Consider the following 57,671-nt stretch of genomic DNA (forward strand, 5'->3'; position numbering starts at 1 on the left):
TAATATCCTACTGCAGTATCGTCTCCTCTTGGGTCTGCCCCTCCTTCAAGTACCCCATTTTCCAAAATACGTATAGCATCAACCTTGCCAATTATTGGGTCTGCTGTTATATTTTCTGGATACCCTAATATTTTTAGAGAGTCTTTTATTTTTTTTGGGAACCTACCTACCTCGTATCTTATATTATCAGGCAACCATTGATGATGAAATCGAGGGGCATTTACTGCTTCTTGCATATCCATATTAAACTCAATAACATTTAAGATGGTTTGGGCAACCGATGTTATAATAGTTGCTCCTCCAGGTGTTCCTACTACCATGAATAGCTCTCCGTCTTTTTCTAAAATTGTAGGTGTCATTGAGCTTAGCATTCGCTTTTGTGGAGCAATTGCATTAGCTTCACCTCCTACGAGACCATAGATATTAGGTTCTCCTGGTTTTGCACTAAAATCGTCCATTTCGTTGTTTAAAAAGAAGCCTAACTCTTTTACATACAACTTGGAGCCGTAGCCAGAATTAAGAGTTGTAGTAACAGATGCTGCATTACCCCATCTATCTACAATAGAGAAGTGCGTAGTCTCTTCACTTTCATAAACTTGAATACTGCCAGGTTTTATTTCTGAAGAAGGACTAGCAGCTTTAAGGCTAAAAGATTGCATCCTATTTTTTATGTAATTAGATGTTAGTAACGAATCAACAGGGATATTCACAAAATCTGGGTCACCTAGGTAGTAGCTTCTATCTGCATAAGCTCTTCTTTCTGCTTCTGTGATTGTTTGAATGTATTTTGTTGAGTTGTGTCCATATTCTACTAGGGGGTAGGGTTCAACCATTTTTAATATTTGCGCTAAGCAAACTCCCCCGCTTGATGGTGGTGCCATTGAAATTACCTTATACTCTTTAAAATCAAATACAATGGGTTCTCTCCATTCAGCTTCATAAGCTTCTAGGTCTTTTAGTGTAATAATTCCACCTTTTTTTTGAATATAGTTTACTAAGTTTTTTGCAGTTTCACCATTGTAAAACTCTTGTCTTCCATTTTTTGCAATAGCTTCTAATGTTTTGGCTAGTGCTTCATTTTTAAAGATACTCCCTTGAGTATGGGTTTCTGTAAATATGGAGGCCTCTTGGTTTACTTCTTTAAAAATAGATTGATAGTTTTCTAAACGTATTGCTTGGTTTTCTGTAACGGTAAACCCTTCTCTTGCAAGTTTAATTACTGGTTGTAGCAAAACTTCCATAGGTAATGACCCCAACTTTTCATGGATAGCAAAAATTCCAGCTACTGTACCAGGAACACCAACTGCTAGGCTACCTACTTTACTTTCTTTTGATTTATATATACCGTCTTCATCAAGATACATATCTCTATGTGCTGTTAGCGGTGCTTTTTCACGATAATCTATGCTTCCTATTTCTCCATACTCTGTTCTGTACACCAAAAACCCACCACCCCCTAAATTGCCTGCATATGGATAGGTAACAGCGAGCGCCATCTCTACTGCAATGGCAGCGTCATAAGCGTTACCTCCCATTCTCATAATTTCGACACCTACTTGTGAAGCCTCTTTTGTTGCTGAAACTACTATTGCGTTATCTGCTAGGACAGCTTCTTTTTGTAGTTTTTTTTCAGAAATTACCTGTGTTCCTCGGGGTTTGTCTTTACAGCCAATTAAAAGGAATACAATTAGTATAGATAGGTAGCTTTTCATAGTTCTTTTAGTTTTAATTGGCAATAGGCCTCAAGCTCAATAAAAAAAGAAGTAAATTCTGTTTCAAATTTGTCGTAATGCTTTTCTAGTTCAATAATTGCAAAATTTAGTTTTCCTTTTCCTTTTGTTCTTACATTCATTTGTTCTAAAATCGTACTAATACCCCTAATTGTAGCATAATTGTAGAGCCAATTATCACTTATCATATAAGGCATCATTCGCTGTATGCGAGTGGGTAATACTTCAAAGTTGTTTTGCAATAATGTATAAAAATTAGCAACAAAGCTTTCTAGCGGTTCGTCATGATAGTTCATCCAGTTTTTAGCCAAAAAGTGGTCGTATAAAATATCTACAATCACTCCACTATAATGCCCATGTTTTTTGTGAAGTCTTTTTGTGCTTTGTTTTACAATAGGATGTTGATCTGTAAAGCTATCTATAGCACGGTGTAGGAGGATACCTTTACTTATCTCTGCGGGATATTTTAAATATTGTTTTCCTTTAATACTATCGGCTATAAAGTTTCCAATAATGATTCCTTCATCTTGTCCAGAAAGGTAAATATGTGCCAGATAATTCATCGTTACAATTTACGAAATCGTAACAAAGAAATGTGTTATTAAAAAGTATCTTTGTAACAAAATTAGCAACAATGACATTAATAAAATCTATTTCAGGAATTCGCGGAACTATTGGAGGAAAACAGGGAGAAAATTTAACTCCTATTGATGCTGTGTTATATGCATCTGCCTATGGAGCTTGGGTACAGTCTCAACGAGAGAAAGAGCAGCATAGAGTAGTAGTAGGTAGAGATGCTAGAATCTCTGGAGCTATGGTTCAACAATTAGTTATGAACACTCTTGTGGGGATGGGAATACATGTAATAGATGTTGGACTTTCTACAACTCCTACTGTAGAAATGGCTGTTACAATGGAGCATGCAGATGGTGGAATTATTTTAACAGCAAGCCATAATCCTAAACAATGGAATGCTTTAAAATTACTGAATAATAAAGGTGAGTTTTTAAACGCTGCTGAAGGTCAAAAAATATTGGATATTGTAGATAAAGGAGCTGTTACTTTTGCTGAAGTAGATGCACTTGGAAAAATTACAATTAATGATGCGTACATAGATTTACATATTGATGAAATCTTAGATTTACCTCTTGTTAATGTTGAAGCAATAAAAAAAGCTAATTTTAAAGTTGTAGTAGATGGGGTAAACTCAACTGGAGGTATTGCAGTACCTTTATTACTTGAAGCACTTGGCGTACATCCTGTAAAATTATACTGTGACCCAACTGGCCACTTCCCTCATAATCCAGAGCCACTTAAAGAACATCTTGGAGATTTAATGAAAATGGTTGTTGATGAGCATGCAGATTTTGGAATTGTAGTAGACCCGGATGTAGATAGATTAGCATTTGTGGATCAAAAAGGAGAAATGTTTGGTGAAGAATATACACTTGTTGCTGTTGCAGACTATGTTTTAAGCCACACTAATGGAAATACTGTTTCTAATATGTCATCTTCTAGGGCTCTTAGAGATATTACAGAAAAACATGGCGGAACTTATACTGCAAGTGCTGTGGGTGAGGTAAATGTTGTACATGAAATGAAAGATACAAATGCTGTGATAGGTGGTGAAGGTAATGGAGGTATTATTTATCCAGAGCTACACTACGGGAGAGATAGCCTAGTTGGGATTGCTTTGTTTTTAAGTCATCTAGCTGAACTAAAAATGGATGTTAGTGCATTACGTGCTAGCTATCCAACTTATTTTATGAGTAAAAAGAAAATACAGCTTACACCTGGCTTAGATGTAGACTCCCTACTTGAAAAAATGACAACTAAATACGCTTCTGAAAACCCAAATACAATAGACGGAGTAAAAATAGATTTTGAAGACTCTTGGGTACACCTTCGTAAATCTAATACAGAACCCATTATACGTATTTATACAGAAGCACCCTCGCAAGCCGCAGCAGATAGTCTTGCTGATAGGTTTATTGGGGAGATAGAAGGGATAATCTAGGGTTTATTAGATTTTATAACCTCGTTAATCGTTACTTCCCTCTATGTTTCCAACGTTTATGAGACCATAAGTAGTAAGCAGGCTCTTCTTTAATTTGAGCTTCTAATAAGTCTAAAAACTTTCTGGTGTTTTTGTAGTCAGTATCTTCTTTTGGGTTTTCTGAAACCGGAACGAAAGTGGCTTTATAGTATCCTCTTTTTACTTTTTCAACCTTAAAATAGAGTAGTGTAAAGTCTAAGAGTTTTGCTAATTCTTCGGTACCTGTAAAAACAGGAACATTAATACCCATAAAATCTTCTCTGTGCTTAAAAGCATCTGGACGTGGCGTTTGATCAGATAATATATAGGTTAAAGTTGTAGTTTCTTCTTTTTTATACCTGTAGAGTACTTTTGTAATTCTTGTGTTAGGCACGATCGTAGCTCCAAAACGACTTCTAATTTTTTTTACCAAGCTATCAAACTGTTTGTTGTCTAACGGCTTATAGACTGCAAAGCCTTGATGCTGCATCATTTTATTTACAATTCCACTCCATTCCCAATTGCCATAGTGACCTGCCATAAGAAGGATACTTCGATTATTATTGTAAAGTTTTTCTAGGAGTTCAATATTTTCAATAGTAAAACGCTTTCTTATTTGGTTTTCAGAAATTGTGAGACTTTTAATTGTTTCGAAAATGAGATCACATAAATGCTTATAAAAACCTTTTGCGATTTGGGTTCGCTCTGCTTCGGTTTTGGAAGGGAATGCTAGTTTTAGATTTTCAAAAACTACTTTTTTTCGGTATCCAAAAATATGATAGGTTAACTGGTATAACACAGAAGACTTTATATACAAAATGGACATAGGTAATACAGAAGTAAACCAGAGTGCAGGATAAATAATAATATAAAGTAGTCTTTGCATAGTTATTTACAGCAAAACTAGTTAAATTTATTGCATTATAATACGGAAACCTATTAGAAGAAAATATGCCACAAATTGATACAGCTACTCTTATTATAATTGTTTGTAATGTTCTATTCTCATTAAAGGGCTTCAACGATTTTTCATTTTTCGAAAAATATAAATTTAACATAGCTGGGATTCGTAGAGGTGAGCAGATACGGATGTTTACCTCTGGTTTTTTACATGTTGATTTTACTCACCTGTTGTTTAATATGTTAACGTTATATTTTTTTGCGCCTTTGGTTATTGGCCCTCTAGGTGTTTTTAAATTTGTGCTTATTTATGTAGCTGGACTGGTTGTGGGTAATTTATTGTCACTCTACTTTCACAAAGATGAGTACCACTATAGTGCTGTAGGCGCAAGTGGAGCTGTTATGGCAGTTTTGTATGCTGCTATTATGTTTTACCCGATGGAGGAGTTCTATTTGTATTTTGCAATACCAATTAAGGCATGGATTTTGGGAGTATTATATTTGTTATATTCAGTTTGGGGGATGAAAAAAAGAATAGGTAATATTGGTCACGATGCACACATAGGTGGTGCGGTAGCTGGCTATGCATTAACTATCGCTTTTGTTCCTTCATTATTACAAACAAGTTTATGGATTGTTGGAGTACTAGCTGCTCCTATCATTCTATTATTTATTTTACACAAGCTAGGCAAAATTTAATTTATTTATTATGAAGTTATTAGTCTCACTTTTATTTCTTTTTTCAATTACTATGAATGCACAAAACACCCCACAAAATACTGTAGATGTTACTGGAATAGGTATTGTAACTGTTGTTCCAGACCAAGCCAAGATAACTGTTAGAAATGAAAGCACAGGAAAAGATGCGGCCTTAGTAAAGCAAGAAAATGATAGAGTGATAGGCAATGTGTTGTCTTTTTTAAAAGAAATGAAAATTGAAGATAAAGATGTTAAAACAGAGTACGTTCGCCTCAATAAAAATTATGATTATAATTCTAAGACATATAACTATGCAGCTAACCAAACCATATCAATTCGGTTAAAAGACTTAGACAAGTATGAATCTTTAATAAATGGGCTCGTTTCTACTGGAATTAATAGAATCGATGGTGTGAGTTTTTCGTCTTCTAAGAAAGAAGCGCTAGAATCTCAAGCAAGAAAAAAAGCAATTGCTAATGCTAAAATGAAAGCAGAAGAATATGCAAGTGTGCTTAATCAAACTATTGGTAAAGCTGCAACTATAAGTGAATTTAGTTTTCAAACCTCTAATCCATACCCAAAAAACAGAATGGTTATGGGAGCCATGGCAGATAGTTCCTCTTCAGAACCACAAACTCTAGCAGCTGGGGAAATGGAAGTAAGAGCTACTGTTAATGTGAGCTTTTTTCTCTATTAAGAGTTTATTGGCCTAACAAAGAAGCCATTTTATTTTCAAGTGCAGCGCCTCTAAGGTCTTTGTCTATAATTACACCGTTTTCATCAAGTAAAAATGTTGCGGGTATAGAGCGTACATTATATTTTCGTGCAATAGGGTCTTGCCAAAATTGTAAGTTACTTACATGATACCAGTCCATATTGTCGTCTTCAATAGCTTTTAACCAACGTTCTTTTTGATTGGCTTTATCTAGTGATACGCTTATAATGTTTAAACCTTTGTCGTGATATTTTTCATAAACTCTTACCACGTTAGGATTTTCCATGCGGCAAGGGCGACACCAAGATGCCCAAAAATCTATTATGGTGTATTTTCCTAAAGTTTCTTTAAGCGATAGTTCTTCTCCAGTTGGAGTTGGAGCTGAAAACTCAGGTGCTTTTCCACCAATATCAGCACTCTTCATAGCCTCAATTGTAGTCTTTAGGTTTTTTGTAAGTTGTAGCGAAGCAATTTTAGGCGTAAGGTTTTCTACAAATTCGTTAGCCTCAGGGCTTGTAATTTGCTTTCTACCTAACATTTCTTGCGCTAGCATTACAGAAAATATTGAGTTGTTGTTATCTGAAAGAAATTTTTTCTTGTAAGCAGTCTCCTCGTTAATTAGACTAACATTTTCTTTTTGTATTTCACTAGCTAAAAGGTTATCCTGTTCTGCTCTTGCTACTTTAAAGCGTTGTGTTAAATCTTGTTTTTTACTATTAAACCACTTCATGGTTTTCATGTAATCGTTATACGCTTTGTTTTGTAATCCGCCTGATACATAAGAGGCTTGCAGGCTGTCTTTATAGATTATTGCTTTTAAATCTTCGTTTTCTGGAAAGAAAACAACAGAGTTTCCATTATTTCCAATACGGAGGTAATGTAGTGCAGTATCTTCAGTTTTTGGATAAGTAGCATTAAACTCTCCACCGCTTATTGTAATAGTATCTTTTATTGTAGGGCTAGTGCCCTCTAATTTGTAGACATATACCTCTGTACCATCTTCAAAACCTGCTGCATCACCAGAAAGTTTGTATTGTGAAGAATCTGTACCACATGAAACTAATAAAACTGTAACGATTAAAGCTAAATAACGACTCATAATTCAGTAAATTTGTTGCAAAAATAAAAGTTATTTATTCTGAAAAAAATTACAGCTATCAAATATTTGTTAATTATTTGATTTTTTGGAAGTTCTGTGATATAATACGTAACTTTAATACAGTATAATTACTTGAAAATGATTACTCAAGAAAGAGAATTTCCGTTACAACTTAACCTAAGTTTGAGCAAAGTTTTTGAACATTACAAAAACCTTGTTGAAACTATGGGAACAAACGAGCGTTTTCATAAAATTCTCGAAATAGAGAAAAAATACCCAAAACTTTCTGAAGGACTCGATTCTGAAGAAGAAATAGAAAAGTATGCTAAGCAAATAGATTTTGTTCTGGAAGATTTATTTCCAAGCGCATTGCAATTAAATGAAATCAAGATAGCAACTACACCATTTCAACAATCTATCTTTAAGTCTACTCAACGATTTAAAAACATAATAAAAGCTGCTGGGAAAGACTTTGAACCAGAGATTAAAAACTTTGATGAGAATCACTTCTACATCATGGGGTGTAGCATTATACTTAACCAGCATTATGGATATAAAATAGACTTTAGACGTCCTTTCTATTATAATATTCCAGATGCAAATGGAAATATTAAAAATTACAGGGTATTATACAATGGCGACTTTATTGACATTGAAAAGACAAATGAATCTTTAGATATCACACAAGAGGATATTGACACCTTAGTTGAAAATTTTGACAATATTGACATCTGGAAAGAAAAATTTCCAGTTGGATCCTGGAAATTTAAAGGTTTTGTAATCGCCAATATGTTTGATGTTACTACAGATGTTTCAATTTCAGACTTTAAATCTCACTTATTAAAAAATGAAACAGATAACGAACCATTTGTAGTAGAGTTTGAGCGTATTTTTAGAACTATTTTTGGGATTGAAGATTTAAAAATTGGCTTTGCAGACTTTAATTATCAAGACCAAACTATCGAGAAGCTACCCTATAAAAATGTACATAGTTACATACTAGGGGATACAAATCAAAAACCATGTTCAGAATCATTTTGTGAAACGTCTTACCATTCAATTTTTAAGAAGCATGAGTTATACATTGTCACAAATGTAAGTAAGTACCATTATTTATACCCACAAAATCCATTATATCAAAACCTTAAAGAGAATGGTGTAGAAAGTATTATTCTGGCTTCTATAGTACATAACAATAGAGTGCTTGGAGTACTTGAGTTGGTTTCAAAAAAAGTAAATGCATTAAACACAATTAATGCAAATAAGTTACAAGATATAATGCCCTTTCTTATTGATAGTGTGGTGCGCTCTAAGCAACAAACTGAAAATGAACTAGAGCTCATTATACAAGAAGAATGTACTTCTATTCATAAAAGTGTTCATTGGAAATTTTTAAAAGAAGCTAAAAGATATTATGCAGCCTTAAATGGTGATACTCCTGCACACTTTAGAGAAATTACTTTTGAAGATGTGTACCCACTTTTCGGGCAGATTGATATAAAAGGTTCTTCTGAAGCTCGAAATACAGCAACTAAAAAAGATCTTGAGTTGCAGCTTACCAATATCAATAAAATTATTAAGAAGGCTCATAAAATCGAAAAACTCCCAATCTATGAACAAATAGTTTTTAGAATCGAAGGTTATTTAAGTGATTTTAAAGACCACCTGCAGGTTGATAGCGAGCGTCAAGTGTTAGACTTTTTAAAAGGAGAAATTATACCACTCTTTAAACACTTAGAATCAAAAAACAACGAATTAAAGAAACTAATAGAATCTTATAGATCTACCTTAGAAACTACTAGTGGTCTTATTTATAAGTATAGAAAGGACTATGATGAAACTGTGATGCTTATTAATAAACGAATGGCATCTATTTTAGATAGTAAGCAACGAGAGGCCCAAAAAATGTACCCGCATTATTTTGAGCGCTTTAAGACTGATGGTGTAGAGCACAATATGTACATTGGCGAAGCGATTACTAAAGACGAAAGCTTTAACAAAATATACCTATACAACCTTCGTATGTGGCAGCTACAAGCTATGTGCGAGATGGAAAACAGTTACTACAAGCTTAAAGAAAGATTACCTGTTCCACTAGATGTTGCATCTATGATTTTGGTCTTTAATAGTTCATTGTCATTACGTTTTAGAATGGATGAAAAACGTTTTGATGTTGATGGAACCTATAATGCTAGATATGAAGTAGTAAAAAAGCGTGTAGATAAAGCCAATATAAAAGGTACTGAAAAACGTATCACGCAAGCAGGAAAGATTTCAATTATTTATTCGCAACGTGAAGACGAAAAAGAGTACAAAAAATACATACAGTTTTTGCAACACAAAAAATTACTTGATACGGATGTTGAGGTTTTAGAATTGGAAGATTTACAAGGAGTTACAGGTCTTAAAGCCTTGCGTGTAAGTGTGTTATATTCAAAAGGAAAAGATAATACAAAAGAATACTACACATACGAGGACTTAGTAAAAGAAATTAACTCGTAATTCTAATTTACAATAGTGTTTCCAACCTCTTGTACGCTCTGCTCTGTTGCTGCAAATGATATTCCAAAAGCCAGGATAGATACTATAATACCTAGTACAAAAATTGTATATGTCCAACGTAAAATTCTGTATTTTCTGTCTAGTACTTTTCCAAGAAAATATAAATCTTTAGTTAAAGAAGAGTATACATAATCTCTGTCTTTTAGTAATTCTTCTATGGCCCATTGGTATTGAGATAACTCCATTCTATGGAAATTTCCGAAGAATGTTAAGTTAACACGTTTTTTTTTTACATCTTCTTTAGTAAACTCTCCTCTAGTAACATTAGGCCTTGTAGCAATTACAGCAAGTATCATAGTTATCGTACTTGAAACAACAAAAACTGCAGAGGGTACAATTAAAAAGGGATTACTGTCTAATTTTGATAATAAGTTGGATAGTACTAACGAAATTATAATTGCATTTACTGATAGTAAAATATTGGCTTTAGTATCAGCTATATCACTAAGCTTAATATGATTTCTTAGTGCAGTTCTATAAAAAGTTTGAATTCCTCGCTCTGGACTGGCATCTTTATATTTTGCTTTAAGCTCAGCTTTCATTGTCTCTTTTCTACGCCTTTTTTTATCTTTCTTCTTATCCTTTATTAAGGATGCAAGGTTATCTTCTTTCTGCTTTTGCCAATTTTTCAATGCATATTCACTATAAAATTGGTGCTTTTCAACTAGAACCTTTATGTTTTCATCTCTCCATTGTACCGGAGTATAGTCATGAATACCTTGTTGTTTATATTCTTGTCTTAAAAACTCACTTGCTTCTTTAAAATAGTCTTTCCCGAAGTGAGAAGAATCTGCATCTCTTATTATTTCTTCAAGATTACTTTTGGGTGTATCTTTAAACTTAGTAGCCATAATACACTTATTTACAGCTTCAATAGTTTCTTTGTCAATCTCTTTATTTTTAAGAAATTTAGTGGCAATTTTGACACTCTCTTCTTCATGACCCTCTCTTGTTTGAATGTATCCTGTGTCATGTAAAAGCGCAGCTAGACGTAACACTTTGGCATCTTTAACATCAATTTGTGAGCCTTCAATAATTTCATTGATACTTTTGTAAACCCTTTTGGTGTGTGTATAGTTATGATACAAAAACGTATTTGGGAGGTTCTCCTTAAATAGATTTAGTACAAAATCATCAGTTTCTTTAACTATATCAGCCATAAGTCTTAAATTAGATAACCAAATTACAAAAAATATAAGATAGCATATTTCACATGAATAAAATTAACATCCTTCTAACGTTCTTCGCCCTTTTTTTTATGAGTAGTTGTGGCTCATTTAAACCTAAATATTTAAATGAGGAAAGTGAGAGTATCCCGGTAATTGAAGGAACTCTTGAAAAACGGTTTTATTTAATTGGAGATGCAGGCGCTGCAGAAACCTCTGATACAAATGAAGCACTTGTAATTTTCGAAAAATTTATTGAGGATAAAGATACTTCGAAAGATCAATTAATATATCTAGGGGACAATATTTACCAAAAGGGGTTACCCAAAAAAGATGATAAGAGAAGGAGTGACGCAGAAAATAAAATAGATGCACAATTAAATTCGGCAAAAAAATTTAAAGGCAATACTTTATTTATCCCAGGAAACCATGATTGGTATGCTAAAGATGGCTTAAAGGGGCTAAAACGGCAAGAAAAATATGTAGAAGATTCACTAGATGATGATGAAGCATTTCAACCAGAAAATGGCTGCCCTATAGAGGAGATTGAAATTTCAGAAAATATAGTTCTACTAATATTAGACACCCAATGGTATATTACAGATTGGGATAAACATCCTACTATTAATGATGAATGTGATATTAAATCTCGTAGTGATTTCTTTCTAGAAATTGAAGGAGAACTTAAAAAGAACAACGAGAAAACAATCTTGATAGCAATGCACCATCCAGCATTTACGTATGGGTTACATGGTGGATACTTTAATTTTAAGAAACACTTAAACCCATCAAGTGGAAAAATTCCACTTCCTATTTTAGGAACGGTGGTTACACAGGTTAGATCGCAAGGTGGTGTTTCTCCTCAAGATAGATACAATGTGCGTTACAATGAATTGATGAAACGTCTTATCACGCTAGCTACAGATAGTGATAGAGTAATTTTTGCTTCTGGACATGAGCATGCATTGCAATACATCGAAAACGAAGGGATTAAACAAATAGTTTCTGGCTCTGGTGCAAAAGAAGCACCTGTAAATTTAGGAGAGGGAGCTCATTTTGTTTACGGCGGAAGAGGTTTTGCAACTTTAGATGTTTATGATAATGGAGGGTCTGTTGTTACTTTTTATGCACCTGATGAAATGAATGAACCTAAATTAATGTTTAGTACAGTTGTACATGAGCCTAGAAAAGAATATGACACTTCGCTTTTAGCAACAGAGTTTTCACCCACTCGAGAAGCAAGTGTTTATCCAGAAGAAAGAACAGATGTTTCTAAAGGGTACGAATGGTTTTGGGGAAAGCATTACAGAGATTTATATGGCAAAAAAATAAAATTTAAAGTAGCAACTTTAGATACTCTTTTAGGAGGGCTTACTGTAGAGCGTAAAGGTGGGGGGCACCAGACCAGATCATTACGCCTTAATACTAAAGATGGGAGAAACTATAATCTTAGAGGGTTGAGCAAGAGTGCAGTACAATTTTTACAAACTACCGCATTTGTAGAAAATTACATTGAAGATGATTTTAAAGAAACTCTTACTGAAGATATCATCTTAGACTTTTATACAGCCAGTCACCCTTTTGGAGCCTTAGCTATTCCTGATCTTGCAAATGCTATTGGAGTTTACCATACAAACCCTAAAATCTATTATGTACCAAAACACAAAGCTTTAGGAAAGTATAATGAAGAATATGGTGATGAACTATACATGCTAGTAGAACGTCCAGACGAAGGTTTTACAGATGTTGCTTCTTTTGGGAAACCTACCACTATAGAGAGTACAAGTGATGTGTTAGAAAATACTAGAAAAGATGAGAAATACAGAGTAGATGAGTCTGCATTTATAAGAGCTCGTTTGTTTGATATGCTTATAGGAGACTGGGATAGACACCAAGACCAATGGCGTTGGTCTCGTTTTGATATTTCTGATGATGAAAAAATATACAGGCCTATCCCTAGGGATAGAGATCAAGTATTTGCGAATTATGACGGAGCACTTCTGGATATATTAAAAGTATTAATGCCAGTAACAAAACAATTTCAAAAATTTGGTCCAAAGCAAAAAGATGTTGAGTTTTTAAATTTAGCTGGAATAAGACTTGATAGAACATTATTACAAACAGCAACCAAGGAAGACTGGATTGCTGAAGCTGAGTACATAAAAGAGAATTTAAGTGATGAGGTTATTGATTTGGCATTTACTAAGCTACCTATAGAGACACAAAAAGATTTTTCAGAAGAGATAGTAAAAAACCTGAAACTTAGAAGAGATGCTATATTAGATTTTACTGAAAAATATTACGATTATATTTCTAAACTTGTTGTAATTATAGGAACAGATAAAGACGATAAAATTGAAATAACTAGAGGTAACAATGGCATAACTACTATTTCAATTTCTAGAATTAAGGATGGTAAAGCACAAAAACCATTTAAGACAAGAACTATTAAGAGATCTGAAACAAAAGAAATTTGGGTATATGGCCTTGATGATGACGATGAATTTGTAATTAATGGAAATGGAAATAAACCCATTTTCACGAGAATTATAGGGGGACAAAATAATGACAGATATACTGTAGAAAATGGAAGGGCTGTTAAAATCTACGACCATAAAAGTAAACCAAATACAATAGTAAAAAGAGGAACCGCTAGTTATAAGTTTAGTGATATCTATGATCAAAATACTTATGACTATACAAAGAAAAATAGCACCTTAAATACCATATTTCCTTCAATTGGTTTTAATCCTGACGATGGGATTAAAGTTGGTTTACAAGATGTTTACACAGTTAATGGTTTTAAAGACAACCCATTCCAAACCAGGCACATATTTGCTGCAAGTTACTTTTTTGCAACACAAGGGTTTGAACTTAATTATCAAGGAGAGCTTGCAAGAATTTTCGGGAATTGGAATTTGTTTTTTAAAGGTCGATATACTAGTGAGAATTTTGCTCAAAACTTTTTTGGGTTTGGTAACAACTCACAAAATATGGATGATGACTTAGGACTGGATTTCAATAGAGTAAAAATGGGACGTTTACACGGAAAGATTGGTGTTTCAAAAACAGGTCATTATGGAAGTCGTATTGAAATTACCACGGGGATAGAACGTATAGAGGTAGATAATACAGAGGGAAGATTTATTAATCAAATTTTTTCTGACGATGCACCTTTCTTTGATGGTCAAATGTTTGGAAACCTAGATGTAAATTATGAATACAATGGTTATGATAATAAAGTTAGCCCAACTAGAGGGATGTTTTTTAAATTAAGAACGGGAATTACAACTAATACAGATGATACTGATAAGACTTTTGGTTATATAAACCCATCAATACAGTTTTTTAATTCTATTACTAGAAATAGAAAATTAGTTTTGAGTACAAAAATACAGGGTCAAGTAAATGTTGGTGATGACTTTGAATTTTTTCAAGCTGCTACTTTAGGAGCTAATACTGGGCTAAGAGGATATAGAACACAACGTTTTAGTGGTGAGAGTGCATTGGCTTTTAGAGGAGATTTAAGATATGATGTTTTTAAATTTAAAACAGGACTTCTTCCTTTACGCTTAGGTGTTTATGGAGGTTATGACTATGGGCGTGTTTGGGTTGATACCGAAAATACTAGGTCTTCTTCAAATAGATGGAATGATAGTTTTGGGGGAGGAATTCTACTAAATGCTGTAGAGGCTATAGGAGGAGAATTTGGCTTGTTTTCTAGTGATGACGGAATGCGTTTTAGCTTCTTACTTAGAGTTAGCTTATAATTCTAGAAAATAAACGTTGCTTCCACCAATACCTATTTTTTCGTCAACAATATAGAGTTTGCTGTTTAAAAAAGTAATGCTCTCTTTTTGAGAAAAATGATCAAGGTTTATTTCCTTTACAGAACCCTCAAAAATGTTGTCTTGTTTATAGTCAGTTAAAACCCATATTTTATCATAGCTCAATAAAACGATTTCTCCTGTAGTATGATTTATGGTTGCCGAAGTAATTTGGCAATCTGTTTTATCTTCACATGTCTTGAATGATGAAACAACATTTGCTTTATCTTCTTTACCATTCATAGAAAGTTTATAGAGCTTTGCAGTTCCATCAAATTTTGAGCTTCTATTTCTTGACACTAAATAGAAGTTATTATTTAAAACAAAAAATGATTCTATATCAAAATTCCTGTTTTTTTTCTTAGGTGGAAATTTTTCTTGATCTTCAAGTTTAAATTCAATTTTTGTTGCTTTAACTTCTTTTTTATCAAAGAGATCTCCGTTGGATATTTTATAAATAGTAAGATGCTTTCTCTTGTTTGAATTATTACCAAAATCACCAATATATAAGTTACCCTCTTTATCTGAAGCTAAATCTTCCCAATCATTATTTTCTGCATTTGTAACTGTAATTATTGTTTTGGTGTTTTTTGTTTTAGGATTGTAACCAAAAATTTTTGCTTCATTTCCAGAATCCTCTACCATCCAAATTAGCTTAGTATTATCGATGTATTCAATCCCACTTACTTCAACTAGATCATTGTGTAGTGAGCTTTCAATTGTTAGCTTACCAAAATCAGTCTGGCAACTAACACTAGTTGAAATTAGAAATATTAAAATATATTTATACATACAGCTTTGATTTTCGGTACTTTTAAAAAAAAAATAACAAGAATTTTACCTTTTATCCCTTAGGAATAAAAAAATAGGATGTTGTTTTTGTGTTTGTGAGTAGTTTAATTAGCTTTTCATTGCCCATGCATCTAGCATCCAACTTACTTTCTCTAGATCTGCAATATAAGAGCCAATCATGTCTATAGTTCCTTCATCTCCTGCAGCATCGGCTTTTTCAACAACATTACGCATTTGTGAGAGTAAAAGACCATGATCTTTAAGAAGTACCTTAACCATTTCAGTATCTTTTACATTAGAAGAAGACTCAGAAAGGTTGGTAATTTCAAGATATTCGCTAAAGTTACTTATTGGCTGAAAACGTAGTGTAAGTATTCTTTCAGCAATCTCATCTATTTTTAATTTTGCATCATCATACATTTCTTCAAACTTAACATGTAAATCAAAAAAGTTTTTGCCTACAATGTTCCAATGAAAATTTCTTAATTTTTGGTAGTAGATATGATAGTCTGCTAATAGTGTATTTAGCTCTTTAGCGGTTAAATTTATTTTTTCTTTGTCAAGATTAAGATAGTTCATGATTATTTAATTTAGTTTACTCAAATTTACATGTCACTCTTAACGCTAGCAAGAATATTATATAGTTTACATTTTATTTAACGAAACTCACTCATTTTTAAGTAAAATTAAGTTATAAATAGATATTCTTTAATGTCTATTTTAGTTCCCTTTTAACCTAATTATTGTAACTTTGGCGACTTGTTTTAAAAATTTTTAATGGAAAAATTACTGCATACTATTTTACAAGCTGCTATTGAAGCTGGAGAAGCTATAATGGAAGTCTATATGACAGATTTTGATGTAGAAATTAAAGGAGATAATTCCCCTTTAACTATAGCAGATAAAAAAGCAAATACTGTAATTAATAAGTATTTAGAAACTACTAATATCCCTATTATTAGTGAAGAAAATAAGCAAACCGATTATTCTGTTAGAAAAAGTTGGGATAGATGTTGGATTGTAGACCCACTTGATGGTACCAAAGAGTTTGTTAAAAGAAATGGAGAGTTTACAGTAAACATCGCTTTGGTTGAAAATGGAAGCCCTATTCTAGGTGTAATTTACGTTCCAGTTGTTAGAGAGTTGTATTTCACAAATGCCAAAGGAACTTCAGCTTTAAAAGTTACAGTTGGAGAAAAATATACAATTGAAGACTTAATAAAGGAAGCTGCTACAATTTCACCGGATACTTCAGATGCTTCAATAGTAAAAATAGTGGGTAGTAGGTCGCACCTTAACGATGATACAAAAAAGTTTATTTCAGAAGTTGAACAAAAATCTCCTGTTGAAATAGTATCTAAAGGTAGTTCATTAAAATTTTGCTTAGTTGCCGAAGGAAAAGCAAATTTATATCCAAGATATGCTCCAACTATGGAATGGGATACTGCTGCAGGACAAGCTATTTGTAACGCTGTTGGTGTTAAAGTAATAGATAATACAACGCAAGAGGCGTTACAATATAATAAAGAAAACCTATTAAATAACTATTTTTTAGTTACGCTTTAAATGAAAGATGCTTCACATAAAAGGCATATTGCAAAAACAGTTACTTGGCGAATTGTAGGGACACTTGATACCATTATTCTTTCTTGGATAATCACAGGTGATTTACTTACGGGAGTTAAAATTGGTTTTGCTGAAGTAATTACAAAAATGGTTTTATACTATTTACACGAACGTGTATGGTTTAAAATAAACCTTTCTAAAGATGGAAAAATACTAGAAAGCAGAAAAAGACATTTAGCAAAAACATTTACCTGGAGAGGAATTGGAACGTTAGATACAATGGCGCTCTCATGGCTGGCAACAGGGAACCCTTTAACAGGACTAAAAATTGGTTTTGCAGAACTAATTACAAAAATGATTTTGTACTACTTACATGAAAGAGCATGGTACAAGTCTAAGTTTGGATTAAAAAATGCTAGCTAACTTATGGAAGAAAATATAGTACCACATAGTTTTTTGATAACCAAAAAACAAAGGAACAAATTAAAAAACCATAATGCTTTCCTGTTGTGGTTTACAGGACTTTCAGGTTCAGGTAAATCTACCATTGCAAATGCTGTCGAGGTAGCACTCTTTAAGCAAGGAATACACACTTACACTCTTGATGGTGATAATGTTAGAAAAGGATTAAATAGTAATCTAAGTTTTTCACCAGAGGACAGAACCGAAAACATAAGACGCATTGCAGAAGTTGCTAATTTAATGGTAGATGCCGGAATAGTTATTTTAGCTGCGTTTGTTTCTCCTTATGAAAAGGATAGAAACGATATAAAAAACATCGTAGGAGAAGATAATTACATTGAAATATTTGTAAATACATCAGTTGAAGAATGTGAACGTAGAGATGTTAAGGGGTTGTATGCAAAAGCAAGGGCAGGGGAGATTAAAAATTTTACAGGAATAAGCGCTCCTTATGAAGCACCCCAAAACCCAGCTATTGAAATTGATACAACAAAAACTAGTGTTACTGAAGCAGTTTCAGTAATTTTAAACCATATTGAAAATTCTTTAAAATTAAACAATGAGTAAGTATTATTTAAATTACTTAGATGAGTTAGAATCTGAAGCAATTTATATTCTAAGAGAGGTTTGGGCACAATTTGAAAACCCAGTTATTCTTTTTTCTGGAGGAAAAGACTCCATACTTGTAACTCATTTAGCTAAAAAAGCATTTTACCCTTCAAAAATTCCATTTGCTTTAATGCATGTAGATACGGGACATAATTTTCCTGAAACTATTCAGTTTAGAGATGATTTAATTAAAAGCCTTGGAGTTAAATTAATAGTAGGGAGCGTTCAAGAATCTATAGATACAGGAAGAGTTGCTGAAGAGAAAGGAAAAAACGCAACTCGTAATGCTTTGCAAATAACAACGTTATTAGACGCTATTGAAGCAAACAATGTAGATTGTGCAATAGGTGGAGGTAGAAGAGATGAAGAAAAAGCCAGAGCAAAAGAACGTTTTTTTAGTCATAGAGATGATTTTGGCCAATGGGATCCTAAAAACCAACGCCCAGAACTATGGAATTTATTAAACGGAAAACATTTTGAAGGAGAACACTTTAGAGCCTTCCCTATTAGTAACTGGACAGAGATGGATGTCTGGAATTACATTCTAAGAGAAAATATAAGTATTCCTTCTTTGTATTCTGCTCACGAAAGAAAAGTAGTCTGGAGGCAGAATTCCTGGATTCCTGTTTCTGAACATTTAATATTAGAAGAAGGAGAAGAGGTTCATACCAAGAAAATACGCTTTAGAACTTTAGGAGATATAACTATTACCGGAGGTATTGAGTCTGATGCAGATACACTAGAAAAAATTGTTGCCGAAGTTTCAGCAATGAAACAAACCGAACGTGGAAATAGAAGTGATGATAAGCGGAGTGAAAGTGCAATGGAAGATAGAAAGCGCCAAGGTTATTTTTAAAAACAGTATATAAAAATGCAAATAGATAAAAATCAATTATTACGTTTTACAACTGCAGGGAGTGTAGATGATGGGAAAAGTACCTTAATTGGTAGATTACTATACGACTCAAAAGCTATTTTTGAAGATCAATTAGAAGCCGTAGAGAATACAAGCAAGAAAAAAGGACATGAAGGAGTTGACCTTGCTTTGTTTACAGATGGATTAAGAGACGAAAGAGAACAAGGAATAACTATAGATGTTGCGTATAGATATTTCACTACCCCAAAGCGTAAATTTATTATTGCAGATACTCCAGGGCATATTCAATATACAAGAAATATGGTCACAGGAGCTTCTACAGCAAATGCAGCTTTAATTTTAATTGATGCTCGTAATGGAGTAATTGAACAAACAAAGCGACACGCATTTATAGCTTCTTTATTACAAATACCGCATCTTATTGTGTGTGTTAATAAAATGGACCTTGTAGAATATTCTCAAGAAACATACAATAAGATTGTACAACAATTTGAGGCATTTTCGTCTAAGCTATATACAAAAGATATTCGATTTATTCCTATAAGCGCACTAGATGGAGATAATGTTGTAAATAGATCTACCAACATGGACTGGTATCAAGGAGCGCCATTACTTCACACACTAGAACATTTACACATTAGTAGTGATTTTAATAAAATTGATGCGCGTTTTCCAGTACAAACTGTGTTAAGACCACAAAGAGAAGGCTTTATTGATTATAGAGGCTACGCGGGAAGAGTAGCAAGTGGAATTTTTAGACCTAATGATGAGGTAACTATAATGCCATCTGGTTTCACTTCAAAAATTAAAACCATAGACACGCTTGAAGGCACTCTAGAAGAAGCTTTTGCACCTATGTCTGTATCAATAACTCTAGAGGATGATATAGATATAAGTAGAGGGGATATGATTGTAAAAACCAATAATAAACCAGAACCTTTACAAGAGTTTGATGCAATGCTTTGTTGGCTAAACAATAGCCCTGCGAGACCTAGAGCAAAATATACTATTGTACATACATCTAATGAGCAAAAAGCAATGATAAAAGATGTAGTTTACAAAATAGATATAAATAGCTATACCAGAAATGAAGAAGAGAAAGACCTAGCTATGAATGATATTGCTCGTATTAAAATAAGAACTACCAGGCCATTAATGATAGATGGATATCGTGATAATAGAGTAACGGGAAGCTTTATTTTAATAGATGATACAACCCACGAAACGGTTGCCGCAGGTATGATTGTCTAATTTTTGACTAAAAATAGTAAGCTATGATTAGCCATAAACATAAATGCATATTTGTTCATGTTCCAAAAGCAGCAGGAATAAGTATAGAAGAAATATTCTTGGACGATCTTAACTTAAATTTTCAAAACCGTATGGCGTTATTGTTAGGTAAAAATACTAATAAGTCATTGGGGCCACCATTTGTTTCACATCTAACATCATCAGAATACATTACTCAACATTTTATAACTCAAAAGCAATTTGAGACTTATTTTACTTTTGGCTGGGTTAGAAACCCTTATGACCGTGTTTATTCATTTTATAAATATTTGGGTTATAAAAGTTTAATGAGTTTTGAAAAATTTGTTATAAACTATATGCCAAATTTAATCAATGATAAAAATATTAAATACTTTCTTCAACCTATGTGGAATTATTTATCCATTGACGGTAAGATAGCGGTTAAGTATGTTGGTAAATTAGAAAATATTGAGTCTGATATTTTAGAGGTGTTTAAAAATAGTAAAATAGAGAGAAGAAATATACCACATTCAAATAATTCAAAAGAGATATCTTTAAGAGAAAAGACAAAACGTATATTCAGAATATTAAAGAAAAGCCCATTAGCTTTTAGACATTGTTTGGTTTCTAAAAAATCAAAAAAAAAGGAATGGACAGATGAAATGAAAAATGTAATATATACAATTTACAAAGTAGACTTTTTAAATTTTAATTATGATAAATGATTAAAAGCATTTTACTTTATAAAAAGCAACTCTTACTCTTAGCAATAAGATTTATTGGTATAATTTCTCTTTTTTTAAGCTTTAAATTAATTAATTTAATTTCTGATGAAGTTACCTTCGGTGTTTTTTCTATAATTGTGGTTTTTTCACAAATTGGAAGTTTAGTAGGAAGTTTTGGAATCCCTGTTTTAACTATGAAAATGTTATGTTCATTTCCTCCAGAAAAAAGAATTTCAAATATTAATAACATATTAATAAGCAAGGGTTTCTCTGGAGTAGTTACAAATACATTTTTTGTTTGTGTGTTACTACTATCATTATATGCTTTTTTCCCAAGTATGTTTATTTCAGGCTTTGGTTGGATGGAAATAGGGTCTGTTGTGCTTTCTACATTGTTTATGAGTTTAATAAACTTCAATAGTCAAATACTTAGATCTGATAATAAAACTCTATCATATCAATGGCTTAATGGGAATTTACCTTATTTAATATTTTCAATTTTATTAGTGTGTTGCTATTTTTTGAAACTATCAAATAATTGGATTTTTCTTTTGTATGTAATTAGTTATTTAATTACATGCTTATACTCATTTATAATTTGTTTAAAGCTGGAAGTTTCATTTAAGTATAGTTTTAGTATTGCCTACTATGCTGATATTCTTAAAAAAGCATTTGACTTTTTTTCAACTCAATTTATACAGCAAGCTTTTAATTGGGTTACATTATTAATAACTGCATATTTAATAAGCGAAATTGATACAGGTGGTATTAATATTATTGTAAAGTATATTTCATTAACTAGCTTATTCTTACTTGTTACAAATGCCTATAAAGGACCAGAATATACCTACCTGTTTGCTGAAGGTGAAATTAAAAAACTAAATCAAAGTATTTCATCAAATACTCGTTTTATAGTTTTGTGTAGTACTCCCCTAATAATAATAATGATGATTTTTCCATCATTTTTTTTAGGATTGTTTTCTATTAAATATGTTCACTTATCTAATGTGTTTTTGGTAATGTTAATTGGTACTTTAGTGAATACTTTTTGTGGTAGTGTTGGAATGTTAATGCAAATGACACAACAGCAAACAAGATTTAGAAATATAATGTTTATAGCGTTATTATTACATATAATACTTTCTTTTATTCTCTCAAAAGGGTATGGTGTTTTAGGTCTAGGTGTTAGTTTAGCAATAGTTATGATTTACTGGAATATTCATTCTTCTATTATTTTACAGAGAAAACATGGTGTTATTTCATATTTTAAATTTTAGTTAAATTGATTGACTATTCTAAAAATATCAAAACCAAAAAAAGAGAAGCCATCTTTATCTTAATATTTGTATTCTTTTTTTTGTTAATAGGAGTTTATTTTAATTTATTTTTTTCAGTTATAGCTCTTACGTTTGGAACATTAATCTTCGTAAGTTTTAAATTTAGAAAGTTTCCTTTTTTTATATTACACTATATCAATCCTTTTCTAATACTTCATTTTCAAAGTTTCCTTTTTTGGAAATTACTAACCAAACAAACTATAAATATTGAGCTATCAGAAAAATATCTTATAGTAGGAATAATAGCTTTTTTTGTGGTGAATATTTTCTATATCGCATTCGGGAAGTTTGATATTAATAAGTTTGATATTAAAAACATAATTAATAAAAAGATTTTCTTAATAATAAAATACGTTTCCTTAGGAGCGTTATTGTTTTACTTATACTTTATATCTTCAAGTAATCTTTTTGAGGATAAACGAGCTATTAAAGACTTTTTACTTCAAAATACAATATTCTCATATATATATGCTCTATCAAACTTTTTTTTAATCTGTGTTTTTTATGAGCTTTTACTCTTTAGAAATAACAATAAAAAGTTTTTTTGGCTCATAACTATTTATGGAATTATTTTTTTATTCGTTTTTCTTATTTTGGGTGAAAGGGATTTGTTATTCTCATTTGGTATAGCTATACTTTTTGTTGTTTTTGTAAGAAGCGAAAAATTTAGAATATTACCATATTATTTATTTGTTACGGCTTTAATTTTTGCAGGCCCTTATTCTCAGCTTTTTAAATCTGCATTATTAAAAAATTCTCAAACTGTAGATTTAAATGAGATTGGGTTTTTGAATAATGGTTTCGATGATTTCATGACCTCAGGCTTAAATATGGAAAGAGTTTATTACTTAAATGATTTAAAGCCTGTTGATCGGCAGATGATTCTTTCAGATATTGGAAATGTAATTGATATTACTCAAAATTCTGGAAACTGGTATAATCGTGTATTTCTTGGTAGACAGATTGGGACTACTGGTTATGGATTTTCGCTTCCATTAACTGGCTATATGGATTTCGGATACTTTGGTGTTGTATTTGTTTACTTAATTGTAAGCTTTATAATTATTCTTATATCTAAAAGGCTATCTCATAATTTGATAGGTTTGGGAATGATTATTTTTATGATTTCATTGATAAGCTATGCTCAAAGACAAGATTTAGCATATATCCTAAATTTTGTAGTAAAGTTTATTTTAATACCTTATTTTCTTTTGACAAGTAAAGTATTTGTTAAAGAAGATTCATATTCAAATTAAAACAAGTTATTATGCACGGTAGAGATTTATTTAGCAAATACAAGTTTTTAATTAAAATATCCATTTGGTTTTTTAAGATATTTCCAAATGGGATTAGGCTCTTTTTTTGGAACTGTACATCCCCATTTTCTGGCATTTTTGCAATTGGAATTAGATATTCAATATTAAAAACAATGGTTAAATCTTGTGGAGATAATATTAGAATAGGAAGCAATGTTAGGATTTTAGGATGGGAACATTTAGATGTAGAGTACAATATAAGTATCCACGATAATTGCTACATAGATGCAACTGGAGGATTGACCTTAGAAAATAATGTTTCTATAGCACACTCTTCTTCAATATTAACTACCAATCACGGATGGAGTGATACAACATTGCCAATTAAGTATAACCCAATTAAAAAATCACCTGTACACATTAAAAGTGATGTTTGGGTAGGTTGTGGATGTAGAATTTTAAACGGAGTAACCATATATAGCAGGGCTGTAGTTGCTGCAGGAGCTGTTGTAAATAAAGATGTTGAAGAAAACTCAGTCTATGGAGGCGTTCCAGCAAAAAAGATTAAAGATATATGAAGTTATTATTTGTTCATGATCATCCTTTTTATAAAGATGCTAACAATGTCTACAGCGGAGGTGGGCTTCCAAAAATAACTTGGGATAAATATTTAACTGTATTTTCATCAATAAACGTAATAGGGAGAAAAAGTGTTAGTAAAAAAGATAAAAAAACACTTAGCTCTGGAAACCCCAATGTTACTTTTAATTTACTAAACGAGTATAGTTCTGTAAAAGCACTTTTTTTAAATTACAAAACAATCAATAACATATTAAAAGTAGAGATTGAAAATTCAGACTTTATTATTGTTAGACTTCCAAGTGTTTTAGGAGTTATCGCTGCCAGAAAAGCTAAAAAACTCAAGAGAAAAATTATTGTAGAGCAAGTAGGTAATGGGAGAGAGGCATTTAATACCTATGGCAAAACGTTGTATAAAGTAATTGCTCCATTCTTTGATTATCTAAATAAAAAGATTGTTAAATATGCAGATTATGTAGTGTATGTTACTCCAAAAAAACTACAAAGAGATTATCCAACTCAACAACCTAATATTGATATTTCTAACGTTATTATTAAAAGCATTAAGTCTCAAAAAGAAATAAATTTTGATAAGTTTTCTGAGGATATATTTAAAATTGGATTAATAGGTGGTTTTGATGCAAAGTATAAAGGACAAGACGTTTTATTAAATGCAATAAGCATGCTTGAGTCACAAATTGTAAACTCTATTGAAATCCATTTAGTTGGGAAAGGAAATTACGATTGGATACTAGAAATAGCAAAGAAATTAGGGATAAATGACAATATAAAGTTTATAGGTCCTCTTAAATCTGGTGATGAAATTTTTAATTTTTTAGAAACATTACAACTCTATGTACAACCATCATTAACCGAAGGTTTACCAAGAGCAATGATAGAAGCAATGAGTGTGGGCTGTCCAGTATTGGCTTCAAAAGTAGGAGGGATGCCAGATGTAATTCAAGATATGTTTTTGCATGATGCAAAAAATGCAAAAAAACTTTCAACCCAAATTAATTATTTATATAACAATAGAGAAGTATTGGTAGAAGCATCTAAAAACAATTTAACTGCTGCAAAACCGTTTCTAAAAACAAATCTTGAAAAAAAGTTTGCAAATTTTTACACAAAAATTATCAATGAAAAATAATCCTATTTTGCTGTGAATAAACTTGTAAGAATTACAACAGTTCCCTTATCTCTTGAAAAGTTACTTGAAGGACAACTTTCCTTTATGAGTAAACATTTTGAGGTGTTAGCAGTTTCTTCTCAAGAAGAAAGATTAAAAAAATTTGGTAAAGAGAATAATGTAAGAACAAAATATATAAACCTAACACGCAAAATAACACCTTTTAAAGATATAATTGCCTTATTTAAGATGTATTCTTTTTTAAGAAAAGAAAAACCATTAATAGTACATACACACACACCTAAAGCTGGAATTGTTGGAATGGCAGCAGCGTTTTTTGCTCGTGTACCTATACGTTTACATACCGTAGCCGGGCTACCATTAATGGAAGAAAAAGGATTCAAAAAAAAACTATTAGTTTTTATTGAAAAGTTGACATATGCGTTTTCAACAAAAGTATACCCTAACTCTTCGGGACTTTATAATTTCATAATTAAATACAAGTTTACACGTCCAAATAAACTTAAAATAATTGGCAATGGTAGTAGCAACGGTATAGACACGAAATACTTTTCTACCTCTCATTTTTCAGAAGTGGAAATAGAAAAAAAAAGAGAAGAACTAAAAATAAAAAAGCAAGATTTTGTCTTTATTTTTGTGGGAAGAATAGTAAAGGATAAAGGAATAAATGAACTCGTAAATGCTTTTGTAACGCTTAATAAAACACAGGAAAACAGTAAACTGCTTTTAATTGGTCCTTTTGAGGATGATTTAGACCCCTTAACTAACCTAACCTTACATAACATAAAAACAAATGAAAATATAATAACCACAGGCTATAAGATAGATGTAAGACCCTATTTTGCAGTAAGTGATGCACTTATTTTTCCTAGTTACAGAGAAGGGTTACCAAATGTTGTATTACAAGCAGGTGCTATGAAGTTACCTTCTGTTGTAAGTGATATAAATGGAAATAATGAAATAATAACTAATAACAAAAACGGACTTATAATTCCAGTAAAAGATTCCTTAATTTTACTAGAAGCAATGAAGAAAATTAGCAATAATAAAACATTGTACAATGATTTAAAGCAAAACGCTAGAGTTGCTATTGAAACTAAATATAACCGTGCAATTCTCTGGGAACAAATTTTAGAAGAATATACACATTTAATCAAGGCTATAAAGTAAAATTAATGTATCGCAATTTTTTAAAACCTTTATTAGATTTTTTTGTAGCAATAGTATTATTTGTTATTCTTCTTCCTTGCTTTATAGTCATAGTTATTCTTTTAACTATAGTACAAAAAACAAATCCGTTTTTCTTACAGAAAAGACCAGGGAAGCATGAAAAAATATTCAGCATTATCAAGTTTAAAACTATGAATAATGCTACCGATAACAAAGGTGATTTATTGCCAGATAACGAGAGGATTACTGGTTTAGGGAAATTTGTTCGTTCTACATCGTTAGATGAAATTCCTCAATTATTAAATGTTATTAAAGGAGATATGAGTATTGTAGGGCCTAGACCATTACTTCCAGAATATTTACCGTTATATAACGAATTTCAAAAAAAGAGACATCAAGTAAAACCAGGAATTACTGGTTACGCACAAGTTAATGGTAGAAATGCGATTTCGTGGGAAAAGAAGTTTGAATTTGATATATGGTATGTTAACAATCAATCCTTTATGCTAGATTTTAAAATTTTACTTTTAACTCTAAAAAAAGTATTTGTAAGAGAAAATATAACTGCAAAAGACCATGTTACAACAACAAAATTTACAGGAAATTTATGAATTCAGTAAAACAGAAACTTGAAATAGCTATAGAGCGCTCTGAAGCAGCTTATGAGTTATATATTGAAAATAAGCTTTTTTTTCAAGCCAATAGAATTTATAAAGCTAATCTTGTAGTATATAATTTGTTAAACGAATATGTTTTTTCTTGTTCTAAAACCATAAGACCACAGGTGTATAATTATATATTTCATTTAGAAGATTGGTTTGGGCAATTTGAATACACTAAAGAGCAACTAAAAACTAAAACAGATGAATTTGCTTTTGTAAAATGGAACGGAGCAATTTCATTTCCTATTTCATTTTTGGAAAATTTAAAAAAAGAAATATGAGATATGCATTTGCAGGTGATAGAGATATAAGTATTAAGATTTTAAAGTGTTTGTTAATTAGGGGACATAGGCCCTTAGCTTTATTTGTAGTAAATGGCCAAAATGCCTCTCATAGTGAAGAATTAGTGAGACTAACAGACCTTGAAAAAGACTTAGTTTTTTATGGTAAAGAATTTACATATCCTAATAACCTAGAAAAACTAAAGTCACTAAACTTAGACTATATTTTCGGAATACATTTTCCATACATAATTCCAGAGAATGTTTTAAAAATTCCTAAAATTGGATTTCTTAATCTTCACCCTGCCTTTTTACCTTATAATAAAGGGTGGCATACACCTTCTTGGTCAATTTTACAAAGAACACCCTATGGTGCTACTTTGCATTTTATGGCTTCAGAGCTTGATAAAGGAGATATAATACATCAAAAGCAAATTGAAATATTGCCAACAGATACAGCAGATAAGCTTTATAAACGTACTTTAGCATTAGAAGAAGAAGTGTTTGTGGAAGCTATTCCAATGCTTGAAAATTTAAAACCAACTAGAGACCTACAAATAAAGGATGGGACATCCCATAATAAAAAGGATCTTAAAAAAATTCAAAAAATAAATCTTTCAGATAAAGTAACTTTCCAAGAAGCAATAGATTTCTTTAGAGCCTTAACAACAAATGATATTAGTGAAGCTGCTTATTTTGAAATAGGAGAAGAAAAGTTTGCTGTCCAAATAGATATAAAGAAACTCAATAATGAAAAATAAGATTTACTTATCCTCTCCTCACATGGGAGGTAGTGAGCGTAATTATGTTACTAATGCTTTTGACACTAATTGGATTGCTCCACTAGGTCCTAATGTGACTGGTTTTGAAAAAGATATAGAAACTTATTTAGGCAACAAAAGTAATGTAGCAGCATTAAGTTCAGGTACAGCAGCAATCCATTTGGCATTAATTTTATTAGATGTTTCAAAAGGGGACGAAGTTATTTGCCAAAGCATGACATTTTCGGCATCTGCAAACCCAATTGTTTATCAGGGCGCTACTCCTATTTTTGTGGATAGTGAGCCAGAAACATGGAATATTTGTCCTTTACACCTTGAAGAAGCTATTAAAGATCGAATAAAAAACGGTAAAAAACCAAAAGCAATTATAGCAGTACATCTTTATGGAATGCCTTATAAAGTTGATGAGGTAATTGCAATATCAAAAAAATACGAGATTCCAATTATAGAAGACTCAGCAGAAGCGCTAGGAAGCACTTATAAGAGTCAAAACTGCGGAACGTTTGGAGATATAGGAGTGCTTTCTTTTAATGGAAATAAAATTATTACTACTTCGGGAGGAGGTGCTTTAGTAACTAAGAATCCAGATGTTAAACAGAAGGCCATATTTTTGGCTACTCAGGCTAGAGATACTGCACCACATTATCAGCATAGTGAAATAGGCTATAATTATAGATTAAGTAATATTTGTGCAGGAATCGGAAGAGGACAAATGGAGGTGTTAGACAATCATATTTCACTTAGAAGACAAATGAACGCTTTTTATCAAGAAATCTTTCATGATATAGAAGGTGTTTCTGTTTTTACTGAAAAAAGTAAAGACCTATTCTCAAACCATTGGCTCACGTGTATTTTAATAAACCAACAAAAAATAGGATTTTCACCAAGCGATTTACGCATTCATTTGGCTAGTCTTCAAATAGAATCTAGACCTTTATGGAAGCCCATGCATTTACAACCAGTATATAAAGAAGCACCATATTATGGGAAAAACATATCAGAAAAACTGTTTGCTACTGGGTTATGTCTACCTTCTGGCTCCAACTTAACCAATGAAGGAAAAAATAGAATTAAAATTGGTATTCAAGATTTTTTAAATAAGTATCTTTAAACTAAAAAATACTGTTGAAACTTCCTCAAAAAATATTTAAACACCTTTCTAAAGGTGATAATAGGTTAGAGTTACTTAACCAAAACTATCTTCCAAGGTGGGTTGTTGTATTAATTGATGTTTTATTAGTTACTACTTCTATGGTAGTTGTGTATTTGGTTTTATTAAATACACCATTGAAATTTTACGATGTATTTTCGCTGCCTCTTCAAGGATTACTAGCACTTCTTGTAAACTGTATAGGTTTTTTTCTATTTAAAACTTATTCCGGAATTATAAGGCATTCAACATTTACAGATATAATAAAAGTTGCATTTGCATCTTTTTCTACAGGGGCTATTCTTATCTTACTCAATATTTTTATTGAGCAAGTCCAAGATCAAAGAATATTTTTGACAACTTCAATTATACTATATGCCTTTTTATCTTTTACTAGTATGATTCTTTTTAGAATTGGTGTAAAAGAAAGCTATCAGCTTTTATTAAAAACTTCAGATTCGAGCTCAAAAAAGAAAGTTGCCATTATCGGAATTGACGACCACACCATAGCTCTCGGTAAGGCACTTACCACAGAGGTTAACTCCAACTACGAGTTAATGGGGTTTCTTACAAAAAAAATTACTTCAAGTAGTTATGAAATTGTAGGAAAGCCAGTAATTTCTATCAAAAACTCTATAGAAGAAGCGTTAGAAAGGATGAGGGTGAATAGTATTATTATTGCTAGTGATTCTATTTCAGGAAAAGAAAAAAATGAAATTGTAGAAGTTTGTTTAGAAAAAAATATAGAGGTGCTTAATGTCCCTAACATTCAAACTTGGAAAAGTAAGGCAGATATCAAAAACTTTATAAAGCCTATTCAAATTGAAGACTTATTGGATAGAGCGTCTATTTCTCTTGATACTGAAAAAATAGAAAATCACCTTCAAGGTAAAACAATTCTAGTAACCGGAGGGGCAGGCTCTATTGGCAGCGAGATTGTAAAGCAAATAGCAAAATTTTCACCAGAGTTAATCGTTGTTTTAGATCAAGCCGAAAGTGCCTTACATGAATTGGACATTTATCTTTCACAAAATTTACCACAACTAAACTTTATTACAGAACTCGCAGATGTAAGTAATATGTATAGAATGGGCTTACTGTTTAAAAAATACAACTTTAACTTGGTGTATCATGCAGCTGCTTATAAGCATGTACCTCTTATTGAAAGAAACCCTCACGAAGCAATTTATGTTAATATACTTGGAACAGTTAATCTTTCTATTTTATCAACTAGTTATGATGTAGAAAAATTTGTAATGATCTCTACAGATAAAGCTGTAAACCCAACCAATGTAATGGGTGCTTCAAAACGTGCTGCCGAGATTTATGTACAATCACTTCAAAATGAAAAAGGAGTTAATACAAAGTTTATTACAACCAGGTTTGGTAATGTTTTAGGATCTAATGGTTCTGTGATTCCACATTTTAAAAAACAAATTTCTCAAGGAGGTCCAGTAACTGTTACTCATAAAAATATTATTCGTTATTTTATGACAATTCCAGAAGCATGCCAATTAGTTTTGCAAGCTGGCACAATGGGAAATGGTGGAGAGATTTATGTTTTTGACATGGGTAAACCTAAAAAAATTCTTGATTTAGCAGAGAAAATGATTAGACTTTCAGGCTTTGAACCATATAGTGATATAGATATAAAAATTACAGGATTACGTCCTGGCGAAAAGCTATACGAAGAGTTACTAACTGATTCCTCTAAAGTGCAACCCACATATCATCCTAAAATTATGATTGCAAAAGTTGCAGCCGAAGAGTTTTCTGAAACTAAAAAAAGTATAAAAAATATTATTAAAGCGGCTACTAGAAAAGAAGACGCGCAGGTTGTAAAATTACTCAAGAAAATAGTTCCAGAGTATAAAAGCGAAAATTCGAAATTTGTAAAGTTAGACGATAATTAAAATAAAAAGGTTTACAATAAACTTATATTTGCAAGTGTATGAAAATAATTAAAATTGTATCCATAATATTTCTTGCCTTAGTAAGTAGTTGCGTTCCTAGAAAAGATATTGCTTATTTTCAAAATATAGAATCTTTGGCAGCAACTCAAAACAAGGAAGTAACAAGTATTACAATACAGCCAAGTGATTTATTATCTATTGTTGTTTCTGCTAGAAATATAGAAGCAGCAAGACCCTTTAACCTTCTAGTAGAAACAAGACCTACCTCTAATGACCTTGCCGCTTTAAACCTAAATAATTTTCAGCAGCAGCCTTATTTAGTTTCTGAAGCTGGGACTATAATTTTTCCAGAATTAGGTGAAATTGAAGTAAAAGATCTTAGCATTACACAGCTTAATGCAAAGCTCACAAACCTTTTAAAAACATACCTCAAAGAGCCAGTAGTATCTATTAGGTTACTCAATTTTCAAGTTAGTGTACTTGGGGAAGTTACTAGACCTGGTACTTTTCCAGTTGTTAACGAGCGGCTTTCACTCCCAGCTGCACTTGGTTTAGCAGGAGATTTAACTATTTATGGTCAGCGTGACAATATACTTGTCCTTAGAGAAAAAGATGGAAAAAAAGTATATAAGTATGTAGATATTACAGATGCAAGTTTTATCAATTCAGACTACTATTACTTACAACAAAATGACATCGTGTACGTTGAGCCTAACAATGCACAAAGACAAAGTTCAAGCTTTAATAGAAACTCATCAATTTACGTAGGTATTGCGTCCCTGTTAGTTTCAGTTTTGGTTTTAATATTTAGATAAATTATGTCGCAATCCAAGCAAATACAACAAACTGAGCCTACACTTAAAGAACAAGTTGGTAGATATACACGCTACTGGCCTTGGTTTATACTTACAATGCTTTTTGCTGTGATTGCTGCTTTTACTTTTTTACGATATTCCACAGCTATCTATGAAAGTGAGACAACAATATTAATTAAAGATGAACAAAACAGCTCGCTCTCTGAGCTAGCAGCTTTTCAAGATTTAGGTTTAGCAGGAGGGTTAAACTCTGCTAGTTTTGAAAATGAAATCCAGATTTTAAAATCAAAATCTTTGATTGAAAGAGTTGTAGAAAGACTAGATTTAAACATACGTTATTTTAAGGATGGGAATGTAAAAGATTCAGAGTTATTTGACAATAAACCTTTTTCTGTAAATATCCTTACACCCAATAATGAAATTTCATACCCTATCAAAGAATTCTTTGTTCAATTACTTCCTGATGAAAGCTTTGCAATATTTTCTGAAAATCAAGAAAAAGCAAATTACAAATATGGGGACATTATAAAAATGCCTTTTGGAGATATTATTATTAATAAAGAGTTGGTAGATAATAATCGCTTTAAAGAAAATGACACATATAGAATTAAAGTCCAAAATCTAGAAAACCTAGTAATTTCATTAAGAAATACAATTAGTGTCTCTAGAGTAAGTAAGTTTGCTAGTGTTTTAAAGATATCTTTAGCAACTCCTACCCCAGAAAAATCTGAAGCTATATTAAATGCTTTAGTAATATTATACAATGAAGATGCAGTAAATGATAGAAACCTTGTTTCAAATAATACTGCAAATTTTATTGAAAAAAGATTAGCTATAATCACTAAAGAGTTAGACTCTGTAGAAAGTGATAAAGTGATCTTTAAAGAGGACCAAAACCTTACTAATATTGAAGCCGAAGGCCAGTTGTTTATAGAAAATCTTTCTGAATTCAATAAGAAAAGAGCAGAAGTAGATACACAAATACAGCTTGTGAATTCTGTAAAATCCTATATGCAATCTGCTGACACCTATGCGTTACTCCCGTCTAATATTGGTATTAAAGAGGTACAGTTAGCAAGTTTAATAGAGAACTATAATACATTGCTTTTGCAAAGACAGAAACTGCTTTCTTCTTCTACAGAAGCTAATCCTGTAGTACAAACCTTAAATAGTCAAGTAGCTGAATTAAGAAATACTATTACAAAAAACCTCACAAGTTTAGAGCAATCTTTAGCAATACAAAGTAGAAAACTAAATACCCAAGGAGGACAAATAAACTCTGAAATTTCTGAAATTCCTTCCTTAGAAAAAGGGTTGCGTGATATTATACGGCAACAAGAGATTAAGGAAACTTTATACCTTTACTTGCTTCAAAAGAGAGAAGAAACAGCAATATCACTTGCAGTAACAACTCCAAAAGCAAAAATTATTGATACCGCATATACAAAAGTTGCTCCTGTATTTCCTAAAAAACTTTTAATCTACGGGATTTCACTAGTATTAGGTTTTATTTTTCCTATTGGTGTTATTTATGGTAAGGACTTATTCAATACTAAAGTTTCAAATAGAAAAGATATTACAAATGTGATTCCTTCATTTTCAATTATTGGAGAAATTCCAAGACTTAAAAAGGGTGATTCTGAGTTAGTAGGTGTTAATGATAGAAGTATGCTTGCAGAAGCTTTTCGTATACTTCGTACCAATTTGCAGTATTTATTTGTTAATAAACCTGAAGGCAAGAAAAAAATATTTGTGACGTCTACTATAAAAGGCGAAGGGAAAACCTTTGTGGCATTCAATCTTGCCCTCACATTAGCTTTAACAGGTAAAAAAGTTGTACTTGTTGGTGCAGATATTAGAAATCCTCAATTACATAGATATATTAAAAATAAAACTACCTCTCACAAAGGACTTACTGAATATATTGTTGACGACTCTATTACTGCAAATTCTTTAACTATAAAGAGTGAAAGTTACGATAATCTAGATATAATTTTATCTGGAACAATACCTCCAAACCCTGCAGAGTTATTAATGCAAGATCGCACAAGTCAATTTTTTAATGAGCTTAATGATTCTTACGATTACATTATTGTAGATACTGCTCCTTCAATGCTTGTAACAGACACCTTATTAATTAATAAGTTAGCAGATATAACTTTATATGTTTTTAGAGCAGGTTATACTGATAAAGACTTATTAGAGTATTGTAAAGATGTAACTAGTCAAGGTAAATTAACTAATGTTTCTGGTGTATTAAATAACGTAGATATCAATAACTTTGGTTATGGTAATAAATATGGATATAGCTATACAACAGATAAAATTCCTTGGTACAAGAGGTTCTTAAGCTAATGAGGTTTTGTGTTTTACTTTTATATCTTTTAGGTAACATCTTTACAGTTTTTTCTCAACAACTTAAAGTAGTTGGAGAAATAGAAATTGGGGGTTTATATGCTAATCAAGACAACCTCCCTTTTTGGATGTACACCAATACTTCTAACACAGTTTCTCCACTTACAAATGCTGTCTTGCAAGGCTCTATTGCAGTATCTTATAATCTAACAAATACCTCTAGCATTGAAGCTGGTTCAACGCTTTTATTAAGGGATGGCTTTAATGATAATTTTCAGCGAAGAGATTTATATTTAAAATTTGAAAATAATTGGGTTAAAGCAATTTTAGGTTCTAAAAAAGTAGAAGAAAGACTTGATGGATTGTCCAGTACAAATCAGAATTTTTTATGGTCTAATAACTCTAGGCCTCTTCCAGGATTATTAATAGAAGCACCCATTCCTTTAAAATTATCAAATAGCATAGGTTTAGACTGGGGTATTGCTCATTACCAGCTTAACGATAATCGTTTTGTTAAAGATACTCGTGTTCACTACAAACATCTTGGAGCTATTTTTTCTTTAAATGAAACCAATAAAATTACAGCCAGAATACAACATTTTGCACAATGGGGAGGAAACTCTCCAGAGTTTGGAAAATTAGAAGATGACTTTAATGCATTTGTTGATGTTTTCTTTGCAAAGCGTTCTCAAGAAAATAGTTTAGAAGGAGAGAGTCGTAATGCTTTAGGAAACCATCTTGGAACCTATTTTTTAGAATATGAATTCTCAACAGGGTTGGGTATATTTAAACTCTATCACGAACACCCTTTTGAAGATGGCTCTGGAACGCGCTTAGCTAATTTTCCAGATGGTATATGGGGTGTGTATTTAAAAACAAAACAAAGTAATATTTTTTCTGCTGTATTATATGAGTATATAACCACCCAAAACCAAAGTGGCACAACAGGATTTAGCGGAAAAGATAATTATTTTAATAATATGATATATAAATCTGGGTGGACTTATGATTCAACCATTATTGGTCTTCCTTTTTTTGTTTTTGATTCTTCTATTGTTAATAATGAGAATGAAAGAAATCCAGTAGTTATAAATAGCATTTCTGCGCATCACTTCGCTGTAAAAGGATTTATAGGAAAATTTAATTATGAAGCTAAAGCAAGCTATGTTGAAAGACTTGGAACTGTTTTCAATCCTTTAGATAGATCATTAAAAGATGTCCATTCTTATAGTTCAATTTCAAGAAATTTCAAGGATATAGGCACCTTTATACTACAGGTTGGACTAGACTTTGGTAATAGTAGTGATACTAATATAGGGGGAGGAATTACTTATAAGTACAGTTTTTAAAAATAAAAAAGCCCGAAAAAAATGCTCGGGCTTTTCAAAATAATATTAATTGTACTTACTTTATTGCAACAAGTTCCAAATCAAAAGTAAGGTCATGTCCGGCTAAAGGATGATTTGCATCTACAATAATATGATCATCTTTTACCTCTGTTACACGTAGTTGTCTTTCTGTACCATCTGGGTTTTTTGCCATAAGTCCCATACCTACTTCTGGCTTTATTTCTTGTGGTAAATTATCTTTAGGAACAGACTGAAACAATTCTTTTTGAACTTCTCCATACGCTTCTTGCTTTGGGATAGTAATTGTTTTCTTTTCACTTACTTTCATGTCCAAAAGTCCTTTCTCAAAACCAGGAATTAATGCTCCTTGTCCTAAAGTAATTTCTAGTGGTTCTCTCTCCACAGAACTATCAAAAACTTGTCCGTTACCTAGTTTTCCTGTGTAATGTACTTGTACAGTATCATTATTTTTTACTTGACTCATACTATTGTTTTTCAAATTTAAGATGCAAAGGTATAAGTAGTGTATAGAACGCCAAAAGTATTCTGTATTAATCCTTTAGATTGTGAAAACCTTAACAATTAATTGTTAATTATCGATTTTACTGTCTCTCAAAATGTGTGTCAAGAAAAGCAAGTCTATCTTTTAACCATTTAGTAAGGTATGCTAAATCGTTTTCTGCAACATTAGTTTCTGGCCATGCAATATGTTCTCTTTCATAGATATTATTTTCTAAATAAAAAGAATGAAGTTTTTTAACCTTAGAGAGTATAGAGTTTGTACTGTATTCATCTTCTCTAAGTAATGTCCAACGCTCTTTTACTCTTTTATTAAAATTAGCTGCATTTGTGGTGATAAGTCTATCAAAAAAGTGATTACTTAAAATATCATTTGTGGTTGAAATACGTTTTCCATCCTGTATTTGTCCCATAACTCCATCTAGATCCCAAGGAACAAAAAAGTAAGGAGTATCTTTATTATATCTAGCAAGAAAATAATTTTTTCCCATGTTATCTGTTGCTCGCAATAAGTTAATGAACAAAAAATAATCTATTGCATTATCAATGTCAAAATACGTTGCAATATTAGTTTTAAACTCTTCATCGGTTGCTGTTGCTATCAAACTTACAAGTTTGTATAAATCATTATAATGAGCAACGTAGTCTTCATATGGATATCGCATTCCAAAGCCATTCCATTCTGGAAATGCATTATTAAAATCTTCAATACTTTTAAATGCAGTACCTCCAGCATATCTGTTTGCCTTAAATAACTCACCAAACACAATTTTTAAGCTGTCATCATATTTTTTAAGTTGAAGTTGCTTTCTATCTATTTGCTCAGAAAAGTAATAAACTCCGTGATACTCGTTATTCAAAAAAACTTCTGCAAGCAATAAATCCAATCCACTTTTAGAAGTAGGTTCCTGATCAGTATATGAAAGTTTTCTTATTGCTAACCACAATTTATTACTTACATAAGAGCGTAATTTTAAAGGCTCATTATACATACTGTTAAACTGCCAGTCGTCATCTTTTCTAAGTGTATTAAACTTATAATCTTTCGTTTTTTTAGTTTCAGTATCTTTCCAAAATTCCATGTCGTAAGACTTCTTTGGATAGCGTAAAGCACTATTTCCTCTTAATTCAATTCCTGCAGTAGATACTACTATATCACTCTTACTGCCATAACTAAATTGAGCAACTATTTTCGGTTCATTAACTATAGAGTCTTGAGTTTGTAATTTTATAATAGGTAAACTTGAAAAGTATAGAGTATATGTTTCTTTTTCAGTAAAAACAGTATATTTTGTCTCGGTTGATGGTTTAACACTTCCTTTTTCAAAAGAATACTCCGTAGTATCAATAACTATTTTAGAGTAGGAGTTATTCATTTTTTGGCTTTCATAATTAAGATGACATACAATAATTTTATTGTTAGTGTCCACACCGCAAAACTCTGAATCTAAAGAAAGTGATTGCGCACAGGCTGTAAAGCTTAAAACACAAATAAATAGAAGTAAACTAAAGTTAATTTTCATAATAGTATAAAAAAATAAAGGTACAGATTTAAATTATTTATGAAATTGCTAAGATATTTCATATTTGCAATTGTTTATCTTTAAAAATAAAGTACGGCACTTATTTTGTGCAAAATTTATTATGAAATACTACACCTTCATTCTTGCTCTTTTCTTTTCAATAGTAATGCCAGGCTATACTTTATTTTCTCAAGTTTCACAAAATGAAGCAAAAAAACCTAAGTTAATCGTTGGGGTAGTGGTAGATCAAATGCGATATGATTACTTAACAAAATTTTCAAATAAATATGGAGAAGGAGGTTTCAAAAAACTTGAGAGGGAAGGACATAATTTTAAAAATAACTACCTTAATTACGTTCCTACTAAAACAGCACCTGGGCATGCTTCAATTTATACTGGTACAACACCAAGTGTACATGGAATCATAAACAATAGCTGGTATAATAAAAAATTAAAAAAAATTGAATATTGCGTAAATGATCCTAACGTTTCTCCTGTTGGCACGGGGAGTAAAGTCGAAAGACACTCACCAAATAACTTACTCGTAGAAACTATAGGAGATGCAAATACAATCGCTACAAATGGCAAAGGTAAAACTATAAGCATAGCATTAAAAAGCAGAGCAGCCATTCTTTCTGGTGGTAAGAAAGCAGATGCAGCTTACTGGTTTAGAGGAAAGGGGCAAGGAGGTTGGATAACTTCTTCATACTATACGGAGCAGCTCCCAGAATGGGTAAGAAAATTTAATGAATCTGAAAAGGTAGACATTTATTTAGACACGTGGAATACGCTATTACCTATAGAGAGTTATACTGAAAGTACTAGAGATAATACCAGTTTTGAAAGAGGGTTTAATGGAAAAGAAAAGGTAACATTCCCTTATAACTTAAAAGCACTTGCTCCAGAAAATGGAAATTATGACATATTAAAATACACACCATTTGGAAATAGCCTTACGTTAGATTTTGCCTTAGCAGCACTAGAGAATGAAGCTTTGGGAAAAGATGAGTTTACCGATTTTTTACTTATTAGTTTTTCAAGTACAGATTATATTGGACATAATTTTGGGGTAAATGCTATTGAGACAGAAGATGCTTATTTAAGACTTGATAGAGATATTGAACGCATGTTACTAGAGCTTAATAAAAAGGTAGGAAAAGAAAACTATACTTTGTTTTTAACAGCAGATCATGGCGCTTTAGAAAATTCAAATTTTTTAAAATCTGAAGGTATTGCAGCAAGTTATTTTAAGGAAGGATCTTTTAAATCAGATTTAAAAACAAAGATGTTTGCTTTGTATAAGGATGTAAATGTTATTGAAGATATTTCTAATAATCAAATATATTTCAATAAAGAAAAAATAAAAGAACTAGGATTAACAGTAGAAGAGCTTACTAAGAATATTTTAATTTTTCTTAACGACTATCCCATGATTGCAAAAGCCTTAAGTAGAAAGCAAATACTTTCACAAGAGTTTACAAGTACTAAAGCCCAATACATACAAAAAGGGTTTCATAAGGAACGAGGTGGAGATATATATTATGTTTTAGAACAAAATACTGCTGTTTATGCACAAAGTGGCTCTGGGCATGGAAGCCTTTACGAATATGATTCACATATTCCTCTATTATTTTATGGAGCTAGAATCAAAAAAGGTGAGACAAATGAAAGAACTTATAGCACAAGTATAGTGGCGACTATTGCAGAAATAATCGACTTAAAAATTCCAGATACAGCATCTAATTTGAGCTTAAAGTGTATAAAACTTTAATTTCTTTCAAATTTCAAGCTAATTATAAGAGTCTCTTTTTAAAATTATAATATCTATATTTATTTCCTATAAATGTACTTAACCTAATTTTTTATGAAAAACGTTACTATTTTATCTGCTGTTGCAGTAATAGCATGTTTGGGACTTATCTTAGTTTCAGACATTCTTGGTACTTCAATTAACTCATCTAGTCTTGATGACCCCAATAACCAAAAAAAAGAATTAATTGTTAACAAATTGACATCTTCAGAATATGAAGAAATACCTGCTGTTTGTTTTGCCCCAGGAACTAGACAAGAATACATAGATCAATTTTATAGTAATAGAAATCCTTTTGGAAATAGTTTACAATTATCTTCCGAGATGCGTTTTAATCTTGCAGGAAGATGGCAAAGTACGGCTACAGACGGTGGTGGGCTTGGTCAAGGAGATGTTACTACCTTAACTTGGAGTTATGTTCCAGATGGAACAGCAATTGGTAATGGCGGATGTCAAGTTCCAGGAGAAAGTTCTTCAGGGAGTGATTTTATTGCATTTTTTAATGGAATATATGGGCCTCCGACGACAGCTGGGGATTTTACCACAGCACCTTGGCATCAACTATTTGTAGATATGTTTACATCTTGGTCAGATGTGTCTGGATTAAACTTTGTCTACGAGCCTAATGATGATGGAGCAACTAATGTAAGTACTGCAGGACAATTAGGAGTTCGTGGAGATATGCGTATTTCTGGAAGAGCGCTTGATGGTAATAGTGGTGTTCTAGCCTGTAATTATTTTCCAAATGCAGGTGATATGATAATTGATACCTCAGATAACTTTTTTGATAACAACGATACTACCAACGGAAACTTTAATGTACTTGCCCATGAAATAGGGCACGGTATTGGTTTGTTACACGTGTGTCCTGTAGAAGGTTCAAAATTAATGGAGCCTTTTGTAAACATATCTTTTTTTGGACAGCAGGAGGATGATATTTTAGGAGTAAATAGGCATTATGGTGATTTTGATGGTACAAATGATTCTTCAGCAGAGTCAGTTTTGCTAGGCTCAAATGCATTACCAACTACTTATGATGTTATACAAAGAAGTATCGATGATAATTCTGAAGTAGATTTTTTCTCTTTTACTATAAGTGAAGCAGCAACTTTTTCAGGTACCCTTTCGCCTACCGGAACTACATATTTAGAAGGAGTCCAGTTTTCTAGTGGTGCTTGTAGTTCAGGGTCGCCATTTAATGCACAAACAATTTCAAATTTAGAGTTTGAGCTCCTAGGTACTAATGGTACAACAATACTGGCAACTGGTTCTGGAAATGGCGCTGGAGTTGATGAAACAATATCAAATTTTACTCTCCCGCTAGCTGGAACTTATTTTGTTAGAGTTAGTCAAGAAGGTTCTTCAGTAGATAATGTACAGATGTATGACCTGAGTATAGATTTGGTTGCAACAACACCAATTAATACAGCACCATCTGCTACTGCACCTAGTGCACCAACTGTAAATGAAGATGATATAGATGTTGCATTGGCAAACAATATTCAAGTAAATGATGCTGAAGTGGATAGTCAAGTAGTCTCATTTACAATTACAGGAGGAGCTTTAACTATAGGTACAACAGGAATCACATTTGGAGGAAGTGGTAATGGTTCAGCAAGTTTTACCGCAAGTGGTACACTTGTAGATATTAATTCAGCTTTAGATGCTGCTACTTTTACACCAACTCCAGATCTAAATGGAACAAATGCTGGTAGTATATCTTTTATTAGCAATGATGGTTTAGAAAATTCAAATACTGCAACCGTTACTTTTGATATCGCAGCTGTAAATGATGACCCAACAATTACTTCATTGCCTTCAGATATTTCTGTATTAGAAAATGTAGCTTCAGATGTAGATTTATCTCAGGCACAATTTACAGATATAGATTCTGGAAGTAATGCAATAGATTTAACAATAACAGCAGGACAAGGAGATTTAGCAGCGGCTTCAGTAGGAGGAGTTACTGTTGGAGGGTCTGGTGGTACACTTATATTAACAGGTTCTGAAACTGCTATTGATAATTACTTAAATACGGCTTCAAACATTCAATATACAGGTCCTGTAGGACTTTCTGGTGATGATGCCACAACCTTAACGCTAGTAGCTAATGATGGAGGAAACTCTGGCTCTGGTGGAGGATTAGATGTAACACTAGGAACTGTAAATGTGGATATTTCTAGTTGTACAATATCTATAAGTTGTCCAGCAAATGTTACAGTACAATGTGATGAAAGTACAGACCCAGCAAATACAGGTACAGCAACTTCGTCAGGAACATGTACTTCTCAAAGTATCTCTTTTACAGATAGTGTAGCTAGTAGTACTGGAGTTATGACAATTACTAGAACATGGACAGTTACCAGCTCGTCTGGTGCACCATTAGAATGTGATCAAATAATTACTGTAGAAGATAATGACCTTCCATCTGTAGTTTGTCAAGACATTACAGTTCAGTTAGATGCAACGGGGAATGCAACTATTGTTGCTTCCCAAATTGATAATGGCAGTACAGATAATTGTGGTATAGATACAATTACTATTGATGTTACTAGCTTTAGTTGTTCAGACTTAGGAACTAATAATGTTACTTTAACAGTAACAGATTCATTTGGTAATGTAGATACATGTATTGCAACAGTAACTGTTGAAGATAATATAGACCCTGAGTTTAATCAAAGCTCATTACCAGATGATATGGAAGTAGTAGCAGATAGTGGAACTGGGGTATATACCTTAGAGGATTTTACAGTAGGTGTTATAGCAACAGACAATTGTGATGCAACACCATCTATTGTATTAGAGCAAAACCCTTTGCCCGGAACTGAGCTTGGGCTTGGCGTTTTTGATATAACTTTAACAGCTATTGATGGTTCTTTAAATGATGTAGATTACACTTTTGAACTTACTGTAGTAGAAGTTCTGGGAGTAGAGGAGAAAGACTTATCTACCTTACAACTTGTGCCAAATCCTATACAAAATAAGTTATCAGTTCTAAACCCTCAACTTTTAGAATTAGATAGTATATCTATTTACGATCTTGCTGGTAGGTTGGTTACAAAAGAAAACTTTGAAATATCTACTTCAGAAAAAACAGTAGACCTTACTCAATTGGATGCTGGAATGTATCTAGCTATAATTACATCTGGCGAAAAGCAAATGGTGACACAATTAATTAAGAAATAATAATAGATTACTTTATTAAAAACAAACTCCTCTCTATTTTTAGAGAGGAGTTTTATATTTACTTCCCAATACAGAAATTAGCAAAAATATTTCCTAATAAATCATCATTAGTAATCTCACCAGTAATTTCACCAAAGTAATAAAGTGCTTGTCTAATATCTATTGCTAATAAATCTCCGCTTAAATTTGCGTCTATTCCCACTTGTACTTTTTGGATTTCTTCTAATGCTTTTAATAGTGAATCGTAGTGACGCGTATTAGTGACTATCGTCTCATTATTTCTAAGAGCTCCAGTATTTACAAACTCTAATAGTGTGTTCTTTAGTTCTTCAACACCTTTCCCTGTTTTAGCTGAGACAGGTATTAAGGATGAGGTGTTGGGTATTAAGGATAATAGGTTTGAGGTTTCTTTTTCAGAAAGTTGGTCAACCTTATTAACCACTACAATTAAAGGTTTCTGTGGGTATTTGTTTTTAATTTTTTCAATTTCAACTTGTAAGTTAGACTTTGAGCCTTTTAATTCAATAGCACTAAACATCAAGATTACAACTTGACTATCTTTTATCTTCTCAAAGGTTTTCTTTATACCTAGTCCTTCAATAGTATCACTCGTTTCTCGAATACCTGCCGTGTCAATAAACCTAAAGCCAATACCCCCAATGCTTATTTCATCTTCAATAGTATCGCGTGTAGTTCCTGCTATATCACTAACAATAGCGCGTTCTTCATTTAAAAGTGAATTTAATAGGGTAGATTTCCCAACATTGGGTTCACCAACAATGGCAACAGGAATACCATTTTTAAGTACATTTCCTGTGGCAAAGCTATCTATAAGTCGTTTTAAGACATTGGTAATTCTTGTAATAAGTTTTTGAAACTCTTCTCTATTTGCAAACTCTACATCTTCTTCTGAAAAATCAAGTTCTAACTCAATTAATGATGCAAAGTTGAGTAATTCTTCTCTGAGTACTTTAATTTCATTGCTAAACCCACCTCGCATTTGCTGTATGGCTAATTGGTGAGAGGCTTCACTTTCACTTGCAATTAAATCGGCTACGGCTTCTGCTTGGCTTAAATCCATTTTTCCATTTAAGAAAGCACGTAGTGTAAATTCTCCAGCGGTTGCCATTCTGCATCCTTTTCGTAGACAAAGCTGAATTATCTCTTGCTGAATATAATTACTTCCATGACAAGAAAATTCTACTACATTTTCTCCAGTATAGCTATTAGGGTTTTTAAAAATGGTTGCTAGAACTTCATCAACTACTCTTGTACCATCCTTAATATGTCCTAAATGTACCGTATGTGTTTTTTGAGACGCTATATTTTTACCAGAAATTGAAACAAAGATGGCCGAAGCTATAGAAATAGCACCTTCTCCAGAAAGTCTAATCACAGCAATAGCACCAGCTCCTGCTGGTGTTGCTAGGGCAACTATAGTATCATTGTATTGCATAGGATGCAAAAGTACGAATTATAGTTGCCATAAAATAAAGTTGAAAAATCTGTAACATTGTGTAAGTTTATAGTACTAATAGGTTATACAAGTTACCGTAACAAAAATCAACCGCCTGTATTATGCAGCTTAAAAAATAAACACTATGGAAACAATACAACATACAGCAAAAAGAGTAGATAGGCAATTGCTAGTAATTACTCACTTATCGCAATTACTCACTTATATTACAGGTTTTGGAGGACTTATCGTTCCGCTTGTTATTTGGTTAAGTAAAAAAGATGATATTATTAATATGGATAAGCAGGGAAGAGACATAATTAACTTCCAGATAAGTATGATTCTTTGGGCTATTATTAGTATTCCGTTAATCTTTTTATTTGGGTTAGGAATATTAACACTAATTGCCGTTGGTATTTTAAGTTTTGTGCTTCCCATCGTTAATGCTGTTAGAGCAAGTGATGAGCAAGAACCAATTTATTTTATGACTATTAATTTTTTATAAATAATAATAAATATAACCATAAAAAAGCCCAGCAATTTTGCTGGGCTTTTAATTTATATCTTAGTTAACTACGCTTAGTTATTTAGCATCACAGGCATAACAAGCATAGTTACTTTTTCACCTTCATCTAGCCCATCTATTGGAGTTAAAATTCCTGCTCTATTAGGTAGGCTCATTTCTAGCGAAACTTCATCACTTGTAAGGTTGTTTAGCATTTCAGTTAAAAAACGAGAGTTAAACCCTATCTGCATGTCATCTCCTTGATAGTCACAGGTAAGACGTTCTTCTGCTTTGTTGCTATAATCAATGTCTTCGGCAGAGATGTTTAACTCTGCTCCAGCAATTTTTAAGCGTATTTGATGCGTAGTTTTATTACTAAAAATACTTACACGGCGTACACTATTTAAAAACTGATTTCTGTCTATGCTTAATTTATTAGGATTCTCCTTTGGAATTACAGCTTCATAGTTAGGGTATTTACCATCAATAAGGCGGCAAATCATTTCGGTATTATCGAAAATAAATTTTGCATTACTTTCATTATACTCAATTGTTACGTCTTCTTCACTTCCAGCTAAAATACCCTTTAAAAGATTTAGAGGCTTTTTTGGCATAATGAATTCAGCAGTTTGCCCCGCAGTAACATCCTCTCTTGTGTATTTTACTAATTTATGAGCGTCTGTAGCTACAAAGGTTAAACTTTCCGAAGAAAATTGAAAAAACACACCACTCATCACCGGACGTAAATCGTCATTTCCACTTGCGAAAATAGTTTTGCTTATGGCAGTTGCTAAAATATCACCTTGCACAATGGTAGTGGTTGGGTCTTTAAGTTCAACAGCACTTGGAAACTCTTCTCCAGATGCGTATGCTAAGGCATACTTACCGTGATTACTACTAATCTCAATAGTATTATTATCTTCAACAGTAAAGGTTAAGGGTTGCTCTGGAAAGGTTTTTAAGGTATCCAATAACAAACGTGCAGGAATACAAATACTTCCTTTTTCATTACTTTCTACATCTAATTTAGACGAAATAGTTGTTTCTAGATCTGATGCAGAAACCGTTAATGCATTACCATCTAATTGAAATAAAAAATGATCTAAAATAGGAAGGGTGTTGTTGGTGTTTATAATTCCACCAAGCACCTGTAATTGTTTTAATAAATATGAACTTGATACAATGAACTTCATCTACAGTATATTTTCAAAAAATGAATTATTAACCAGCCAAATTAAGGCATATAAAACAAAGATATCCCAAAACAGACGTATGTTAAAACAAACTTATTAACAGTTAGCGAGTGTATTTTCTTTTTCTGAGGTATTGAAATACAATTCCAAAAACAGCTAACAACCCTAATGGAAGTAGTAGGTTGAGGATTTGCCAAGTGTTTCGGTTTTGTGCAGTTTTTTGTGGGTCTAAAAAAGGAATAGAAATTTCTTTACTTCTAATGTTTATAAGTCCATCGTCATCAAGTAGGTAATTAATACAATTAAGTAAAAATTCTTTATTTCCGTAGAAGGTATTAGTAAGTTTATCGAAGCCTAATTCTAGAGGTCTATTTCTGTCAAACTGATTTTTAATAATATCACCATCACTAATTACTATCATTTGTGTAGCAACGCTTTCGGTTTTATCTACTGAAAGTTTAAAAGGCTTAATTCTATTTTTAAAAACAGATTCAAATTTTCCTTCTAACAATACTGCTAAGGGGATTTCACCTCCATCAAATTCTGAAGGTTTAGGCCCTTCATTTACAACTTTCAAATTTTCTGGAATTTCTTTATCAAAGTCTATTTGAAAAGGCAACCCAACTTTTTTACTTAATGGTGAAGTGGATAATAAAATAGTTTTCTTTATTGAATTAGGCAGCGTATCTATAGCACTAGCCTTATCAAATTTTACAGCTTCAATATTGGTTACAATAGGGTGATTACTACCACTAGCAGTTAACGGACTTAAAAACCAAGGATATTGATTGTACTGTGACTCGTTTTCTGTTCCACTTGCAAGTGTAATTGGAGCTGAATAAACGTCTTTTACTAGATTAGCATTTACACGCAGTCCATATTTAAAAAATAAGTCATTGAGGTTTAAGTCTTTTGGAAAAACATAGGTGTCTCCATTAATACTATCTATTTTAGTAGTTGTTTGCTCAAATAACCACAATGATTTGCCACCTGACATGGTATATTGGTCTAGCACATATTTTTCACTATCTGTAAATGCGTCTGTTGGTTTTGCTACGACTACCAAGTCATATTCTTTAAGTTGTGTATTTGTTCTTTGTGGTGTTTTAGCAACAGAGTCTAAAGTAAATGGAGCTATACGGTAGTATTCGCCTATGGTTTTTAAGAAATCTGCAATATTTCTATCTTCAAGCTCTCCATTTCCTTTCAGGATTGCAATTTTCTTTTCTTTAGGGTGTAAAAGTTTATTGAAACCATCAGTAAACGCATATTCTAAATTTTGAATTGATGCATTTACACGTTCTGGAGAAGTTGCTCCTAATTGATTAACCAATAAAGGTATTTTTACTGTTTTTTCGTTATAATATGCAAGTGCCCATGGATATACTAACTCTGTTGTTGTTTTTCCGTTTTCTTGTACAGCAACTTGAGCAGGCTTTATACCTAATTGAAACAATTGCGATTTAATTGCCTCAGGGTTTTCTTCGCCCTCTAATGGATTTAAAAACTCAAAAGAAATATTGCTATTATGGCTCTTAAACTCTTCTAGTAGTTGTTTTGTTTCAGTTTTTAATTTCTGAAATTCTGGCGGAAAATTTCCTTCTAAAAAAACATCAATAATGATGGGTGAATCTGCATCATAAATTATTTCTTTTGAAGCTTCAGAAAGTGTATAACGCTTATCTTGCGTAAGGTCAAAACGTTTATAAATGTAGTTACTAGCTAGATTTAAAATAATAAGTCCAGCTGCTACAAGAATGAGTTGAAGGCTATTTTTTTTACTGAAACTCATACCTCTTTCTTTAAATTAAAAACTGTGCAAAAAAGGAAAAAAACAGTCACACTCAAAAAATATAAAACATCTCTTGTGTCTAAAATACCTCTAGCAACACTATCAAAGTGGGCTTTCATTCCAAAGGAAGCTATAGCATAGCTGTTTAATAGAATTGCAAGAGCATCAAACGCGTAGTAAAAAATAAAACAAAGTAGTATGGCAACTATAAAAGCTACAATTTGGTTATTAGATAGTGTAGAAGCAAAAATACCTATAGCAGTATAAGCCAATATTAAAAATAGCAACCCTACATAAGACCCTATAGTACTACCAATGTCTAAATTACCTGGCGGATTGCCCAACCGTGAAATAGTTATAATATATAAAAAAGTAGGAACGACTGCTATTAAAATAAGTGCCAAAACGCCAATGTATTTTCCAAGCACAATGTTTTGTAGTGAAATGGGCTTGGTTACCAAAAGCTCCAAAGTACCCATCTTTTTTTCTTCACTAAAAGATTTCATAGTAACAGCGGGGACTAAAAAAAGTAGTACCCAAGGTGCTAGTAAAAAAAAAGAATCTAGAGATGCAAAACCTGCATCAAAAATGTTAAAATCACCATTAAAAACCCATAGAAAAAGCCCATTCATAACCAAAAAAACACCAATGACCAAATAGCCAATGGGACTTGAAAAAAAGCTTGATATTTCTTTGTAAATAATGGCTTTCATATTAATCTAATGTATGCAAGGTGTCAACACTCCAAGCTTGCGCCTTTTCAGTAAACATTGGTTTTGTAGTAGCCCAAACACCTTTAAATAACTCACTATTTCTATACGCTTCTAGTGATTGTGTGTCTTTCCAACGGCTGTATGTAAAAAAGATTGTATGGTCATTTTTATCTTGGTATAACTCTAAATACTCACAGCCATTAAAACTACGTATCTTCTCTTTAATAGTTTCAAAATTTGCAACAAATGTTGGAATATTGGCTTCACTAAACTTCATTTTTACAATTCGTGTAAACATACTTTTATTGAAAGATTTAAGATTCAAAATTTACTGAAATGGTATCTCTATATTCTAACCCAAACAATGAAGCTGCACTTCCTACGGTAGTTGGATTACTCTTGTATATTGCTAGTTCTAAATAATTAGAGGCATTCCAGAGAGCTAACTTTTTTCCGTCTTCTTCTCTTTTACCTTTTGGAATTTCAAAATTAATTGCATCACTATAATGTGTATGAACTTTTGTAAAACTTGCAGTACGAGCCATAATCTTAAACGTCCTTCCCTTACCAATAGTTTCAAAGATTGATTTTGTTATATTACTTACTACATTACCATAGTTGTCAATATATATTACATTTCCAATTATCTGGTTTTGTTGTTGATTAACAACTGGATTTAGACCAGTAAGCTCTTTTACTTCAGTAATTACTTTTCCAATAACTTCAAGAGTACCGCCTCTAGCAATATGGCAGGCAACTTTTACAAACACATCTAATGTGGGAAAGTTTGTTTCTACACGATCATGAATATTTATTTCTACTATTTTTTCAGGATTAATTTCATTAGTGAGCATAGAAATTATTCCATTGTTAGCGCACACAAAATAATGCCCGTCAAGTAATACAGCAATGTGTTTGTTTTCTGGGTTTAACTCACTATCAATACCTATGATATGTATGGTTCCTTTAGGAAAACTCTTATAGGCATTTTGTATAATGTAGGCTGCTTCAGTACTATGAAAAGGAGATACAGAATGAGAAATATCAACAATTCTAATTTCATCAAGTTCATTATAGATTGCCCCTTTAACTGCACCAGCAAAATGATCTTTTTCTCCAAAATCTGTGGTTAGGGTTATAATTGGCATTTATAATTGTTGATATTTTGTTAAAATCTACAACGCAAAAATAAGGTACTTTTGTATTAGTAAAAACTATATTTACTCTATAATCGGGATTTATACCTATTTCAACCTTTTAGAATAACTAAGAGGATAACTAAAGTAATATGTCTCGAGGTATAAACCTTATAAATACTCCGCTTTTGAACGAAATCATAATCGAACTTACAGAAATTAGCCCTAGAGATTTTTTTGGGCTTCAAAATGCAAATATTGATCTTTTAAAAAAATACTTTCCAAAGTTAAAAATAGTTGCCAGAGGTAGTAAAATTAAAGCCTATGGTGACGAAGAAATTCTTGAAGAGTTTGATACTAAACTTACCATGTTACTAGAGCATTTTGCAAAGTATAATAAACTAGATGAAAACGCTATAGAGCGTGTACTGCAAAGTCACAGCAAAGAGGACTATGAAACACCTGCGAGTAGTAATGAGATTTTAGTTCATGGAGTTAATGGTAAAAAAGTAAAAGCGCAAACAGCAAACCAACGTAAACTAGTTGAGAGGATGCGTAAAAATGATTTGGTTTTTGCCATAGGACCTGCTGGAACTGGAAAAACATATACTGGGGTTGCTTTGGCTGTAAAAGCATTAAAAGAAAAACAAGTAAAAAGAATTATATTAACTAGGCCTGCTGTAGAAGCAGGAGAAAATCTTGGATTTTTGCCTGGTGATTTAAAGGAAAAGTTAGACCCCTACATGATGCCTTTGTACGATGCTTTACGGGACATGATTGCTCCAGAAAAATTGGAATCCCATCTAGAAAAAGGAATTATTGAAATTGCACCGCTTGCATTTATGCGTGGTAGAACGTTAGATAATGCCTTTGTGATTCTTGATGAAGCACAAAATACAACTCATGCCCAAATGAAAATGTTTTTAACACGTATGGGAAAAAATGCAAAGTTTATGATTACTGGTGATCCAGGTCAAATAGATTTACCACGTCGTGTAATTTCAGGATTAAAAGAGGCACTTTTAGTTCTTAAAGATGTAGAAGGAGTAGGTATGATATACCTAGACGATAAAGATGTAATACGTCATAGACTTGTTAAAAAAGTAATAGCAGCCTATAAAGCAATAGAAAATAGAGACTAATAGTATGAGTAATACAATAACTGAAACAAACTTTAATTTTCCAGGTCAAAAAAGTGTGTATCGTGGTAAGGTAAGAGAAGTGTATACGCTGGAGAATGATTTACTTGTAATGGTTGCAACCGATAGATTAAGCGCTTTTGATGTTGTAATGCCTAGAGGAATACCTTATAAAGGGCAAATATTAAACCAGATAGCAACAAAAATGATGAAGGCTACTCAGGACATTGTCCCTAATTGGTTACAAGCTACTCCAGACCCAAATGTTGCTGTAGGAGAGGCCTGTGAGCCTTTTAAAATAGAGATGGTAATTCGTGGTTATTTAAGCGGTCACGCAGCAAGAGAGTATAAAGCAGGAAAGAGAATATTATGTGGTGTTGCTATGCCCGATGGAATGAAAGAGAATGATAAATTTCCAACATCAATTATAACTCCTGCTACAAAAGCTGAAAAGGGCGATCATGACGAAGATATTTCTAAGGAAGATATTTTAAATCGTAATATCGTTTCTGAAGAAGATTATAAACTACTTGAAGAATATACTTATAAATTATTTCAAAGAGGGACAGAATTAGCAGCCAAACAAGGTTTAATTTTAGTAGATACAAAATATGAATTTGGTAAAACCAAAGATGGAAAAATTGTACTAATAGATGAAATCCACACGCCAGACTCTTCGCGCTATTTTTACTCTGAAGGGTATCAAGAACGTCAAGATAAAGGAGAACCTCAGAAGCAACTTTCTAAAGAGTTTGTTCGTCAATGGCTAATAGCGAATAACTTTCAAGGATTAGAAGGACAAACGGTTCCTAAAATGTCAGATGATTATATTGCTACTGTTTCTGAAAGGTATATAGAACTTTTTGAAAATATTACTGGAGAAACTTTCATAAAAGAAGACATATCAAATATTCATAAAAGAATAGAGGATAATGTACTTTCATTTTTAACTTAAAATTGCTTTAACAATTTATTAAGTTTATTTGTTGAAGTTTGTGACTTTTTTAACAAACTGAATTTTCCTACGCTTCGTATGTGTTGTTGTATGCGTGTTGCATACATTTATTTAACCTAAATACATACTATGAAAAAAACTTTTACCCGAAATCTTTTTCTTTCGATTTCAATTCTTTTTGCTGCTGTAGCGTCTTATGGACAGTTTTCAGTAACAAACGCAAATGATAATGGTGCTGGTTCTCTACGTCAAGCAGTACTAGATGCTAATACGGCTATTGGGCCGAATACTGTAACATTTACAGGTAATTTTACAATAGACCTTACAACTGGAGTAATTGAAGTTACAGACGATATCACAATAACAGGAACTGGAGTAGGTCAAACAATAATAAACGGAAATACAAATGGTATATCACGTTTATTTTTATTTAGTGGTGGTTCTACCCATGCTATTACAGGTATTACATTCCAAAATGCTTCAAGTGACCTAAACGGAGGAGCAATAGCTGCAATTAGTGCTGGGACTCTATCAATTTCAACTTCAGAATTTTTAGGAAATTCAACACTTGGAACAGCAGGTGGTGGAGCTATATATTCAGAATCTACTAGTCTTGTAATAAGTGCAACAGATTTTGACTCTAACAGTGCAACAAATCCCAACGGAGGAAGTGGTGGAGCAATTTTGCAAGCTACAGCTGGAACACTTTCAGTAACCGATGGAAACTTTACCAATAATTCTTCTGCAAGAGCTGGAGGAGCAATTGAAGTAAATTCGCCAGATACAATTACAATTACTAATGGTGTTTACGATGCTAATTCAACTGGCACATCACCAGGAAACGGTGGAGCATTGCACATTACAGGTCCTGCAGACTCAAACATTACTGGAGCAACATTTACTAATAATGTAGCTGCTAGAGAAGGTGGGGCTTTATGGAATGGAAGTGGTATAATGACTATCACAGATGGTACTATCGATAACAACGATGCACAAGGACCAGCTGCAGATGATGGTGGAGGAGGTATATTTAATAATGGAGGTGATTTAGTAATTACTGGAAATCCTACAATTACAAATAATACAGCATCTGGAGCATCAGGCTCTGGTGGTGGAATATTTTCTTTAACACCAGGTACTTTATCAATAGACGGAATTACAATAGCTAACAATACGGCAAATAGAGCTGGTGGAGGAATTGAAGTAAATTCTGCTGCTGGTGAAACATACGATTTTGCTAATGTAACTTTAGACGGAAACACAATAGGAACAGCTGCCCCAGGAAATGGTGGAGGGTATCATATTTCTGGTCCCGGAGATACAAACTTTATAGGTGGTTCTGTAGTTAACAATATTGCAAATGAAGGTGGTGGACTATGGAATGGAAGTGGTGTTATGAATGTAACAGGAACTACATTCACAAACAATACTGCTATTGGACCTAATACTGGTGGTGGCGCATTATTTAATAATGGCGGTACTCTTAATGTAGATGCTACAACAATGCTTTCTGCAAATATCGCAATGGGTGCTACTCCAGGGGGTAGAGGTGGTGCTATCTTTAATAATACAGGAGGAACTTTAACTTTAGCTACTGGCGCAACTATCTCAGGTAACTATGCAAGTAGAGCTGGTGGAGCGATAGAAGACAGTTCTGGAAATACACTTATTCTTGACGGAGTTACTATGACAGGAAATTCTGCTGGTGTTGATATAGGGTTGGGAACAATGGCAAACCCTGGAAATGGTGGTGCTGTACATTTATCAGGAACTACGAGTGCAACTATTACAGGTGGTACAGTATCTGGTAACTTAGCAGCCTTAGAAGGTGGTGGATTATGGAATAATGCCGGTACAATGGAAATAGATGGTACTATTATTGACGCTAATGTTGCAAACGGAGCTGCTGCCAACGAAGGTGGTGGTGGACTATTTAATAATGGTGGTACAATGACCGTTACCAATGCAACGATATCCAACAACGTAGCTGATGGAGCAGCAGGTTCTGGAGGTGGAATTTTAAATGACTCTGGAATACTTAGTGTTTCTGAAACTACTTTATCTGGAAATTCTTCAGTAAGAGCTGGAGGTGGAATTGAGGATAATTCTGTTGCTGGTAATACATTGATGTTGACAAATGTAGACTTTACAAATAATAATACAGCTTCTGCTCCTGGAAATGGAGGAGGATTGCATATTACAGGTCCTGGCGATTCTATGATAATAGGAGGAACTGCTTCTGGAAACACAGCTTCTCTAGAAGGTGGAGCATACTGGAATGGATCTGGAGTTATGACAATGGATGGAACAACTGTAGATGGAAATACTGCTAGTGGAGCTGCTGCTAACGAAGGTGGTGGAGGTATTTTTAATAACGGAGGCACATTAAATGTTGTTAATGCTACAATAACCAATAATAATGCTGATGGAGCTGCTGGTTCTGGAGGTGGAATATTAAATGATAGTGGATCACTTTCAGTTACAGATACTGAGATTTCTGGAAATACATCAATAAGAGCTGGTGGTGGTATTGAAGTGGCCTCAAATGGAGGTACTACAACACTTACTAATGTAGACTTACTTAATAACAGTACAGCTTCTGCGCCAGGAAATGGTGGAGGGTTACATATTACAGGTGCTGATAATAGTACAATTATTGGAGGTATCGTATCTGGTAACACAGCTTCTCTTGAAGGAGGAGGCCTTTGGAACGGAAGTGGAACTATGACTGTTAGTGACACTACTATAGACGGCAATACAGCAAGTGGAGCTGCTGCTAACGAAGGTGGTGGAGGTATATTTAATGCTGGTGGGACACTTACTGTTAGCAATGCAACTATATCAAACAATATAGCCGATGGAGCTTCTGGTTCTGGAGGTGGAATATTAAACGATATGGGAGTGTTAACTGTTACTGGAACTATATTTAATGGTAATACGTCAATTAGAGCAGGTGGAGGTATTGAAGATAACTCAATGGCTGGAAATATGTTGACACTTACAAATGTAACTATGACTGGAAATGAAACTGGAGCTGCACCTGGAAATGGTGGTGGTTTGCATATTACAGGACCAGGTGATTCTACGATAACAAATGGTTCATTTTTTAGTAACACAGCTGCTTCTGAAGGAGGAGGTTTATGGAATGGATCTGGTGTTATGACAATAGATGGTACTTTAGTTAGTGCAAATACAGCAAATGGAGCTGCCGCAGATAATGGTGGTGGAGGTGTATTTAATAATGGAGGTACATTAAACATTGTAGATGCTACAATTGAAAATAATATAGCTGATGGAACTTCTGGTTCAGGAGGTGGATTATTAAGTACTGCAGGAGATGTTACAATTACAACAACTTCTTTTGACTCAAATGCTGCCAATAGAGCAGGAGGTGCAATTGAAATTATTGACGGTAATATGACATTTACAGATTCTGAAATGATAAATAATGATGTAAACGGAACAGCGGGTGCTGCCGCTCCTGGAAATGGAGGAGGACTACATGTTACCGGAATGAGTGGATTAATTGAAATTATTAGCTCAACTATATCAGGTAATGAAGCTGCTAGAGAAGGTGGTGGATTATGGAATCAAAGTGGAACTACAATGAATGTGAGCTTATCTACAATAGACGCAAATAGTTCATTTGGAACAGCTGCAGATGATGGTGGAGCAGGTATCTTTAATAATGGAGGAATCTTAAATGTTGCTACATCTACTATTTCTAATAATGCATCAGACGGTGCTGGAAGTAATGGTGGAGGAATTCATAATGGAGCAGGTGGTGAAACTACAATTACTGTTTCTACTATATCTGGTAATACTTCTGCTGGTGGTGGAGGTGGAATTGCGAATATTGGAACTAGTACTTCTGTAAATGCTTCTACTATTGCATCAAATACTGCAGATGCATCAGGAGGTGGTATCTTTAGCGGAACAACAACAGAACTTAAAAACTCTATTGTAGCATTAAATACTGCAACTGTTAATGGTGCTGATGTGGCTGGAACATTTACTTCATCTAATTACAATTTAATTGGTACAGATGATACAAATGCTTTCCCAGAGGTTGCTAATGATATTGAAGAAGTAGACCCTATGGTAGGACCATTACAAGATAACGGAGGAACAACTCTTACGCATGCCTTATTAGAAGGTTCTCTAGCTATAGATGCTGGTGATCCAGCTGATACGTTTACTGATCAAATAGGTCAAACAATTGTTGGAGTTAGAGATATTGGAGCATTCGAGTCAGACTCTGTATTAGGGATTGATGACATTACTGAAAATGGAAGTGGTATCTTAATTTATCCAAATCCATCAAGAGGAGCAACAACTATAGATATTCCTGATACGTTTGGAACTTCAATAGATGTTACTGTTATAGAAATAGGTTCTGGTAAAGTGGTTGAAAGCTTTACTAGTACTGTAGGAAGAAATCAAGTTGATTTTAATGATTTAGCAAATGGAATTTATGTAGTTAACATAATTTCTGAAGGTGCAACATCATCACACAAGTTGATAATTTCTAAATAAATAGAACCAAACACTAATTCATTTTAAAGGGTTGCCAATTGGCAACCCTTTTTATTTCTGTTTATTAAAGGAGTAAACATATCCAAGACTTGCCTCAGTAAAATCTGCTTGACCAAGGTTGGAGTTTATATGCATTCCTAGGTAGATATTATGCTTTGGTACTTTATTAGTTCCTATTAAGTAATACTTTAAGCCCATTCTGGCAGAAATGTACTGCTTTAATTTATACTTAGTATCAAATTCTCCAAGTACAATATTGCTGTCTTCGGGTATTTCTCGTGGAACAAACTCCCATCCTTGATTTATACGCCAATCTATTTTATAAGCGGGTTTATGTATGTTGAATGCTAACTGTAAATCGATACCTACGTGGTTTAATAAAATTTCACCATTTACAAAAACTCCAAAAGCACTTGCATTCCAAAAAGGGGTATCTCTTAAATGATTAAACTCTCTACCATCCTGCACTAAAGATTCATTATTTTTTATATAATCATAATAATGTTGATAATATCTATAATAAAACCCTCCACCAATTTTATATGTTTTGTTATAAACTTTACCATAGTTAAGGGTTAGTGTATATACTCCTTTTTGTTCGTTAAATGGATTTGGTTTTCCCAAGACGTTAATACCAAAACCTGTTCTAATGCCAAAGTAATTATATGCAGTTTTAGTATCATTATTATTAGTCTCTATAGGTTCTCTAAGGCTTTTGTTTCTTTTTATGTCAGCAGAAAGGCTAACTAAAAAGGAGTTTAATCCTTGATTGGGTAATCTTGTATGTCCATTAGAATGATGAAAATATCCAGCTCCAATTCTCCAATCTATGGTTTTAGTTTTTAGAAAATTATAATACATGAAAAGCCTAAATGACCATACAATATCTGTTGTGATGGCTTTGTTGTTAGGGTTTGTTTCTGGATTAAGTTTTTTTGTAAAATAAGAGCCTCCAGTACCTACCAATAATTTTAGGTTTTCTTTTTTAAAAGCGTTGAACTCAATAAACGGCATAACTGTAATCGCACTACCTAGGCTATCATTATTGCCAAAATTAGTATAGCCTAAGCTTAGCCCTGTTCTTGGCTTTTTCAATTGCTTGGCCCATTCTTGATTGTTATTTTTATTATCCCAACCTAGGTTTAAAATAGTTTGCAATTGTGGATTTCTTTCTGGAAAATTTTCATTTGCTTCAGCAGAAATACCTACCATTAATTCTGGAGTAAGAATGAGGTTGCTATTAGTTTTTTTTTCTTCAGTTTGAGAAAAAGAAATTAAACCAGTAAGAAATATAAAAGTGGTTAGTAGTTTTTTCATTTCAAGACGCAAGAAACAATTTATCTGTTGATTTTAAAAATTTAGAAGTACCTTGAGGCTATATTTGTTTTATAATA

General features: G+C 32.6%; 48 protein-coding genes (2 of these 48 only partly in view). 31 read left to right on the plus strand and 17 right to left on the minus strand.

The features are described from left to right. Together ggt and RM538_RS11430 are read right to left on the minus strand one after the other, a co-directional pair. Positions 1 to 1,712 carry the 5' portion of a gamma-glutamyltransferase gene (ggt, locus tag RM538_RS11425; protein WP_311333572.1) on the minus strand. Its footprint begins 1 nt before the window's first position, so the window shows 1,712 of its 1,713 coding nt (coding positions 1-1,712); it begins with the start codon at positions 1,710 to 1,712; the stop codon is cut by the window's left edge — 2 of its three bases fall inside, at positions 1 to 2. Next, a complete protein-coding gene (locus RM538_RS11430; protein ID WP_311333573.1) occupies positions 1,709 to 2,293 on the minus strand; it encodes an acyl carrier protein phosphodiesterase in 585 nt (194 codons plus the stop codon). Before RM538_RS11430 ends, ggt begins: the two co-directional genes overlap by 4 nt. A gap of 71 nt (positions 2,294 to 2,364) precedes the next feature. On the opposite strand from RM538_RS11430, the gene glmM reads away from it, so the two are divergent. Further along, entirely contained in the window at positions 2,365 to 3,747 is a 1,383-nt protein-coding gene (glmM, locus tag RM538_RS11435; RefSeq protein ID WP_311333574.1) for a phosphoglucosamine mutase, read from the plus strand. A gap of 31 nt (positions 3,748 to 3,778) precedes the next feature. Here glmM and RM538_RS11440 read toward each other — a convergent pair whose 3' ends face one another. Next, a complete protein-coding gene (locus RM538_RS11440; RefSeq protein ID WP_311333575.1) occupies positions 3,779 to 4,651 on the minus strand; it encodes a lysophospholipid acyltransferase family protein in 873 nt (290 codons plus the stop codon). A gap of 65 nt (positions 4,652 to 4,716) precedes the next feature. Here RM538_RS11440 and RM538_RS11445 point away from each other — a divergent pair, with 65 nt between their 5' ends. Beyond that, positions 4,717 to 5,364, plus strand: a complete 648-nt coding sequence (locus RM538_RS11445) for a rhomboid family intramembrane serine protease (RefSeq protein ID WP_311333576.1) — start codon at positions 4,717 to 4,719, stop codon at positions 5,362 to 5,364. A gap of 10 nt (positions 5,365 to 5,374) precedes the next feature. Next, positions 5,375 to 6,061, plus strand: a complete 687-nt coding sequence (locus RM538_RS11450) for an SIMPL domain-containing protein (protein WP_311333577.1) — start codon at positions 5,375 to 5,377, stop codon at positions 6,059 to 6,061. 4 nt (positions 6,062 to 6,065) lie between these two features. Here the strand turns inward: RM538_RS11450 and RM538_RS11455 are convergent, their stop codons facing one another. Then, positions 6,066 to 7,178, minus strand: a complete 1,113-nt coding sequence (locus RM538_RS11455; protein WP_311333578.1) for a redoxin domain-containing protein — start codon at positions 7,176 to 7,178, stop codon at positions 6,066 to 6,068. Between the two features lie 138 nt (positions 7,179 to 7,316). On the opposite strand from RM538_RS11455, the gene RM538_RS11460 reads away from it, so the two are divergent. Next, positions 7,317 to 9,680 (plus strand): GAF domain-containing protein, encoded by a 2,364-nt coding sequence (locus RM538_RS11460; RefSeq protein ID WP_311333579.1) that lies wholly within the window; start codon positions 7,317 to 7,319, stop codon positions 9,678 to 9,680. Between the two features lie 2 nt (positions 9,681 to 9,682). Here RM538_RS11460 and RM538_RS11465 read toward each other — a convergent pair whose 3' ends face one another. Then, positions 9,683 to 10,900: a Pycsar system effector family protein gene (locus tag RM538_RS11465; protein WP_311333580.1), complete on the minus strand. Its 1,218-nt coding sequence runs from the start codon at positions 10,898 to 10,900 to the stop codon at positions 9,683 to 9,685. A gap of 53 nt (positions 10,901 to 10,953) precedes the next feature. Here RM538_RS11465 and RM538_RS11470 point away from each other — a divergent pair, with 53 nt between their 5' ends. Beyond that, on the plus strand, positions 10,954 to 14,676 hold the full coding sequence (locus RM538_RS11470; RefSeq protein ID WP_311333581.1) for a ShlB/FhaC/HecB family hemolysin secretion/activation protein: 3,723 nt from the start codon (positions 10,954 to 10,956) through the stop codon (positions 14,674 to 14,676). Here the strand turns inward: RM538_RS11470 and RM538_RS11475 are convergent. Continuing rightward, positions 14,671 to 15,525, minus strand: a complete 855-nt coding sequence (locus tag RM538_RS11475) for a hypothetical protein (RefSeq protein WP_311333582.1) — start codon at positions 15,523 to 15,525, stop codon at positions 14,671 to 14,673. The genes RM538_RS11470 and RM538_RS11475 overlap by 6 nt on opposite strands. A 108-nt stretch (positions 15,526 to 15,633) precedes the next feature. Then, positions 15,634 to 16,104 carry a Dps family protein gene (locus tag RM538_RS11480; protein ID WP_311333583.1) on the minus strand — a complete coding sequence of 157 codons (471 nt, stop codon included), beginning with the start codon at positions 16,102 to 16,104 and terminating at the stop codon, positions 15,634 to 15,636. Positions 16,105 to 16,302: 198 nt separating this feature from the next. On the opposite strand from RM538_RS11480, the gene cysQ reads away from it, so the two are divergent. From cysQ to RM538_RS11510, 6 genes are read left to right on the plus strand one after another with little or no spacing between them, the layout of a single operon-like run. Next, positions 16,303 to 17,091 (plus strand): 3'(2'),5'-bisphosphate nucleotidase CysQ, encoded by a 789-nt coding sequence (gene cysQ, locus RM538_RS11485; protein ID WP_311333584.1) that lies wholly within the window; start codon positions 16,303 to 16,305, stop codon positions 17,089 to 17,091. Then, the gene (locus RM538_RS11490) at positions 17,092 to 17,514 is read left to right on the plus strand and encodes a DUF2061 domain-containing protein (protein WP_311333585.1); all 423 of its coding nucleotides are present in this window, start codon (positions 17,092 to 17,094) and stop codon (positions 17,512 to 17,514) included. Between the two features lie 3 nt (positions 17,515 to 17,517). Then, positions 17,518 to 18,120 carry an adenylyl-sulfate kinase gene (gene cysC, locus RM538_RS11495; RefSeq protein ID WP_311333586.1) on the plus strand — a complete coding sequence of 201 codons (603 nt, stop codon included), beginning with the start codon at positions 17,518 to 17,520 and terminating at the stop codon, positions 18,118 to 18,120. Further along, positions 18,113 to 19,018 (plus strand): sulfate adenylyltransferase subunit CysD, encoded by a 906-nt coding sequence (cysD, locus tag RM538_RS11500; protein ID WP_311333587.1) that lies wholly within the window; start codon positions 18,113 to 18,115, stop codon positions 19,016 to 19,018. The genes cysC and cysD overlap by 8 nt, the downstream gene beginning before the upstream one ends. 15 nt (positions 19,019 to 19,033) lie before the next feature. Beyond that, positions 19,034 to 20,290, plus strand: coding sequence for a sulfate adenylyltransferase subunit 1 (locus tag RM538_RS11505; protein WP_311333588.1), 1,257 nt, complete (start codon positions 19,034 to 19,036; stop codon positions 20,288 to 20,290). 23 nt (positions 20,291 to 20,313) lie between these two features. Then, positions 20,314 to 21,015 carry a sulfotransferase family 2 domain-containing protein gene (locus RM538_RS11510; protein WP_311333589.1) on the plus strand — a complete coding sequence of 234 codons (702 nt, stop codon included), beginning with the start codon at positions 20,314 to 20,316 and terminating at the stop codon, positions 21,013 to 21,015. A gap of 16 nt (positions 21,016 to 21,031) precedes the next feature. Here the strand turns inward: RM538_RS11510 and RM538_RS11515 are convergent, their stop codons facing one another. Next, positions 21,032 to 21,433 carry a hypothetical protein gene (locus tag RM538_RS11515; RefSeq protein ID WP_311333590.1) on the minus strand — a complete coding sequence of 134 codons (402 nt, stop codon included), beginning with the start codon at positions 21,431 to 21,433 and terminating at the stop codon, positions 21,032 to 21,034. A gap of 133 nt (positions 21,434 to 21,566) precedes the next feature. Here RM538_RS11515 and RM538_RS11520 point away from each other — a divergent pair, with 133 nt between their 5' ends. The 13 genes from RM538_RS11520 to RM538_RS11580 all read left to right on the plus strand — a co-directional run bounded on the left by RM538_RS11520 (position 21,567) and on the right by RM538_RS11580 (position 35,814). Then, positions 21,567 to 22,292 (plus strand): lipopolysaccharide biosynthesis protein, encoded by a 726-nt coding sequence (locus tag RM538_RS11520; RefSeq protein WP_311333591.1) that lies wholly within the window; start codon positions 21,567 to 21,569, stop codon positions 22,290 to 22,292. Positions 22,293 to 22,297: 5 nt separating this feature from the next. Then, positions 22,298 to 23,608 (plus strand): O-antigen polymerase, encoded by a 1,311-nt coding sequence (locus RM538_RS11525; RefSeq protein ID WP_311333592.1) that lies wholly within the window; start codon positions 22,298 to 22,300, stop codon positions 23,606 to 23,608. Positions 23,609 to 23,781: 173 nt separating this feature from the next. Continuing rightward, positions 23,782 to 24,186: an acyltransferase gene (locus RM538_RS11530; RefSeq protein WP_311333593.1), complete on the plus strand. Its 405-nt coding sequence runs from the start codon at positions 23,782 to 23,784 to the stop codon at positions 24,184 to 24,186. Then, positions 24,183 to 25,337: a glycosyltransferase gene (locus RM538_RS11535; RefSeq protein WP_311333594.1), complete on the plus strand. Its 1,155-nt coding sequence runs from the start codon at positions 24,183 to 24,185 to the stop codon at positions 25,335 to 25,337. The genes RM538_RS11530 and RM538_RS11535 overlap by 4 nt, the downstream gene beginning before the upstream one ends. A 12-nt stretch (positions 25,338 to 25,349) precedes the next feature. Next, positions 25,350 to 26,507, plus strand: a complete 1,158-nt coding sequence (locus RM538_RS11540; RefSeq protein ID WP_311333595.1) for a glycosyltransferase family 4 protein — start codon at positions 25,350 to 25,352, stop codon at positions 26,505 to 26,507. A gap of 5 nt (positions 26,508 to 26,512) precedes the next feature. Continuing rightward, on the plus strand, positions 26,513 to 27,118 hold the full coding sequence (locus tag RM538_RS11545) for a sugar transferase (protein WP_311333596.1): 606 nt from the start codon (positions 26,513 to 26,515) through the stop codon (positions 27,116 to 27,118). Then, positions 27,115 to 27,450: a hypothetical protein gene (locus tag RM538_RS11550; protein ID WP_311333597.1), complete on the plus strand. Its 336-nt coding sequence runs from the start codon at positions 27,115 to 27,117 to the stop codon at positions 27,448 to 27,450. Before RM538_RS11545 ends, RM538_RS11550 begins: the two co-directional genes overlap by 4 nt. Continuing rightward, positions 27,447 to 28,211 carry a formyltransferase family protein gene (locus RM538_RS11555; RefSeq protein ID WP_311333598.1) on the plus strand — a complete coding sequence of 255 codons (765 nt, stop codon included), beginning with the start codon at positions 27,447 to 27,449 and terminating at the stop codon, positions 28,209 to 28,211. Before RM538_RS11550 ends, RM538_RS11555 begins: the two co-directional genes overlap by 4 nt. Then, on the plus strand, positions 28,201 to 29,343 hold the full coding sequence (locus RM538_RS11560; protein WP_311333599.1) for a DegT/DnrJ/EryC1/StrS family aminotransferase: 1,143 nt from the start codon (positions 28,201 to 28,203) through the stop codon (positions 29,341 to 29,343). Before RM538_RS11555 ends, RM538_RS11560 begins: the two co-directional genes overlap by 11 nt. A 14-nt stretch (positions 29,344 to 29,357) precedes the next feature. Beyond that, positions 29,358 to 31,295 (plus strand): polysaccharide biosynthesis protein, encoded by a 1,938-nt coding sequence (locus tag RM538_RS11565; RefSeq protein WP_311333600.1) that lies wholly within the window; start codon positions 29,358 to 29,360, stop codon positions 31,293 to 31,295. Positions 31,296 to 31,333: 38 nt separating this feature from the next. Beyond that, complete coding sequence (locus tag RM538_RS11570; protein ID WP_311333601.1) at positions 31,334 to 32,110, plus strand: polysaccharide biosynthesis/export family protein; 777 nt, start codon at positions 31,334 to 31,336, stop codon at positions 32,108 to 32,110. A 3-nt stretch (positions 32,111 to 32,113) separates the two neighbouring features. Then, positions 32,114 to 34,465 carry a GumC family protein gene (locus RM538_RS11575; protein WP_311333602.1) on the plus strand — a complete coding sequence of 784 codons (2,352 nt, stop codon included), beginning with the start codon at positions 32,114 to 32,116 and terminating at the stop codon, positions 34,463 to 34,465. Then, complete coding sequence (locus RM538_RS11580) at positions 34,465 to 35,814, plus strand: capsule assembly Wzi family protein (RefSeq protein ID WP_311333603.1); 1,350 nt, start codon at positions 34,465 to 34,467, stop codon at positions 35,812 to 35,814. Before RM538_RS11575 ends, RM538_RS11580 begins: the two co-directional genes overlap by 1 nt. Before the next feature lie 55 nt (positions 35,815 to 35,869). Here the strand turns inward: RM538_RS11580 and RM538_RS11585 are convergent, their stop codons facing one another. Together RM538_RS11585 and RM538_RS11590 are read right to left on the minus strand one after the other, a co-directional pair. Further along, positions 35,870 to 36,298 carry an FKBP-type peptidyl-prolyl cis-trans isomerase gene (locus RM538_RS11585; protein WP_311333604.1) on the minus strand — a complete coding sequence of 143 codons (429 nt, stop codon included), beginning with the start codon at positions 36,296 to 36,298 and terminating at the stop codon, positions 35,870 to 35,872. A 118-nt stretch (positions 36,299 to 36,416) separates the two neighbouring features. Then, positions 36,417 to 37,856: a CotH kinase family protein gene (locus RM538_RS11590; protein WP_311333605.1), complete on the minus strand. Its 1,440-nt coding sequence runs from the start codon at positions 37,854 to 37,856 to the stop codon at positions 36,417 to 36,419. Between the two features lie 121 nt (positions 37,857 to 37,977). Between RM538_RS11590 and pafA the strand changes: the two genes are divergently transcribed. Further along, on the plus strand, positions 37,978 to 39,627 hold the full coding sequence (pafA, locus tag RM538_RS11595) for an alkaline phosphatase PafA (RefSeq protein WP_311333606.1): 1,650 nt from the start codon (positions 37,978 to 37,980) through the stop codon (positions 39,625 to 39,627). Between the two features lie 93 nt (positions 39,628 to 39,720). After that, entirely contained in the window at positions 39,721 to 42,852 is a 3,132-nt protein-coding gene (locus tag RM538_RS11600) for a T9SS type A sorting domain-containing protein (protein ID WP_311333607.1), read from the plus strand. 58 nt (positions 42,853 to 42,910) lie between these two features. On the opposite strand, the gene mnmE is transcribed toward RM538_RS11600, so the two are convergent. Beyond that, positions 42,911 to 44,308, minus strand: a complete 1,398-nt coding sequence (gene mnmE, locus RM538_RS11605) for a tRNA uridine-5-carboxymethylaminomethyl(34) synthesis GTPase MnmE (protein WP_311333608.1) — start codon at positions 44,306 to 44,308, stop codon at positions 42,911 to 42,913. Positions 44,309 to 44,453: 145 nt separating this feature from the next. Between mnmE and RM538_RS11610 the strand changes: the two genes are divergently transcribed. Then, a complete protein-coding gene (locus RM538_RS11610) occupies positions 44,454 to 44,813 on the plus strand; it encodes a DUF4870 domain-containing protein (RefSeq protein ID WP_311333609.1) in 360 nt (119 codons plus the stop codon). 74 nt (positions 44,814 to 44,887) lie between these two features. On the opposite strand, the gene dnaN is transcribed toward RM538_RS11610, so the two are convergent. From dnaN to RM538_RS11635, 5 genes are all read right to left on the minus strand, one after another. Beyond that, positions 44,888 to 46,006, minus strand: coding sequence for a DNA polymerase III subunit beta (gene dnaN, locus RM538_RS11615; RefSeq protein ID WP_311333610.1), 1,119 nt, complete (start codon positions 46,004 to 46,006; stop codon positions 44,888 to 44,890). A 103-nt stretch (positions 46,007 to 46,109) separates the two neighbouring features. After that, positions 46,110 to 47,798 (minus strand): gliding motility-associated ABC transporter substrate-binding protein GldG, encoded by a 1,689-nt coding sequence (gldG, locus tag RM538_RS11620; protein ID WP_311333611.1) that lies wholly within the window; start codon positions 47,796 to 47,798, stop codon positions 46,110 to 46,112. Continuing rightward, on the minus strand, positions 47,795 to 48,511 hold the full coding sequence (gene gldF, locus RM538_RS11625) for a gliding motility-associated ABC transporter permease subunit GldF (RefSeq protein ID WP_311333612.1): 717 nt from the start codon (positions 48,509 to 48,511) through the stop codon (positions 47,795 to 47,797). Before gldF ends, gldG begins: the two co-directional genes overlap by 4 nt. A gap of 1 nt (position 48,512) precedes the next feature. Further along, positions 48,513 to 48,809 (minus strand): putative quinol monooxygenase, encoded by a 297-nt coding sequence (locus tag RM538_RS11630; protein ID WP_311333613.1) that lies wholly within the window; start codon positions 48,807 to 48,809, stop codon positions 48,513 to 48,515. A 16-nt stretch (positions 48,810 to 48,825) separates the two neighbouring features. Continuing rightward, the gene (locus tag RM538_RS11635) at positions 48,826 to 49,659 is read right to left on the minus strand and encodes an SAM hydrolase/SAM-dependent halogenase family protein (protein ID WP_311333614.1); all 834 of its coding nucleotides are present in this window, start codon (positions 49,657 to 49,659) and stop codon (positions 48,826 to 48,828) included. A 176-nt stretch (positions 49,660 to 49,835) separates the two neighbouring features. Here RM538_RS11635 and RM538_RS11640 point away from each other — a divergent pair, with 176 nt between their 5' ends. The 3 genes from RM538_RS11640 (at position 49,836) to RM538_RS11650 (ending at position 56,277) form a co-directional block, all read left to right on the plus strand. Further along, positions 49,836 to 50,789, plus strand: coding sequence for a PhoH family protein (locus tag RM538_RS11640; protein WP_311333622.1), 954 nt, complete (start codon positions 49,836 to 49,838; stop codon positions 50,787 to 50,789). Positions 50,790 to 50,793: 4 nt separating this feature from the next. Then, positions 50,794 to 51,741: a phosphoribosylaminoimidazolesuccinocarboxamide synthase gene (locus tag RM538_RS11645; RefSeq protein WP_311333615.1), complete on the plus strand. Its 948-nt coding sequence runs from the start codon at positions 50,794 to 50,796 to the stop codon at positions 51,739 to 51,741. A gap of 129 nt (positions 51,742 to 51,870) precedes the next feature. Beyond that, positions 51,871 to 56,277, plus strand: a complete 4,407-nt coding sequence (locus tag RM538_RS11650) for a beta strand repeat-containing protein (RefSeq protein ID WP_311333616.1) — start codon at positions 51,871 to 51,873, stop codon at positions 56,275 to 56,277. Positions 56,278 to 56,328: 51 nt separating this feature from the next. Here the strand turns inward: RM538_RS11650 and RM538_RS11655 are convergent, their stop codons facing one another. Then, a complete protein-coding gene (locus RM538_RS11655) occupies positions 56,329 to 57,594 on the minus strand; it encodes an acyloxyacyl hydrolase (RefSeq protein WP_311333617.1) in 1,266 nt (421 codons plus the stop codon). A gap of 76 nt (positions 57,595 to 57,670) precedes the next feature. Here RM538_RS11655 and RM538_RS11660 point away from each other — a divergent pair, with 76 nt between their 5' ends. Further along, on the plus strand, position 57,671 holds a 1-nt sliver of the coding sequence (locus RM538_RS11660) for an alanine/glycine:cation symporter family protein (RefSeq protein WP_432279810.1). 1,379 nt of this gene lie beyond the right edge of the window; a 1-nt sliver of its 1,380-nt coding sequence is all that appears in the window; the start codon is cut by the window's right edge — 1 of its three bases falls inside, at position 57,671; its stop codon lies beyond the right edge, outside the window.

Source organism: Patiriisocius hiemis (assembly GCF_031846325.1).
GTDB classification, from domain to species: Bacteria; Bacteroidota; Bacteroidia; order Flavobacteriales; family Flavobacteriaceae; genus Patiriisocius_A; species Patiriisocius_A hiemis.

Bases quoted from the DNA above. Each gene is read 5' to 3' on its own strand.
- RM538_RS11430 (WP_311333573.1), bottom strand. From the start codon at position 2,293: ATGAATTATCTGGCACATATTTACCTTTCTGGACAAGATGAAGGAATC.
- glmM (WP_311333574.1), top strand. From the start codon at position 2,365: ATGACATTAATAAAATCTATTTCAGGAATTCGCGGAACTATTGGAGGA.
- RM538_RS11440 (WP_311333575.1), bottom strand. From the start codon at position 4,651: ATGCAAAGACTACTTTATATTATTATTTATCCTGCACTCTGGTTTACT.
- RM538_RS11445 (WP_311333576.1), top strand. From the start codon at position 4,717: ATGCCACAAATTGATACAGCTACTCTTATTATAATTGTTTGTAATGTT.
- RM538_RS11450 (WP_311333577.1), top strand. From the start codon at position 5,375: ATGAAGTTATTAGTCTCACTTTTATTTCTTTTTTCAATTACTATGAAT.
- RM538_RS11455 (WP_311333578.1), bottom strand. From the start codon at position 7,178: ATGAGTCGTTATTTAGCTTTAATCGTTACAGTTTTATTAGTTTCATGT.
- RM538_RS11460 (WP_311333579.1), top strand. From the start codon at position 7,317: ATGATTACTCAAGAAAGAGAATTTCCGTTACAACTTAACCTAAGTTTG.
- RM538_RS11465 (WP_311333580.1), bottom strand. From the start codon at position 10,900: ATGGCTGATATAGTTAAAGAAACTGATGATTTTGTACTAAATCTATTT.
- RM538_RS11470 (WP_311333581.1), top strand. From the start codon at position 10,954: ATGAATAAAATTAACATCCTTCTAACGTTCTTCGCCCTTTTTTTTATG.
- RM538_RS11475 (WP_311333582.1), bottom strand. From the start codon at position 15,525: ATGTATAAATATATTTTAATATTTCTAATTTCAACTAGTGTTAGTTGC.
- RM538_RS11480 (WP_311333583.1), bottom strand. From the start codon at position 16,104: ATGAACTATCTTAATCTTGACAAAGAAAAAATAAATTTAACCGCTAAA.
- cysQ (WP_311333584.1), top strand. From the start codon at position 16,303: ATGGAAAAATTACTGCATACTATTTTACAAGCTGCTATTGAAGCTGGA.
- RM538_RS11490 (WP_311333585.1), top strand. From the start codon at position 17,092: ATGAAAGATGCTTCACATAAAAGGCATATTGCAAAAACAGTTACTTGG.
- cysC (WP_311333586.1), top strand. From the start codon at position 17,518: ATGGAAGAAAATATAGTACCACATAGTTTTTTGATAACCAAAAAACAA.
- cysD (WP_311333587.1), top strand. From the start codon at position 18,113: ATGAGTAAGTATTATTTAAATTACTTAGATGAGTTAGAATCTGAAGCA.
- RM538_RS11505 (WP_311333588.1), top strand. From the start codon at position 19,034: ATGCAAATAGATAAAAATCAATTATTACGTTTTACAACTGCAGGGAGT.
- RM538_RS11510 (WP_311333589.1), top strand. From the start codon at position 20,314: ATGATTAGCCATAAACATAAATGCATATTTGTTCATGTTCCAAAAGCA.
- RM538_RS11530 (WP_311333593.1), top strand. From the start codon at position 23,782: ATGGTTAAATCTTGTGGAGATAATATTAGAATAGGAAGCAATGTTAGG.
- RM538_RS11535 (WP_311333594.1), top strand. From the start codon at position 24,183: ATGAAGTTATTATTTGTTCATGATCATCCTTTTTATAAAGATGCTAAC.
- RM538_RS11545 (WP_311333596.1), top strand. From the start codon at position 26,513: ATGTATCGCAATTTTTTAAAACCTTTATTAGATTTTTTTGTAGCAATA.
- RM538_RS11550 (WP_311333597.1), top strand. From the start codon at position 27,115: ATGAATTCAGTAAAACAGAAACTTGAAATAGCTATAGAGCGCTCTGAA.
- RM538_RS11555 (WP_311333598.1), top strand. From the start codon at position 27,447: ATGAGATATGCATTTGCAGGTGATAGAGATATAAGTATTAAGATTTTA.
- RM538_RS11560 (WP_311333599.1), top strand. From the start codon at position 28,201: ATGAAAAATAAGATTTACTTATCCTCTCCTCACATGGGAGGTAGTGAG.
- RM538_RS11570 (WP_311333601.1), top strand. From the start codon at position 31,334: ATGAAAATAATTAAAATTGTATCCATAATATTTCTTGCCTTAGTAAGT.
- RM538_RS11575 (WP_311333602.1), top strand. From the start codon at position 32,114: ATGTCGCAATCCAAGCAAATACAACAAACTGAGCCTACACTTAAAGAA.
- RM538_RS11580 (WP_311333603.1), top strand. From the start codon at position 34,465: ATGAGGTTTTGTGTTTTACTTTTATATCTTTTAGGTAACATCTTTACA.
- RM538_RS11585 (WP_311333604.1), bottom strand. From the start codon at position 36,298: ATGAGTCAAGTAAAAAATAATGATACTGTACAAGTACATTACACAGGA.
- RM538_RS11590 (WP_311333605.1), bottom strand. From the start codon at position 37,856: ATGAAAATTAACTTTAGTTTACTTCTATTTATTTGTGTTTTAAGCTTT.
- pafA (WP_311333606.1), top strand. From the start codon at position 37,978: ATGAAATACTACACCTTCATTCTTGCTCTTTTCTTTTCAATAGTAATG.
- RM538_RS11600 (WP_311333607.1), top strand. From the start codon at position 39,721: ATGAAAAACGTTACTATTTTATCTGCTGTTGCAGTAATAGCATGTTTG.
- mnmE (WP_311333608.1), bottom strand. From the start codon at position 44,308: ATGCAATACAATGATACTATAGTTGCCCTAGCAACACCAGCAGGAGCT.
- RM538_RS11610 (WP_311333609.1), top strand. From the start codon at position 44,454: ATGGAAACAATACAACATACAGCAAAAAGAGTAGATAGGCAATTGCTA.
- dnaN (WP_311333610.1), bottom strand. From the start codon at position 46,006: ATGAAGTTCATTGTATCAAGTTCATATTTATTAAAACAATTACAGGTG.
- gldG (WP_311333611.1), bottom strand. From the start codon at position 47,798: ATGAGTTTCAGTAAAAAAAATAGCCTTCAACTCATTCTTGTAGCAGCT.
- gldF (WP_311333612.1), bottom strand. From the start codon at position 48,511: ATGAAAGCCATTATTTACAAAGAAATATCAAGCTTTTTTTCAAGTCCC.
- RM538_RS11630 (WP_311333613.1), bottom strand. From the start codon at position 48,809: ATGTTTACACGAATTGTAAAAATGAAGTTTAGTGAAGCCAATATTCCA.
- RM538_RS11635 (WP_311333614.1), bottom strand. From the start codon at position 49,659: ATGCCAATTATAACCCTAACCACAGATTTTGGAGAAAAAGATCATTTT.
- RM538_RS11645 (WP_311333615.1), top strand. From the start codon at position 50,794: ATGAGTAATACAATAACTGAAACAAACTTTAATTTTCCAGGTCAAAAA.
- RM538_RS11650 (WP_311333616.1), top strand. From the start codon at position 51,871: ATGAAAAAAACTTTTACCCGAAATCTTTTTCTTTCGATTTCAATTCTT.
- RM538_RS11655 (WP_311333617.1), bottom strand. From the start codon at position 57,594: ATGAAAAAACTACTAACCACTTTTATATTTCTTACTGGTTTAATTTCT.